This is a genomic window from Burkholderia sp. AU15512 (assembly GCF_002223325.1).
Classification (GTDB): domain Bacteria; phylum Pseudomonadota; class Gammaproteobacteria; order Burkholderiales; family Burkholderiaceae; genus Burkholderia.
Window position 1 is genome coordinate 508,558 of the sequence record NZ_NKEX01000003.1, and the last position, 54,728, is coordinate 563,285.

Sequence of the window (54,728 nt, forward strand, 5' to 3'; positions counted from 1 at the left end):
GGCCCGTGTGGGCGAGCGATCGACGGCGGCCAATGGCCGCCGTTTTCATTTGTGCTGTTTGGTGGCGAGCGCGTGCGGTGTCGTGGCCGGCGTTCTTCCGACAAGGGGCGTGACGCGACCGTACGTTGCCGTGCGTCGAGCAAGGGGAGGAAGGGGAGGCGGAAAAGAAAAAGGGCTTTCCCGGAGGAAAGCCCTTTTAAGGTGGCGCGGCTGGCAGGATTCGAACCCACGACCCCTTGGTTCGTAGCCAAGTACTCTATCCAACTGAGCTACAGCCGCACGCAAAACGGTACTTCTCAACTGTCGGAACCTTCTGCGATGGGAAGGCCCCCAAAAAAGTGGCGCGGCTGGCAGGATTCGAACCCACGACCCCTTGGTTCGTAGCCAAGTACTCTATCCAACTGAGCTACAGCCGCACGCAAAACAAAACTTCTACTGCTTCGAACTGAAAGGGCCTTCGGTTCAGAAGGCCCTCGAAAAAAGTGGCGCGGCTGGCAGGATTCGAACCCACGACCCCTTGGTTCGTAGCCAAGTACTCTATCCAACTGAGCTACAGCCGCACGCAGAAGCGAAATTATAGCAGGGTTGTATAAAAAGGGAAGCCTTATTCGCAAATTAGGTGCATGGCCTGACCGGGGCGCCCTTCGTGTACCCTTGGAGCATCAGTCATCCATGTTGAATCTGCATCATGAACAAGGCGTTTGTCAAAGAGTCGGACGGCGACGACGACGATCTGGACCAGGCCCAGCCAGCGATTCCAGCGGGCTCGAAGAACTACATCACGCCCGCCGGCCACAAGCGGCTGAGGGACGAATTGCTGAACCTGATCGACGTCGAGCGTCCCGAGGTCGTGCGGCTCGTGTCCTGGGCCGCGTCGAATGGTGACCGGTCGGAGAATGGCGACTACATCTACGGCAAGCGGCGGCTTCGCGAGATCGATCGCCGCATCCGCTTCCTGACGAAGCGGCTCGATCTGGCCGAAGTCGTCGATGCGAGCCGGCAGGAGAATGTCGACCAGGTGTTTTTCGGCGCAACGGTCGATTACGAGACACCGGACGGCGAGGATCACACGATCACGATCGTCGGGATCGACGAGGTCGATCTCGATCGCGGCTGTGTCAGCTGGATTTCGCCGGTCGCGCGCGCACTGATCAAGGCGAAGATCGGCGATACCGTCATGTTGATGACGCCGGCCGGCCCGCAGCCGATCGACGTGCTCGACGTCCGTTACCCGGCGCCGGGCAACGCCTGAGCGGCGCACGGCGCAACCCGGCAAAGAAAAAGCGCCCCGATGGGGCGCTTCGTCATCCGGCGCGCGGCGGAACTGCCGGGCGCTCAGAAGCGATGGCGCAGGCCGGCCGTGACCGCGATCTGCTTGTTGGTCGATGAAGCACCACCGAGGCCATTGACATAGGCGCCGATGCCCAGGCCGTCCGTGCTGACGCGCTGATACACGCCTTGCACATACACGTCGGTCCGCTTGGACAGGGCATAGTCGGTCTGCAGGTTGAACTGGTTCCAGCCCGGGTGGCGGCCGTCCAGGAAGCCGGCGGTGTACGTGTACGACCCGGCCAGCGACAAGGCCGGCGTGAGCGCGTAGCGCGCGTTCACTTCGTAGTTGTTGAAGCGGGCAAACGTGCCGTCGAGACCCAGCCCGTTCGACACGCCCGACGCACCCGCGGAGATACCGAGCGCCCGGTTCACGCGCGATTGCGTGAACACGAAGCCGGCCGTTGCCGGACCGAACGTGTAGTTCAGGCCGCCGCCGAACACGCGCTGACGCTTGCCGACGAACGTATTGTCGCCTGCCACCGCGCCGCCGCCGTTGGTGACCGCCGCCGACGTGAGGCCCGAGATGTCATTGTTCAACTGCAGGTAGCCGGCGCCGATATTGAAGCCGGCGTAGGTGTACGACACGCCTGCGCTATACGCGCGATTGTTCGAGAACTGGCTGCTGTTCGAGAAGCCGTACAACGCGCCGAACTTCAGTCCGCCGTAATTGACGCTCGTGTACTTGACAGCGTTATTGATCCGGAACGAATTGTTCAGGTTGTCGTTGTCGAACGGGTGGGCAAACTGGGTGCCGCCGAATTGCGTACCGGTCAGCGACAGCGGCCCGATGTAGTCGACGACGCTATCGTATTGGCGACCGAGGGTGACGGCGCCGAACTGGTCATGAGACAGGCCGACGAACGCCTGGCGGCCGAATTCGCGGCCATTCTGGCCGAGCGTGCCATTGGCGATGTTGAAGCCGTTTTCCAACACGAAGATTGCTTTCAGGCCGCCACCGAGATCTTCCGTGCCGCGCAGGCCCCAGCGGCTGCCGTTGATCTGGCCGCTGCGTTCCGACCATGAGCTGTGGCCACCCTGGTTGTTCGTATAGGTGATGCCTGCATCGATCAGGCCATAGAGCGTCACGCTGCTTTGGGCGTGAGCTGCCGTAACAAATACACCCGACAACGCGGTGACGATCAGGGTTTTTTTCATGGATCTGTCTCCAAACAGGATGATGTCGATCGAACCTGCTGCGGACTGGCATGTTGTGCTTGACGTTGCGGCCGGTCCGGCAGAGCGGCGGTGCGCTTATCAAAAAGCCATCTGCAGTGTACGGAGTGCGTGGAGCGGGGGAAGGATGCGCTTTAAGCAATAATATATTTTGGAATCCGCAAAGATCGGCGATATGGCGCAAACGATTGACCATCAAGGATTTGCGGCGGTGCAGCGAAGAAAAATGGCGATCAGGACTACGTAACGGGCGTTGCGCGATCGCGACAGATGGTCAGCAGGAGGCGGGGATCGTCGTCATCCGATTATTGACACATCGGCAATAGAGGTTTGTGTGGAGCATGGCTAATGAAAGGTTGTTCTCTCGCTATACTGCGATCTCTGCTTTCCGAAGCAGACTTTTTCGTTGACGGAAAAGATCTCCAAACCTTTGTCGGCGCGACTTCCCAGTCGCGCTTTTTTTTGCCCGTCGGTCCGCGCGCTATTGCGCGAACGAACGCCGCTTGCGCTTGGCCGCGGGTGCGGCCTCCTTGGCTTCGTTGGGCGGCGGCGTGTATGTCCAGTCTTCCATCACATAGTGACGGGCATCGAGAGGCGACGAGAGCAGGTTCTGCCAGTGATCGCCATGCCAGGTCGTATCGAATTCGGTGTCGCACGGCGCTTCGCGCGAGGACGCGGACTCGGCCAGGGCGCGGGACTTGCGGTGTACGCGTCCGAGCCGGCTCGCGAAGCGCTTGATTCCGTCCAGCCACATGACCTTCTCCTTCCTTCCGACGTTAAGTGAGCATCGCAATGTCCCCGGATTTCCGCAACCCGGAAAAAACCCGAGGAATTTACCGAACCGATTTGTCCCCGGTAGGAATTTCACGGCCGCGATTATTAATGTTCTGATCCCGGTAATATTGACAGGTTTTTGTTGCGAATCAATTAATCAAAGGCGTCGGTGTACCGATTCCAGTGGTATTAGCTATTTTTTGATAAAACGATCGTCAAAAATTTCCTTGACGCACCCGGATTGTCCAATTTATAAAGTCAGCACTCCGTCCTCGGGCGGCGTGCTGGTGTGGGTGCTGGCGCAATGTTTCGGGATTTCGGGAAACGGCTATAAAAATAGCTTTTTTGGATCTAATCGAGTGGGGAACGAAGACATGGATACCGGTATCGTGAAATGGTTTAACGATGCTAAAGGTTTCGGCTTTATTACGTCGGACAATGGCGGTGAAGATTTGTTTGCACACTTTTCCGAAATCAAGATGGACGGCTTCAAGACGCTGAAGGAAAACCAGCGTGTTTCGTTCGACGTGAAAGTCGGGCCGAAAGGCAAGCAGGCAGCGAATATCCAGGCGGTCTGACGCGCCACGCATTGCCGATCACGTCCGGCCCCCGCATTGCGGGGGCTTTTTGTTTTACGGGGGCGGAACATTCCGGTTCGGGCTGGCCGCGAACCCGTATGCCGGTGCATACTCACGGAAGCATCGTTTTCCAGTCTTTTCATGTCTGATTCCCCCCGTCCGTCCGATCCAGCCAGCGAACAGCCGCTCGTTTTCGTCGACCTTGAAACCACTGGCGGCTCGCCCGCCGAACACCGCATCACCGAAATCGGCGTGGTCGAAATCGGCCCGTTCGGCGTGTCGACGTGGACGACGCTCGTCAATCCGGGGCAGCCGATTCCGCCGTTCATCCAGCAACTGACAGGCATTTCGGACGAGATGGTGCGCGAGGCGCCGTCATTTGCGTCGCTGGCGCCGGGTTTGTTCGAGCGGCTCGACGGCAAGCTTTTCGTCGCGCACAACGCGAGCTTCGACCGCGGCTTCCTGCGGGCCGAATTCGAGCGGGCCGGCTTCGCGTTCAATCCCGATGTGCTGTGTACGGTGCGGCTGTCGAAAGCGCTGTTCCCGCGTGAGTCGCGGCACGGCCTCGACGCGTTGATCGAGCGCCACGGCCTCGTGCCGGCTGCCCGCCACCGGGCGCTGGCGGATGCTGACCTGCTGTGGCAGTTCTGGCGCCTGTTGCACGATATCGTGCCGCTCGAGCGGCTGCGTGACCAGATCGCGCGCACGACGCGCCACTTCCGTCTGAGCGGCGACCTGACCGAAGCCTGGCTCGATACCGCGCCGCCCGGCTGCGGTGCGTACGCACTGTTCGGGGAGGAGGATGTGCCGCTGTATGTCGGCCGCAGCGTGCGTGTGCGGCAGCGGCTGCGTGCGCTGCTGACGGGCGAGCGCCGTTCGTCGAAGGAAATGCGATTGGCGCAGCAGGTGCGGCGGATCGAATGGCGCGAGACCGGCAACGAGTTGGGGGCGATGCTGGCCGAAGCGCAATGGATTGCCCGGCTGCGGCCGTCATACAACCGGCGCCTCGCGGCCGATGCCCGTGCCGGCGCTGCGCCCTGGCCGTTCGAAGGTGCGGTCGCATTCGAGGCGAGCGGCGAGCGCAGCCTGTTTCATGTGATCGACGGCTGGCGCTATCTCGGCGCGGCGGAGTCGCTCGACGCGGCCGCGCAACTCGCGGCCGACGGGACGGACGGTGCGTTCGAGCCCTTTACCCACCGTCTGCTGCAGACGCATCTCGCCCGCGGCCTGCAGCTGATTCCGCTCGCCGCGCTTACGCCTGCGGGGCTGGCGGGTTAATCAGCGCGAGCTCGCGCGCCCTGCGCCCGCTGCCGTCAGCCGATCGCGCTTGCGCCGCCGGCCGAGCAGACGTGCGACAGCGCGGTGTCGAGTGCCTGCGTTTGCGTGGCGTCGTAGCGCGTGAGCGTCTTCCAGTTGGCGATGCTGCGCGCGAGCCGCGCCTGGCAATCAGGCGCATCCCGCAGCGGTGCAACCTGCGCGAGCCCCGCGAGCATTTTCTGCGTCAGCCGGTCGAGCGCCGGGCGCGTGCTGGTCGCGAGATCGGGCGGCGTGCCTTCCGGCGGCCGCGTCGTGCGCCAGGTCGCGAACAGCGCATTCTGCACATCCTTGCTCGCGGTGATCTGATCCTCGAAGAACGTCCGTGCGAACGCGGGATCGACACCGGCCTGTGCCGCGCGCTTCTCGACCGACACGAGCAGTTCCGCTTCGCGCGGTCGGTCCTCGATTGCCTTGTGATTCGCCCATTTCCATCGAGCGACCGGTTCGGCGAGCGCGAGGCGCTGCGACGCGAGCGCGACGATATTGGTGAGGGCGGTGTCGTCACCGTCTGCATTGGCGACGCGCGGGGACAAAAAGAGGGCGACGCCGAGCGCGGCGACAGCGAGGCTGGCACGAATGGCTTGCTTCATCGGAACGATCGGGAGAGCCGGGCGGGCCGGAAGTGGAAAACCAGAAGGATAGACGAAGACAGTCGCGCGGCGTAGCGCAGCGACCGGAGAATCAGCAGGCGAGCTGATGCGGCACCGTCAGGCTGTTGCGGCCCGGGTGCAAGGCGAATTGTGCGCGATGCGCAGTGATGAACCGCACGATAGCGAGGATCGGCACGTGGCGGTTACAGAACCGGACAGGCGTTCACTTCGGCGAGTACAGTTTGTGCTGCTCGTCGAAGAATGCCCGCACATGGTCAGGCAATTCGGCGAGGAATTCCACGCCGACGGGTTCCGGATCCGGGCTCATCACTTGCTCCGGCGGTGGCATGCGGGTTGGTCTTTCGTCCATGGTCATTTCTCCAGCAGGTTCGATGATTATCAACCTCGTGCTTGGATTTATGCCAGTGGCGAATCGTTAGATTTTGTCTCTGTTGTATTAACGGCACATGCGCTCTGGCGCGCGCTGCGATGCCGACTATTGCGTCGTGTGGAATCGGCAAGAATCGGGCCGCTTGTTATACTTGCGCGCACTTTTTTTGGACCGTGATGAAGCGAACGACGCGATGGATCGGCCTCGTATGGCTGGCGCTGTTACTGAACGTACTGTCGCCTGTCATCGGCTATGCGCGTCTTGCATCGAGCGGTTCCGGCGAGCTCACGCTCGAGTTGTGCAGTGCAGCGGGCGCCCGCCAGGTCGTGCTCGCGCAGGCGGGCGGCGATCACGGTACGTCGTCGTTCGACCATGCCGGCGTGCCACACTGCGTGTACTGCCCCGGCTTCACGGCGAACGTGGCGCTCGGGTCGAGCCTGCCCGCACTGCCGGGCTTCGTGCGGACGTTCGCCTATCGCGCGGCCGCGCCCGCCATTCCCGATTTTCCCCGCAAGGGCATCCGTCTCGCGCAGCCTCGCGCCCCGCCTGAAAACGCTCCGATCTGATTGATGTCGTCCGCGCGCCCCGGTGGCGCGCGTGCCGTCCGCGGCCGGGCCGTGTGCCGCGCCGTTCGTGCGCGGCGCGCACTCGTGTCCGGCGGCGTCCGATCACGTTTTCAGGAATTCACTCATGTCCTCTCTCTTCGCCGCGCGGCCGTCGCGCGGCAGGCTCGCGCTCGCATGCGCGGCCGCTTTCGCGTGGCCCGCCGCCCATGCGGCCTCGACCGACGCTTCACGCAGCGCCACCACGCGCGGTCGCGTCGAGCGTGCCGCCAATGCCGCCGCTCCCGCTTCGGCCGTCGCAATCGCGCCGCCGGCGCCGGCGGCCGGCGAGACGCTGACCGCCGTCAGCGTGACCGCGCAGCGGCAACCGGTCGATCCGGATACCCCGACCGTCGTCACGTCGATCACGCGCGAGCAGATCGAGTCGCACACCAACGTCACCACCGAGGACGCGCTGAAGTACGCGCCGAACCTGATGGTCCGCAAGCGCTATATCGGCGACCGCAACAGCGTGTTCGCCGGCCGCGACTTCAACGAACTGCAGAGCGCGCGCGGGCTCGTCTACGCCGACGGCGTGCTGCTGTCGAACCTGCTCGGCTCGAGCTACGCGTATCCGCCGCGCTGGTCGCTGATTCCGCCGGACGATATCGCGCGCGTCGACGTGCTCTATGGCCCCTTTTCAGCGCTGTATCCGGGCAACTCGATCGGCTCGACCGTGCTGCTCACGACGCGCCGCCCGGAAAAGCTCGAGGCGTCGCTGTCGACGCAGTTCTTCACGCAGCGCTACCACGACGGCTACGGATTCGCGGACAGCTTCGGCGGCAATCACCAGACCGCGCGGATCGCTAACCGGGTCGGCCGGTTCTGGTTCGCGCTGTCGCTCGACCGGCTCGAGAACAACGGTCAGCCGATGCAGTATGCGAGCCCCAATTCGGCATACAACCCGAAGCTCGGCGCCGCCGTGCCCGTGACGGGCGCCGCGACCGACATCGGGCCCAATGGCAAGCCGCGGACGATCGTCGGCGCGCAGACGATCGAGCGGACCGAGCAGCTCAACGAGACGGTGCGGATGGGCTATGCGTTCACCGATCACGTCGACGCAACGCTCACGCTCGGGCATTGGGAGAACCATTACCGGCAGCACGGCGAAACCTTCCTGCGCGATGCGGCCGGCAATCCAGTTTACGGTGGCAACGTGTCGATCGGCGGCCGGAACATGACCGTCGCGCCGAACGCGTTCGCGCCGCAGCGCGGCGACCAGGAGAACTGGCTATATGCGCTCGGCCTGAATGGCCGGCTCGATTCCGGCTGGCGCCTGTCGGGCGCCGTATCCGCATACGACGTGTCGCGCGACGTGCAACGCTCGGCATCGACCGTGCAGGGCGGCGCAGGCACGCTGTTCCAGGGCGACGGCACCGGCTGGCGCACGCTCGATCTGAAGGCCGAGGCGCCGGAAGTGAAGGGCCACACGTTCACGTTCGGCTATCACTACGACAATTACTTCCTGCGCAACGTCACGTACAACACGGCCGACTGGCTGGCGGGGCCGACCACGTCGCTGTCGAGCGTCTATCGCGGCGACACGCGCACGCAGGCGCTGTTCGGGCAGGACGCGTGGCGTTTCGCGCCGGGCTGGCTCGCGACGCTGGGGCTGCGCTACGAGCGCTGGGATGCGTACGGCGGTGCGCTCGGCAATGCAACGGGCACGCTCGGCTATGCGGACCGCAGCGCGAATGCGCTGTCGCCGAAGGTTGCGTTGCAATGGGATGCGACCGACGTCTGGCGCTTCCGGCTGTCGTTCGCGACCGGCACGCGTTTCCCGACGGTCGGCGAACTGTTCCAGGGCACGATCTCGAACAACGCGATCGTCAACAACAACCCGAACCTGCGGCCGGAAAAGGCGATCGACTGGGATTTCACGGCCGAACGCGACGTGGGTGTCGGCATCGTGCGTGCCAGCGTGTTCCAGAGCGACCTGCGCGATTCGATCTACAGCCAGACGACGGTGTCGGGCGCGACGACGGTGACCAACATCTCGAACGTCGATCGCGTGCGCGTGCGCGGCGTCGAACTCGCGTTCAGCGGCGAGAACGTCGGTTTGAAGGGGCTCGCGATCGACGCGAACGTGTCGGCGAGCAACGCGCAGATCCTCGCCGACGCCGCGAATCCCGCGTACGTCGGCTTGCGCTTTCCGCGGATTCCGCGCATGCGTGCGAACCTGCTCGCGTCGTATCGCTTCGACGAGCACTGGCTCGCGAGCGTCGGTGTGCGCTACTCGGGCCGTCAGTTCAACACGCTCGACAACAGCGACGTGAACCCGGACGTCTACGGCGGCACGAGCTCGTTCACGGTCGTCGACCTGAAGGCGCGCTACCGCTTCGACCGTCACTGGACCGCGTCGCTCGGCATCGACAACCTGACGGACCGCCGCTACTACGTGTTCCACCCGTATCCGGGCCGTACTTTCTATGGAGAACTGAAATGGTCGCTGTGAGATCGCTCGCGGCAGGCGGTGCGCTGTGGTGCGCGTTGCTGTCGCCAGCCGATGCCCGAGCGTTTGCGCGCGGCGCTCGATGCGGGAGGGGGAGGGGAAATGCCGCGCACCCTATGGATCGGGCGCGATGATGCACGCGAAGCGCGCAGTGGACTGCCGACGGCCGACATACCCGACGGCTGGTTGCAGCGCGCGAAGTGCTGAACGGGCCGGCGGCGCGCGGCGAGCGTGCCGCGCGCTGGCCTGATGCGAAAACGCGCCCGAAGGCGCGTGAAGAGAAGCGTCAGGCCGCTCGCTTGAATAGCCGGATCACGAACAGCAGGATCACCGCGCCGACGACCGCGACGATCACCGAACCGATGAAGCCGCTGCCGACGCTGATGCCGAGTATCCCGGCGAGCCAGCCGCCGATCACCGCGCCGACGATCCCGACGATGATGTCGACGATCAGCCCGAAGCCGCCGCCCTTGACGAGCAAGCCGGCGAGCCAGCCGGCGATCGCACCGATGATGAGCCACATAATCAAGCCATGAGCCATGGTTGTCCTCTCCTTGAGTTGTCGAATGACCGGACGTCGGCAGCGTTGCCGCAAGCTGAATGAAGGCGGCAACGCGACCTGCCGCGCCGCCCACGCAATGTAACGCGATAGACGGGTCGGAATCGTTAAGTAATGTTATGCACCCTTAGCGGGATTTTCCAGGGAATTCGTCTGCATACGGCGAGGCCCGTGCGCGAACGGTGCATGGTGAAATGAAGTTGTAATGTATGGCCGCCGGTGAAGCCGGTCAGCCATCAGCATGGGCGTTCGTGCGTCGATGCCTGCCTGCCCGCGTCCGGCAATCCGTCGCTTGCATCGGCGATCAGCCGTGCCACGGTCGCGACATCGCCGATCGCCTCGATCGACAGCAGTGCGAAGCGGGCGAGAAAGAGCGATGCATCGGCTTCCCCGATCTGCGTCATCGCGCGGCACAGGTCGGTGTAGAGGGTGTCGCGTTCGGTATTCGTCATCATGCGATCTCCTGAGGATCGGTTGATGCGCGCGGATGGAGCGCGCGTCCGAGCGCGGCGGCCACGTCGCCGGCGCGAGCGTCGTGCCAGCGCCCGAGTACATGGCCGTCCGGGCGCACGAGATAGACGGTGCCCTCACGCGCGCCATACATGTCGAACAGCCGGCCGCCTTCGTCATGCCCGCCGCAGGCCGGTTGCTGCGGCACCGCATGCCGAGCGAGCGTGACGAGCGCGAACGGTATCTGCTTGGCCTGCAGGCGTCGTTCGAGATCGGCCAGCGTCGGATCGGGTACGCCGTCGGACGTGAAGCAGAGTGCGGTGAAGCGCGGGGCGACGAGATCGGTCAGGTGGCCGCGGCGCGTGTCGCTGCCGTGGACCGTGTACCGCATCAGCGGACATTCGGCGAGCACCGTGCCGGGCGCGGGGCCGGCTGAAAACGTGTCGCGTTCGGCTGCGTTGAGCGACGACGTCGCATACGCGATGGCCGTCGTCTGGCGCGGATTGATCAGCGAGCGCAGCGCCGGATGCCGGACCGCGAGCGACAGCACGGCCTTGCGCATCAGTTCGAACGCAAACGACGGCGGCGCCATGAACTCGGTGCTCTTCGTGCCGTAGCGCAGGTTCTCGTGCGTCGCGAACACGCGTTCGTCCGAGTAGTTGTCGAGCAGCGTGTCCGATGCGAGCCCGCGAGTCACGTACGCGAGTTTCCATGCAAGGTTGTCGGCATCGTCGATGCCCGAATTCGCACCGCGCACGCCGAAGATCGGCACGAGATGCGCTGCGTCGCCGCAGAACAGCACGCAGCCGTGCCGATAGCGTTCGAGCGTCAGCGCATTCGCCTTGTAGATCGTGATCCAGATCGGCGACCAGTCGCCGTGCTCGCCCATCATGTCGAGCAGGTTCTGCACACGGGGGATCACGTTCTCCGGTTTGATGGCCGCTTCGGGATCCTCATCGTCGCGTAACTGGTAGTCGATTCGCCACACGTTGTCGGGCTGCTTGTGGACGAGTACCGTCGAGCCCGGGTTCGACGACGGATCGAAGTATGCGAGCCGTTCGGTTGGCCGGTCGCTGTCGAGCGCGATGTCGACGATCACGTAGCGGCCCTCGTAGCTCGTGCCCTGCAACGACAGGCCGAGCGCTTCGCGCATCGTGCTGCGACCGCCGTCGCACGCGACGACCCAGTCGGCGTCGAGTGCGTAGCTGCCGAGCGGTGTGTCGACATCCAGGCGAACGCCGTCCGGATGCCGGGTCACGCCGGTGACTTTCGCCTGCCAGCGGATCTCGATGAGTTCGGGGCGGCGCAGCGCGGCGTCGAGCAGGAATTGCTCGATGTGATACTGCGCGAGATTGATCATCGGCGGCAGCTTCTGGTTTTCGTCCTGCGGCATCGTGAAATGCAGCACTTCGTCGCGACGGTAGAAGCTGCGTCCGCCGGTCCACGGCAACCCCGTGCGCAGGAAGTCGTCGAGCGCGCCGAGCCGCTCGATGATCTCGAGGCTGCGCCGCGAGATGCAGATCGCACGGCTGCCATGGCAGACCGCATCGTCGGCCTCGATCAGCACGCTGCGGATGCCATGGTTCGCGAGGCCGAGCGCGACGGCGAGGCCGACGGGGCCGCCGCCGACGATCGCTACGCGATGCCGGTGCGTATCGATACCGTCGTCGCAGGCCGGCAGATGCGCGGGATGGCGCTCGGCGACGAACGGGTAGGGCTTGAAGTCGATATTCATCGTTGGCTTCCGGGGGAGGGCGGTTCCACGTGCACGCGCGCCGGGGCAAACGCGTGCAGGCAGTCGAAGCAGTATGGAAGCCGGGCGGAAGTCCGCTGTCCCCATTCCGGGTACAGCAAGCCGACCGGGATTTACCCCGGTTCGGTCATCGCAGGCCGGTTTGGTTCAGGGCTGCAGGCAGAGCGCGAACAACTGGCGCTGGCTCGAGATGCCCAGGCGCCGGTACGCGCGTTTCTGGTACGTGACGACGCTCGACGCCTTCACGCCGATCGTCTCGCCGATCTCTTGTGCGGTCTGGCCTTCTAGCACACCGCGCAGCACGTCGAGTTCACGCTTGGACAGCGCCGGGCAGGCGCTGCGCAGCCGCGCGAGCATCCGTTGCGGGATTCCGATCTGCGCGGCACCGGCGAGCGCGTAGTGATGCTTCGCGGCCTGCGCGATCAGCGGTGCGAGCGTTTCGATCTCCGCGATCTCGCGCGGCTGGAACGCGCCGCTGCGATGCGCGCGGTACAAATTGATCGACAGCCAGCTCGCATCGTTGGGCTGCATCAGCAACGACAGCCGGTCGGACACGTCGGGGCCGCGGTAGCAGGCCGCTCGATACGCTTCATGAACGATCTCGTCGCCGGCCTGCTGGTGTAGCACCAGGTCGTGGCGGCGCGTGCCGCGAGGTGCGCTCGACACGATCTTCTGGTTGCCGTCGAGCGTGTAGAAGTGTCGCGCGTAGGTGTCGGCGACGTCGCGCAGGTAGCGGCCGCCGCGGTGGTCGGCGACGGACAGCGTGCGCGGACGGTTGCCGAGCTCGTACGCGAAGATCGTGCATTGTGTGACCGACAACGCATCGTCGAACAGCTTCAGCACTTCGGCTGCGAATGCGTTGGGCTCGTTGCCGCCGATCGCGGCGACAAGGCGCGTCGCACGCGATACGTCCAGTTGCCCGGTGAGGTTCTGTCGCTCGAGACGCCAGGTGCGCATGATGCTCGGAAAGGGCGGAGGGGTCCGGCGATTGTAATCGGCGGCGTGCGGCGCGGGAGTCGGGTGATGCCCGCAAGCGGAGCGGACGCGGAGAGAAGAAGGGCAGCGCACGATTGGGCGCCCGGAATGAGAAAAGGGCTGACAAGCATTGCTTGTCAGCCCTTTATAACTTGGTGCCGGAGATAGGAGTCGAACCTACGACCTTCGCATTACGAATGCGCTGCTCTACCAACTGAGCTACACCGGCATCAGAGAAACGAAATTATAAGGTGAAATCTGAGACCTTGGCAATAGGTTTTGCGAATTTTTTTCAGCTTGCTGCTGCTGTTTCGCGAAACTCATCGACTCGGCAAACTTCCCCGCTTCGTTTCACTGCGATGCGACCCGTTGGGGTCACATCGAGAGCCGCGATTCTACGTACGTCGCGCGACACTGTCTAGTGCTGCAGTGCAAATTTATTGCTTTTCCTGATGGTAACCCGTCACGCGCTCGACTTCGTTCTTCGAACCGAGGAACACCGGGACGCGCTGATGCAGGCCCGTCGGCTGCACTTCCATGATGCGCTGCGTGCCGGTCGTCGCGGCGCCGCCCGCCTGTTCGACGATGAACGACATCGGGTTCGCTTCGTACATCAGGCGCAGCTTGCCCGGACGATCGGGCGTGCGCTTGTCGGCCGGGTACATGAAGATGCCGCCGCGGTTCAGGATCCGGTGCACGTCGGCCACCATCGACGCGATCCAGCGCATGTTGAAGTTGTCGCCGCGCGGGCCGTCCTTGCCGGCATTCAGTTCGTCGACGTAGCGCTTGACCGGGTCGTACCAGTGGCGCGCGTTCGATGCGTTGATCGCGTATTCGCGCGTGTCGGCCGGGATCTGCATGTTGCTCTGCGTGAGCACCCACGAGCCGACTTCGCGGTCGAGCGTGAAGCAGTTCACGCCGTTGCCGGTCGTCAGCACGAACACTGTCTGCGGGCCGTACACGGCATAGCCGGCCGCAACCTGCTGCGTGCCGGGTTGCAGGAACGATTCCTCGGTCGCCTGCTTGCCGTCCGGGCAGCGCAGCACCGAGAAGATCGTGCCGATCGACACGTTCACGTCGATGTTCGACGAGCCGTCGAGCGGATCGAACACGAGCAGGTATTCGCCGCGCGGGTAGTTCGCCGGGATCGGGAAGAACGTTTCCATTTCTTCCGATGCCATCGCGGCGAGGTTGCCGCCCCATTCGTTCGCGTCGAGCAGGATTTCGTTCGACAGGATGTCGAGCTTCTTCTGCACTTCGCCCTGGACGTTCTCGCTGCCGGCGGTGCCGAGCGCTTCGCCGAGCGCGCCCTTCGACACGTTGTAGCTGATCGCCTTGCATGCGCGCGCGACGACTTCGATCAGCAGGCGCAGGTCGGCGGGGAGGTTGTTGGTCTCACGTTGCTGTTCGATCAGGAACTTCGACAGCGTGGTGCGGCGGGCAATGGACATGACAGACTCCAGAAGGCCAAAAGAATCCTTGAATAGCCGCAATTTTACCCGCCGCGCCTCCCGTGCCACCGGCTTTTTTCGTCCGGTTACATGGCCGGGCGGCCAGCCCGGCCCGGTTTTCCGGTGATGGAAACCGGCGGGACGCGCTTGACGCCAACGGCAGGTGTCGCGGTCGCCCTCCGCGATTGCGCGCGGTTCCAGCAGTCTTCACACCATAAAAAAGCCGGTGCCGCGACAGGCGGCACCGGCTGTATCGCGCAGGCGCGACGCGGGCGATGGCGTTACGCGAGCGCCTTCTCGACGATTTCGCGCACGTCACGTGATTTCGCACCGACGGCGACCTGCTCGAGCGCTTCGCGCATCCGGTCGCGCAGCGCCGGCGTAAAGCGGCGCCACAGTTCCAGCGAGCGCGCGAGGCGTGCGGCGACCTGCGGGTTGATCGCATCGAGTGCGAGCACCTGTTCGGCCCAGAACGCGTAGCCCGAGCCGTCCGCCGCGTGGAATTGCGCGGGGTTGGCCGCGCAGAAGCTGAAGATCAGCGAGCGCGCGCGGTTCGGATTCTTCAGGTTGAACGCCGGGTGCGCGAGCAGCTTGCGGACCTTCGCGAGCGTCGGCTGCGCGGGCGTGCCGCGTTGTGCCGCCTGCATCGCGAACCACTTGTCGATCACGAGCGCTTCCTTCTCGAAGCGACGATAGAAGTCGTCGAGCGCGTGCTCGGCCGGTTCGGTCGCGCCGGAGGCCGCGGCGGACAGCAACGCACCGAGTGCGGCCGCGCGATCGGTCATGTTGTTCGCCGCGTCGTACTGGGCAGTGGCGAGGCGCACCGCATCGGCCGGATCCTCGAGTTCGGCGAGATACGCGAGCGCGAGGTTCTTCAGCGCGCGGCGGCCGGAGGCGTCCGGCGTCGGCTCGTAGGCGCCGGGCGTCTGGTGCTGCGCGTAGGCGGCCAGCCATTCCGCGTGCAGCGCGGTGGCGAGCCGGCGGCGCACGAACTGGCGCGCGCGATGCACGGCGGCCGGATCGGCTTCGGCCATCTGGTCGGCGAGGTAGGTTTCCGACGGCAGCGTCAGCGCGAGTTCGCGGAACGCCGGCGACAGGCTTTCATCGGTCAGCACGCGGCGGAATGCGGCGACGAAGTTCTCGCCGAGCGTGAGCGGCTCGTTCGCGGCCGCACGCGCGGCGAGCGTCAGCAGCGCGCGCGTCGCGAGGCGCTGGCCGGCTTCCCAGCGGTTGAACGGATCGCTGTCGTGCGCGAGCAGGAACGCGAGATCGTCGTCGCTGTAGTCGTACTCGACGATCACCGGCGACGAGAAATTGCGCAGCAGCGACGGCAGCGGCTGTTCCGGCACGTCGACGAACGTGAAGGTCTGCTCGGTGTCGGTGAAGTCGAGCACGCGCGTCGTGCCTGCTGCTGCGGCTTCGCCGTCGAGACGCAGCGGCAGGTCGCGGCCGTCGCGGCCGATCAGGCCGATCGCGAACGGAATCAGCAGCGGCCCTTGCTGCGTGTCGCGCGCGGCCGGCGACGCGTCGCCGTAGCCCTGCGCGAGCGTCACCGTATAGCGGCGCGCGGCCGCGTCGTACGCGGTGCGCACCGACACGCGCGGCGTGCCCGCCTGGCTGTACCAGCGTTCGAACTGCGCGAGGTCGCGCCCGTTCGCGTCGGCCATCGCGTGACGGAAGTCGTCGCAGGTCACCGCGTGCCCGTCGTGGCGCTTGAAGTACAGGTCCATCCCCTTGCGGAAGCCGTCGCGGCCGAACAGCGTCTGATACATCCGCACGACTTCCGAGCCTTTTTCGTAGACGGTCATCGTGTAGAAGTTGTTGATCTCGACGTAGCTTTCCGGGCGCACCGGATGCGCCATCGGGCCCGCGTCCTCGGCGAACTGCAGCTGGCGCAGCACGCGCACGTCCTCGATGCGCTTGACCGCGCGGGCCGCCGATTCGAGGTCGTCGCCCGCGGCCATGTCGGCCGAGAACTCCTGGTCGCGGAATACCGTCAGGCCTTCCTTCAGGCTCAGCTGGAACCAGTCGCGGCAGGTCACGCGGTTGCCGGTCCAGTTGTGGAAGTACTCGTGACCGACCACCGATTCGATGTTCGCGAAGTCGGTGTCGGTCGCGGTCTCGGGGTTCGCCAGCACGTACTTCGTGTTGAAGATGTTGAGCCCCTTGTTCTCCATCGCGCCCATGTTGAAGTCGCCCACCGCGACGATCATGAAGCGGTCGAGATCGAGCTCGAGGCCGAAGCGCTGCTCGTCCCAGCGGATCGAGTGGATCAGCGAATCCATCGCATGACGCGTCTTGTCGAGATCGGCCGGCTCGACCCACACCTGCAGCAGCTTCTCCTTGCCCGAGCCGGACGTGATCTTCTCCTCGATCGCAACGAGCTTGCCCGCGACCAGCGCGAACAGGTAGCTCGGCTTGCGGAACGGGTCTTCCCATTTCGCGAAGTGGCGGCCGTCGGGCAGGTCGCCCGAATCGACGAGGTTGCCGTTCGACAGCAGCACCGGGTACGCGGCCTTGTCGGCGCGCAGCGTCACCGTGTACGACGCCATCACGTCCGGACGGTCGAGGAAATAGGTGATGCGGCGAAAGCCTTCGGCTTCGCACTGCGTGAAGAAGTTGCCGCTCGACACGTAGAGGCCGGACAGCGTCGTATTCTGGTCGGGTGCGCATGCGCTTTCGAGCGTCAGCTCGAAGGCTTCGGGGACGTTCTCGACCGTCAGCCCGTGTTCGTGCGCGCGCACGGCGCCATGCGGCGCGCCATCCAGCCAGGCGCCGACGAATTCGAGCGCTTCGCCCATCAGCTCCAGGTGCGGCGCGGGCGCGGCGTCCGGATTGCGGCGCACGCGCATCGTGTTCCTGACGATCGTACGGGCCGGCGCGAGATCGAATTCGAGCGCGACGGCATCGATGAGGAAGGCCGGCGGCGTGTAGTCGGCGCGGCGGATCACGGTGGAGGAGGCGTTGTCGGACATGGTCGTCGAGATCGGTGGAGTGGGGGACGGGCCCGTGGCACGGGCCGGGCGAACCGGGCCATTGTACAAAGGCTGGCGGCCGCGTGCCGGGCGAACTTTTTACCGGTTCCGGGAGTCCGCGTATTATCGGCATCCCATTACGGTTCGCGCGGTGCGACGAACGGGTGACGGATCGAAGAGGATCAACATGAAACGCGAATGGATTCAACGCGGTGCGGGCTGGGCGGCGGTGCTGTGCGTGGCGCTGCTGACCGGCTGCACCAGCTACGTGACGACCCAGGTCACGGCCTTCTCCGACTGGAGCGGCAGCGACGCGACACGCACCTATGCGTTCACGCGCACCGAGGCGCAGAAGAACAGCATCGAGCAGTCGACTTACGAGCCGATCGTCGCGAACGAGCTGTCGACGTATGCATTCCGGCAGGTGCCGCAGGCGCAGGCGCGGTACCTCGTCGGGTTGACCTATGCGGTCGGCAGCGATCTCGTGACGGTCCCGCAGCCGGTCTATTACGATCCGTGGTTCGCGCCCGGGCCGTACTGGCGGCGCGGGCCGTGGGGCCCGTGGGGTCCCTGGGGGCCGATGCCGGCCGGCTACGTCGCGCAGACGTACCAGGTGTTCGACTACACGCTCGGCATCCGCATCACTGAGCGCGCGACGGGCAAGGAGGTGTACAACGTGTCCGCGCGCACGACCGGCGACAACGGCACGCTGCTGTACGCGATGCCGTTCCTCGCGCGCAGCGCGCTCGCCGACTTCCCGCTGTCCAACGGCGCGGTTCGCTCGGTCCGGCTGCCGGTCGACAAGCGCGGCGGCCCGGCGGCGCCGGCTGCCAACGAACGCGTGGTGCCGGCCGCGCCCGCGTCGGGTGCCGCCGCCGCGAAATAACGCGGGATCCCGCTCGGCGCGGCCGTCCGGCCGCGCCGGCCATGCCCTTCCGTCATACCCCGATAGTCAGACCCCGATACCCAGCAGCGCCAGCGCGCCGAGCACGACGAACAGCACGGCCGCGATCGCGTGCACGAGCTTCGTCGGCAGGCGGTGCGCGAAGCGGTCGCCGAGCAGGATCGCGGGCACGTTCGCGAGCATCATCCCGAACGTCGTGCCGGCCACGACGCCGAGGTAGTCCTGGAAGCGCGCGGCCAGCGCGACGGTCGCGATCTGCGTCTTGTCGCCCATTTCCGCGAGGAAGAATGCGACGAGGGTCGCACCGAACACGCCGAGCCGCGAGCGGTTGGCATTGGCTTCGTCGGCATCGAGCTTGTCCGGCACGAGGATCCACAACCCCATCGCGATGAACGAGAACGCGAGCGCCCAGCGCATGATCGACGGCGTGACGAGCACGCCGAGCCACTCGCCGAGCGCGCCGGCGAAACCGTGGTTCACGAGCGTCGCGACGAGCACGCCGAGGATGATCGGCACCGGCTTGCGATAGCGCGCGGCCAGTACGAGGGAAAGCAGTTGGGTCTTGTCGCCGATTTCAGCGAGGGCGACGGCGCCGGTGGAGATCAGGAAGGCTTGGGACACGGATGGGGTTCCACGGGCCGATGTTGTGCGTGCGAGCGACGATCCACCGCGCGCCGGGCCCTGATGCGGCGCGCTGTGAACCATCGGTCTCGCCAGGCCTAGGTGGCTGCGTCCGCCATGGCCGTACGGCCAAGTCTGTTGACGGACGCCTCCGTCACGATGCGCGCCGGGAGCGCGGGACATCGAGCGGAGCGGCTACTCCCCAATGAGCGGCGAATTCTAGCACGGTGCGTTGCGCACGGGAAAGCGGTTGGCGGGCGCTGCGCCCGGCGTCGGGGCGGGATCGGGCTACGGCAATCTTGGCGGCCCGGCACGCGTAGCGGTGGAGGCCCGCGCGTGCCGGGGCGAACCCCGGCAGGTCGTTACGCGGCAGGGCGGCGTGCCGCGCCGCGCTCGTGGACGAGTTGGCCGGCGGCATAGGTGCGGTACACCGCACGGTCGTCGCCGAGCAGCGCGAACGCGAACAGCAGTTCCTCGAGCGAATCCGCGCGCTTCGTGCGGCGCGCGAGCAGCGGCGTGGCCTGCGGATCGAGCACGACGAAGTCGGCCTCGGTGCGCGGGGCGAGGGTGCCGACCGTATCGGCGAGGTCGAGTGCCTGCGCGGCGCCGGCGGTTGCGAGCCAGAACATCCGCGTCGCGGTCAGGTGGTGGCCCGACAGCCGCGCGACCTTGTGCGCTTCGTTCATCGTCTGCAGCATCGAGAACGACGTGCCGCCGCCGACGTCGGTCGCGAGCGTGACCGGCACGTCGTATTCGCCGGCCTTGTCGAAATCGAACAGCCCGCTGCCGAGGAAGAAGTTCGACGTCGGGCAGTGCGCGACGACGGTGCGTGTCTCGGCCATCCGGCGGCGGTCCTCGTCGTCGAGATGGATACAGTGGCCGTACACCGCGCGCGGGCGCAGCAGCCCGTAGCGGTCGTAGATGTCGAGATAGCTGCGATGGCCGGGGAACAGCTCGGCCACCCATTTCACTTCATCGACGTTTTCCGCGACGTGGCTCTGCACGAACACGTCCGGATGGCGGCGCGCGAGTTCGCTGCACGCTTCGAGCTGCGCCTCGGTCGACGTCGGCGCGAAGCGCGGCGTGAGCGCGTACATCTGGCGGCCCTTGCCGTGCCAGCGGTCGATCAGCTCGGCACTGTCGTCATAACCCGATTGCGCGGTATCGCGCAGGAATTCGGGGCAGTTGCGGTCCATCAGCACCTTGCCCGCGATCATCCGCAGGTCACGCGCGTCGCTCGCCGCGAACAGTGCATCGGCCGACTGCTTGTGCACCGTGCAGTAGACGAGCGCGCTCGTCGTGCCGCACGCGAGCAGTTCGTCGACGAAGAAGTCGGCGACTTCGCGCGCATGCTCGGGATCGCCGAACTGGCGCTCGGTGGGGAACGTGTACTTGTCCAGCCACGGCAGCAGGCCCGGCGCCGGCGACGCGATCATGTCCGTCTGCGGATAGTGGATGTGCGTGTCGATGAAGCCGGGCACGATCAGCTTGTCGCGCAGGTCATGGACGATCGCGTCGCGCGCGAGCGTCGCGGCGAGTTGCGCGTACGGGCCGGCCGCGACGACCTTGCCGTCGTCGACGATCAGGAGGCCGTCGGTCTCGTAATTCGCGGCCTGGCTCGATTGGGCCGGGTCGCCGTTGAAGGTCAGCAGCTGGGAACGGAAAGCGGTTTGCGTCATGACGAATGGTCCTGCATCAAGATAAGGCGAACAGAGGAAAACGGGCGACGCCGCACGACGGCAAGGCGGTGCCTGGCGAGCGGGTGCGGCACGCTGCGTGCGGCACGGCGGATGCGATTGCGCGGGCGAACGTGGCGGCCGAAGCCGCCAGCGAGTGATTGCCGGCGGGCCTCGCAGCCGTTGCGCTCACGGCCGATGCGGTGGCGAGCGAAACGGCAAATCGCGACGGCAGGCACGCGCGGGCGACGACGAACAGCGCCGTCGCCGCGCACTCGCGCACGCGGTCGTCCCGGCGCAAGGCCGGGCCGGTGGTCGCGAAGCGGATGCCGTTGCCGTGTTTCATCTGTCAGCGTTCCTCGATGCCGGCCGTCACGCGGCCTGCCAGTACGCGTCGAGGCGCGCGTACAGTGCGTCGCGCTGCGCCGGTTCGATGAACGACGCCTCGAAGCCGTTGCGGATCACCGCATGGACTTCGGCATCCGTGAGTTGCAGCCCTTCGGCCGTCGCGAAGTAGTTTTCATTGACGTAGCCGCCGAAATAGGCCGGATCGTCGGAGTTGATCGTCACCGCGACGCCGCGATCCAGCAGCGCCTTCAGCGTGTGCTTCGCCATGTCGTCGAACACGCACAGCTTCAGGTTCGACAGCGGGCAGACGGTGAGCGCCGTGCGCGATTTCGCGAGGCGCTCGACGAGCGCCGGATCCTCGATGCTGCGCACGCCGTGGTCGATCCGGTCGACCTTCAGCACGTCGAGCGCTTCGTAGATGTACGCGGGCGGGCCTTCCTCGCCTGCGTGCGCGACGAGCTTCAGCCCGAGCGCGCGCGCCTTCTCGAACACGCGTGCGAACTTCGTCGGCGGATGGCCGAGCTCGGACGAGTCGAGGCCGACGCCGATCAGGCGATGGCGATAGCGCTCGAACAGCGGCAGCGCGGATTCGAACGTCGCGAGCGCGTCCTCTTCGGGCAGGTGGCGCAGGAAGCACAGGATCAGCTTGCTCGACAGCCCGCGTTGCTCGGCATCGGCGAGTGCCCGCTCGATGCCCGCGACCACCGTCTCGATCGGCACGCCGCGCTCGGTGTGCGTTTGCGGATCGAAGAACAGCTCGGTGTGGACGACGTTGTCGGCGAGCGCGCGTTCGCAGTACGCGGCCGTCATGTCGTAGAAATCCTGCTCGGTCAGCAGCACGCTCGCGCCGGCGTAATAGATGTCGAGGAACGACTGCAGGTCGGTGAACGCGTACGCGGCGCGCAGCGCGTCGATCGAGTCGTACGCGAGCTTCACGCCGTTGCGCTGCGCGAGCGCGAAAATCAGTTCGGGCTCCAGCGAGCCTTCGATGTGGATGTGCAGCTCTGCTTTCGGCGCGCGGGCAATCTTGTCCTTGAATGTCGGGGTCATGGCGTCGTTCTTGGTCGGTCAGTAGGTAGGGGAAGCCTGCGTGGACGCGTTCGCATTCGCGTTTGCCTCGACGGCCTGCAGCAATTGCGCAGCCACCGAGATCGCGATCACCTCGGGCGCCTTGTCGATGATGCCTTCGACACCGATCGGGCAGCGCATCCGCGCGACCTGGGCCGGGTCGATGCCGATGGCTGCAAGGCGATGATCGAACTGCGCGCGCTTCGCGTGCGAGCCGGTCATCCCGAAATACGCATAGTCGCCACGTCGCAGGATGCGCTCGGCCAGCACGAAATCGAGTGCGTGGTCGTGCGTCATCACGACGAAGTAGGACTGCGGCGGTGCGGCGTCGACCGCGTCGGCCGGGGCAGCGGCCGCTTCGATCGCGAGGTTGCCGATGCCGGCGAGCGCGTCGGCCGGCGGGAACACCGCATCGGGCCCGTCGATCCAGCGCACGTGGCACGGCAGCGTCGCCAGTACCTTCACGAGCGCGGTGCCGATGTGCCCGGCGCCGAACAGCACGACGGGGAACGCATACGGCGCGATCGTTTCGGTCATCAGCGACACGCCGCCGGTTTCCCACAGCAGGCAGTCGGCACGCGCGGCTTCCGATTCGGGCTCGCTCAACAGCGGCGCGCCCGGCGAGGGGCCGAATGATACGCTACGCACGGTCGCGACGCCGGCCGCGACACGCTTCGCGAGCGACATGATCCAGCCGAGATCGCCCACGTCGAGCCGCTCGAACGCGAGTACCACGGCGCCGCCGCAGCACTGGCCGAGACTCGGGCCGAGCGCGAGCCGTTCGAGCCGGCGCGCGTGCGGCACGTGCGCGCCATCCTTCAGCAGATGCCGCGCGATCTCGATCGCCTTCCATTCCAGATGACCGCCACCGATCGTATGGCGGGCCGTGTCGCGCGTGACGAGCATCTTGGTGCCGGCTTCGCGCGGCGCGGAGCCGTCGGTGTGCGCGACCGTCACGAGCACGGCCGCTTCGCCGTGCGCGAGCAGTTGCTGCAGATCGCCGAGCCAGGCTTCCATCAGCACGCTCCGTTCGGGACGACGCGGCACGACATGCGGCGCGGGCTGGCGGGCGTGGCGGCAACGATGACGGACGGGAGCGAGGCGGGCCGGCCGCACGGCCGATGCAGTGCGGCGGCAGCGCGCGAACGGCGCGCGCGGACGGCCCCGCCGGATGCGCGGACGCCATGAGGGTGACGGATGCGGATGGTTTGCGTTGTCATGATGAATCCAGTCGACATTGCGGATCGGGCGCGCGTTACGCAGGGGTGGTGAGACCGCCTGGCCTCGCGCACGTAGATCGCCATCCAGTCACGAAGATAGCACCGCGAGGCGACGGGAACATCGCGGGGCGGTGATCCGGGCTATCAGGAGGCGATCATGTCGATCATAGGCCCGCCGCGCGGGATCGGGGCGCCGATGCGTGCACATCGGGCCGAAACGCAGGCGTGGCGGGGCTGGGCGCGGAACTCGCGCGATGCGCGTTCGCCCGGAGACCCGGGCGGCGGCGGGGTAGGTGTTTACGCTTGACGGGCCGGATGCGGCTCGCCGGGCTGGGCCGGCGGGCGCTCCGGAGCCGGGCGGTCACGGGCCGGCGGTCGTGTGCGGCCCGGGCGAACGGGCCGCGCGCAGGTCGTTGCGAAACCGGCCGGTCAGGCCACGAGCTTGCGGCGATGGCGCCAGAGGCTCGCGGCGACCGCGACCAGGATCACGGCGAAGGCGATCAGCGCCCAGCCGGGCAGCAGGATGCCGAAGATCGGCGGGTAGACCGTCTCGCACAGCCCGGCGACCTTGAACATGCCGGGGAACCACTGCGCGGGCGGCAGGCTGTCGACGATCGGCTGCAGCGTGTCGAAGCCGCAGCTGAAGCCCGGATTCATCTGGATCGACAGATGCCGGGCGGCCGTGCCGACACCGCCGGCCGCGGCGATCGCGATCAGCAGCTCGAGCACCCAGACCCCGCGCCAGTTGCGGATCCCGGCGGCCAGGAACGCGAAGATCCCGATCGCGCAGAAGAAGTATCGCTGGATGATGCACAGCGGGCACGGATCTTCGTTCTTCACGTACTGCAGGTAGAGCGCACCGGCCAGCAGGGCGATGCACACCCATCCGAGCAGCATCAGCAGGCGGCGTTCGCGGCGGATGGCGAGCGTGTAGTCGTTCATGTCGGCGGGGTTCCTCGTGGTCGGTCCGGAAAACAATCGCGCGATTTTAGCGCGAACGGTCTGGCACGAAACTGACAGCGCGCGTGCGGCAACCTGCCGCACCGCGCGTCCTGCCCGTCGGCGCCCGGTTGGCGGCGCTTAGCGGATCGTGTTCAGCACGGCCTCGACCGCCTGGCCGATCGCGAGCAGCGCGTCGTCGCGGTGCGGCGCGGCCGCGAGCATCAGGCCGACCGGCGCCGCGTCGCGCGGATGGCAGGGCAGCGACAACGCGCAGGCGTCGAGGAAGTTGAACGCGCTCGGGTTGCGCAGGATCAGCGCGTTGGTGCGCGTGAAGGCATCGTCATCCGCTTCGAGGTCGGCGATACGCGGCGGCACGACCGGCACCGTCGGCGCGACGAGCGCATCGAAGCGCGACCAGACCGTGTGCGCAGCTTCGTCGAGCATCGCCGTGCGCGCGGCGAGCAGGTCGAGATAGTCGGCCGCGCTCGCGGGTTCGCCCTTCAGGATCCGCGTGAGCACGCGCGGGTCGTACTGGTCGCGGTGCTTGGCGAGCAGCGGGCGATGCCACGCGTAGGCCTCGATCGGCGAGAAGCCGAAGCGGTTGACGTCCGGCAGCCGGTCGAGCGCGGGGAAGCGCACTTCCGTGACGATCGCGCCGGCGGCTTCGAGATGCTTGAGCGCGGCGTCGAGCGCGGCCGCGACGTCGGCATCGACGCCGTCCGTCACGTAGTTCGTCAGCACGCCGAGCCGCACGCCTTCGAGCGGCCGGGCGGCCGGCACGTGCGGTTCGAGGCCCGCGAGCATCCGGTCGACGAGCGCGCAGCAGGCGACCGTCAGGCCGATCGGGCCGAACGAGTCGAGCGTCGTCGACAGCGGCACGCCGCCGTGCGTCGGGATCCGGCTCGCGGTCGGCTTGAAGCCGGTCAGCCCGCACAGCGCGGCCGGAATGCGGATCGAGCCGCCCGTGTCGGTGCCGAGCGCGACGGCGGCCATCCCGTCGGCGACGGACGCGGCCGCGCCGGACGACGAACCGCCGGAAATCCGCGCGTCGCCCGGCACGTCGCGGTGGTACGGCGAGCGCGGATGGCCGAAGTGCGGGTTCAGCCCGAGCCCCGAGAACGCGAACTCGCTCATGTTGGTGCGGCCGACCAGCACCGCACCTGCGCGCTTGAGCCGCGCGACCGCGACCGCGTCGGTGCGCGCGGCCGGCGCGCCGTCGAGCACGCGCGAACCGGCGCGCGTCACCTGACCCGCGACGTCGAACAGGTCCTTGACCGACACCGGGATGCCCGCGAGCGGCGACAGCACGGTGCCCGCGGCGCGCAGCCGGTCGTGCGCGTCGGCGGCTGCGCGCACGTTGTCGGCATCGACTTCGGTGAAGACGACTGCGCCCTGGCCCGACGGATCGGCGATCCGGTCGAGCGCGGTGTCGACGAGCGCGCGGCTCGTGGTCCGGCCGGCGGCGAGGTCGGCGGCGAGCTGGGCGAGCGGGGGGAAGGGCGTGAAAGTGGTCATGGGCGGCTCAGGGGCGAAGATGTTGAAGAAGCGTGGAGCGGAACGAATCGATATGACTTTCAACGGCCGCGCGTGCGCCGGCGGCGTCACGCGCGGACAGCCGATCGAACAGCTCGCGATGCTCGCGCTGGACGTCGACGAGATGGTGAGGTTCGGACAGCGTGACGAACCAGAAGCGCAGCGAGCGCTCATGCAGCCCGCGCAGGATGTCGGCGAGGACGGCATTGCGCGCGGCCGCGGCGATCGCCTGGTGGAAGGCGCGGTCGAGTTCCATCATGCCTTCGACGTCGTGCGTGTCGACGCAGGCCTGCCCGTCGTCGAGCAGCGCGGCGAGGCGCGCGAGATCGTCGGGCGTTGCATGGCGCGCGGCGAGTTCCGCGCAGTGCGCTTCGTTGATGCGCCGCACGTCGATCACCGCGACGATGTCGTCGAGCGACAGCGGCCGCACCATCAATCCCTTGCGCGGCATCACGGACAGCAGCCCTTCGAGCACGAGCCGATGCACGGCCTGGTGCACCGGCGTGCGGCCGATGCCGGTGCGGGCGACGAGGTCGGCTTCGTTGAGGGCGGCGCCGGGCTTCAGGCGCATCGTGATGATGTCGTGCTGGATCAGCGCATACGCGCGGTCGGCGAGGCTGGCCGTCGGTGCGGCCGGGTGCTCGTGGGTGACGTCGGCGAGGGCATTCATGCAGGGTGCGGCGCGGCGGCCGGACGGGGCGCGATCATGGCGCAGGCGGTCGGGAAGCGTGGACGATGCGTGGATATTATTGTGATATATCACTGATGTCCAGTATGGGCGGTGCCGCATCCGCCTGGCCGGCCCGCGGGCGGGGCGCTCCCCCGACGCAGTTTGCCGTCGACTTGCAACAATATCGACAGGATGTTGCAGGTTTGCCGCTCGATCGTGCGCTGAAGCATAATGAATCTTCGTTTATCCATACGCGTGAGCGACGTACCAGACCATCGTCATGAGCGAAAACACGCCTTCCCCGGCCGGTCTGCCCGGCACCTCCTCCGTTTCTTCCGATTCACCCCGTACCGATCCGGCGAAAGCGCCCGACGCGCCGGCCACCCAGGCCGCCGCGCGCAACGTCGCTGCCGACGGCGCGTCACCGGTTACGGCTGCGTCCGAGCCGGGCGCGCCCGGGGCGACCGGCGCTGCCATCGATGGCGCTGCCGCCGCCGCGCCGCCGAAGGCTGGCACGCCGCCACCCGGTTTCGGCGCGCAGCCTGATTTCGACACGCCGCGCCCGCCGCCCGCGAGCGCGCAGAATGCGCCGCCGGCCTATCTGAAGCAGAGCGACACGCCGTGGTCGGTATTCGGCCGGATCGTGGCCGCCCGCGCCCGCCGGCTGTTCGACCGTGCCGGCCAGCGCATCACGCAGCGCACGCTGCGCATCGGCGTGTCGGCGCGGATCTTCCATCCGGAACCGGGGGCGAAGGGGCTGCGAGGCAAGACGCTCCAGTACCTCGAGGAATCGATCGCGCACTGGGTGATGTCGCGCGACGTGCTCGTGTTCATGATTCCGACCGTCGGCCATCAGGGCATGATTCATCCGAGCAACATCCGCCTGCGCGACTACGCGAAGCATCTCGACGGCCTGCTGCTGCAGGGCGGTGCAGACGTATCGCCGCAAACCTATGCCGCGTCCGACGCCCGCCCCGAATGGCCGGGCGATCGCGTGCGCGACATGTACGAGCTCGAGCTGCTGCACGAGTTCGTCGAGTCCGGCAAACCCGTGCTCGGCGTGTGCCGCGGCTGCCAGCTGATCAACGTCGCGTTCGGTGGCTCGCTGTACCAGGACATCGCCACCGACGTGCCGACCGCGAATGCGCACGTGAGCGAGCATTACGACCAGCATCGTCACGCGATCCGCTTCCCGGATTCGTCGACGCTTGCGAGCATGTTCCCGGGGCGCAGCGAAGCGATCGTCAACTCGATCCACCATCAGGCGATCCGCGATCTCGGCCGCGATCTGAATATCGAGGCCGTGTCGGCCGGCGACGGGATCATCGAAGGCATTCGCCATCGCCGTTCGCCGTTCGTCGTCGGCGTGCAGTGGCACCCCGAGTTCCATCGTGCCGGCGGGTCGGAGCTGCTCGACTGCACGCCGCTGCTCGATGCATTCCTGCGCGCGGCGCGCGAAACCCGCCTGTAGCAAGCCGTATGCTTCGCGTCGTACGACGGCCGGCCGCATCCCGACAAATTCGAGATGCGGCCGTTTCGTTTTGAACGATAATCGCGAGTTCCGATTCGTTTGCCGGAGTCTGACGTTGGCTTTCCGAAATTTTTCCCCTGCACGATGCGCCACGTGGATCGTTGCGCTGGCTGCCTGCGCGCAAGCGGGCGTGGCCTGGTCCGCCGACGCGACGGCGCCCACCGCCGGTACGCGTCCGGCGGTCACGAGCCTGCGCGGCGACACGGCGGCATCCGCCACGGCTGCGACGGATGCCGCCGCACAAGGCAACGTCGCGGAGCTGACGCAGATGCTGCACGACGGCCGGATCGTCGAGATGCGCACGACGTACAACGGCAGCTACGGTGCGAGCCTGATGTTCGACCCGCGCGAGATGACGTACTACGTCGCGCTGTTCCAGGACAAGCATCTGTGGCGCGTGATCCGGTCGCAGGAAAAGACCCGCGCGGAGATGGTCTACGCGAACTTCGTTCAACAAACCGTACAACTCGCCGATATCGAGATCCGCCGTACCGAGCTGGACGCGCAGAAGGCGTTTCTCGAGCGCGTGATTGCGTTGCAGGCGAATCGTGCGCAGCAGTTGCAGGCCGACCTGAGCGTGGCGCGCAGCCAGCAGGCTGAAGTCGCGCAGCGGCAGCGCTCGGCGCAGGAGCAGGCGCAGGCGCTGCAGGTCGAGAAGCGGGCTGCACAGATGCAGCTGCGCGATCTGCAGGAGCAGGTGCGACAGCTCGAGAAGCAGAACGAGACGGGGCTGCCCGCGCACAAGTAACGCATCGTCCGACGGACGCAGAGACGAGCAAAACCCGGCAAAGCAAGCTTCGCCGGGTTTTTTTATGGCCGGGCCGTCAGCGCGAGAATGCGCCCGGCGTATCGGTCAGGCGGCGGTGGGACAGCTGTGCCGTCCAGTCCACGCCGGTGGCGGGCGCGTGCGTTGCAGGGACAGGCTCGGTAGCGCGCAGCGCGCTCGCCATCGCGATCAGCGTGAGCGGATCGTCGAGCGTGTCGCGCATGTCGTCAGTTGCACGCGGCAATGCGGCGAGCCGGTCGCGGGTGCGGGTGTCGACCGTGCTGCCGCGGGTCGGCGGCAGCGTGGCCATTCGCACCACGGTCGGTGTTCGGACCGGCGCCGTCGCCATGCGCTTGCCGCTCGAACGAGGCGACGCGGCAGTGGCAGTGGCGGTCGGCGGCACGCCGGATGTTGCCTTTGGACGAAGCGATGCTGGAGGACGCGCGACCTGGTGCGTGGCCGGCGGTGATGCGGCCGTTGTCGCGACGGGCGCGCCCATCTTGCGCTGCGATGGCGCGCTCGTCGACGTACTCGGTTGACCCGCAGCGACCCGCACGGCACCGGACGACGACGTAGCGTGATCCCGTACGCCACCGGCCGCATGAATCGCGTAGGGAGGCCCGAACCCTGCAATCGGTTCATATGCGGCAATCAGCCAGCCGATGATGCCGAGCGCGCCGATACTCCAGCAGATCGCGTACTTCGCACGCCGGTCGCGAAAGCCGCCGGCGATATGGCGGGAGCACGGGGCCGCAGTGGCAGGCCGTGCAACCGGCGACCCGGCACGTGTCGGTGCCGACGCCATGATCGGCAGCGGCTGCCATTGGCATGCGCGGTGCGGCCGGTCCACGTCGATGCAGGATGTCGTCAGTGTCGCGAGGCAGTGCTTGCCGGGCCGCGCACCGGGGGCGCCGCGAAAGGTCCAGTCGCGGCCGAGCGACGGCACGTGATCGAGCGGAGCGACGCGGGGGCGGGCGAGTGCGCCTGCAACGGGGACGAGGGACGATGGAGTCATGAGGGCGGTGCGCCATGCGGCACGGGCATCCGTGCCGGTGCGGCGCGGATATGTCGTCGCAAATCGAGACATTGTCGTCAGCCAGCGAAGGCCGGTCGATCAGATCAATCTGATTTTTGCTGCCGTTTCGGGACGACTTGTACGAGGAGAACGCCGCGGCCGCACCGGCAGGGGCGACACAAGGCAAATGTCGGGTTGGCGTGGCATGATGCGCGAACCATGCCGGTGCGCGCGTCGTTGCGCGGTGCGCCGCCGGCGGGCAGCGATGCCCGTGCGCGCCGGCCCGGCGCCGCGTGCGTCGTCGGATCCATGCGGCGCGGATTCGCGCCATCCGAGCTGAGCGAGAAAAACATGTCCACAGCGTCACACGCCATCGCGCAGGAATCGAAAGTCCGCACCGTGTTCCGGGTCGTCAGCGGCAACTTCCTGGAAATGTACGACTTCATGGTCTACGGCTATTACGCGTCGGCCATCGCGAAAACCTACTTTCCGAGCGGCAATGCATTCGCGTCGCTGATGCTGTCGCTGTCGGTGTTCGGCGCGGGCTTCCTGATGCGGCCGGTCGGCGCAATCGTGCTCGGCGCGTACATCGACCATCACGGCCGCCGCAAGGGGCTGATCCTGACGCTCGGGCTGATGGCGATCGGCACGCTCGCGGTGGCCGCGATACCCGGCTATGCGACGATCGGCGTGCTCGCGCCGGTGCTCGTATTGCTCGGTCGGCTGCTGCAGGGTTTCTCGGCCGGCGTCGAACTCGGCGGCGTGTCTGTCTACCTGTCGGAGATCGCGACGAAGGGGCACAAGGGGTTCTATACGTCGTGGCAGTCGGGCAGCCAGCAGGTGGCCGTCGTGTTCGCCGCGCTCGTCGGCGTGCTGCTGAACCGCGCACTGCCGGCCGAGGAGATGACCGCGTGGGGCTGGCGCATTCCGTTCCTGATCGGCTGCCTGATCGTGCCGTTCCTGTTCCTGATCCGTCGCTCGCTGAAGGAGACCGACGAGTTCCTCGCGAAGCGTCATCGTCCGACGATGGGCGAGATCATGCGTTCGATGCTCGACAACTGGGGCGTCGTGGTGGCGGGCATGGGGATGGTGATCATGACGACGGTGTCGTTCTACATGATCACCGCCTATACGCCGACGTTCGGCAAGGAAGTGCTGCACCTGTCGTCGCTCGATGCACTCGTCGTGACCGTCTGCGTGGGGATCTCCAATCTCGTGTGGCTGCCGCTGTCCGGTGCGTTGTCCGACCGCGTCGGTCGCCGCCCGGTGCTGATCGCGTTCACGGTGCTGACGCTGCTGACGGCTTACCCGGCCGTGCTGTGGCTCGTCGGCGATCCGTCGTTCCTGCGGCTGCTCGCGGTCGAGCTGTGGCTGTCGTTCCTGTACGCGTCGTACAACGGGGCGATGGTCGTCGCGCTGACCGAAGTGATGCCGGCCGACGTGCGCACGGCCGGTTTCTCGCTTGCATACAGCCTGGCGACGACGATCGGCGGCTTTACGCCCGCGATCTCGACGCTGCTGATTCATCAGACCGGGAACAAGGCGGCGCCGGGGTTGTGGCTGAGCGTTGCCGCGATTTGCGGGCTGATCGCGACACTCGTGCTGTATCGCACGACCGAGGCGCGCAACCAGTACAAGGCGGCCTGACCGGCAGCGGTATGACGCGCGGCGCCGGCCGCATACCATGCAATGAAAAAGGGAGCGCGGCGCGCTCCCTTTTTTCGTCTGCGTTCAGGCTTCGCGCAGCATGCCGGCGACCGCGGCCGCCACGTCGTGCCATTCGCCCGGCGCGGGCTGGCGGGCGAGTCTGGCCTGCGGATACCACGGGCAGTCGTCGCCGGTGAACCAGCGCCAGTCGGGCGCGAACGGCAGCATCACCCACAGCGGCTTGCCGAGCGCGCCGGCCAGGTGCGCGACCGCCGTATCGATCGTGACGATGCCGTCGAGCCGATCGATCAGCGCGGCCGTGTCGGCAAAGTCGTTCAGCCGGCCGTCGAGCCGATGCACGCGCGGATGCGCGTCGACGCGCGCGCGTTCGTCGTCGTCGAGTGCGGGCTGCAGCACGATCCAGTCGATGTCCGGCAGCGCGAGCAGCGGTGCGAGCGCGTCGAACGGCATCGAACGGTTTTCCTGCGCCTGCCGGCGCCCCGACCACGCAAGGCCGAACTTGCGCTTCGACTGCCCGCCGAGCGAGCCGCGAAAACGCCGGCCGGCGCCGTCGGGCGCGTCGAGGTAGCGCGCGCCCGCGACGATGTCCTCCTTCGTCTGAAGCCCGAGCAGGAACGGCAGGCTCATCAGCGTGCACGCGACATCCGCGGCAGGCGGTTTTGCCGCGCCCAGCGCGACGAGCGTCACGCGCCAGCGCGCCGCGGCCGGCGCCAGCAGCGTAACCAGTTCCGGCTGGACTTCGAGCACGACGCGCGCGCAGCGTGCGCGGGCGAGCGGCACGAAACGGACGAACTGCAGCGTGTCGCCGAAGCCCTGTTCCGCGCGGATCAGCAGCGTGCGCGACGCAATCGGCTCGCCTTGCCAGCGGGGCAGCGTGCCGAGCGGCGTCGCGCCGGGCGTGTCGTGGCGCGCTTCGTAGGCGGGCAGGCCGCGCGTGAAGTCGCCGAGCGTCAGCAGCGTGACCGCGCGGTGCAGCCGTGCCAGCGTGAGATCGGGCGCGACGCGCAGTGCCTGGTCGAAAGCGCGCAGCGCCATCTCGTGCGCACCGAGCGCGTGATGGGCGTTGCCGAGATTCAGCCAGGCCAGGCTGAACGACGGATCGAGCCCGACGGCACGCTCGTAGTAGGGCAGCGCGTCGCGGTGGCGGGCCTGCGCGCTCAGGGCGTTCGCGAGCCCGAACAGCGCGAGCGGAAACGACGGATGCAGCGCGAGCGCGGCCTCGAACGCGGCGGCCGCCTCCGCATGTCGGCCGACCGCATCGAACGTGTTGCCGAGATTGAAATGGGCGGCGACGAAGCGCGGCTGCGCGGCGATCGCGGCCTGGAAATGCGCGATTGCGTCGTCGGCACGGCCCATCGCGTTCAGCGCCATCGCGAGGTTGTTGTGCGCGCCCGCATGCCCGGGCCGCAGCTCGAGCGCACGATGGAACGCGGCGAGCGCATCGTCGTGGCGGCCGAGCGCGTTCAGCGCGTTGCCGAGATTGTTGTGGATCGATGCATCGTCGGGCGTGAGCCGCAGCGCGCGGCCGAATGCATCGATCGCATCGTCGTGGCGCTGCAGCGCCGCATACGCGTTGCCGAGGTTGTAGTGCGCGAGCGGAAATTCGGGCGCGAGCGTCAGCGCATTGCGAAAGCGGTCGACTGCTTCGTCGAGCCGGCCGAGCGCCTTCAGCGCGTTGCCCAGATTGAGCTGCAGCGCGGCGTCGCCCGGCCGCAGCGCGACGGCGCGGCCGACGAGATCGGCTGCCTCGGCGTGCTGGCCCTGCTGGTGCCGCAGCACGCCGAACAGATGCAGCGCGTCGGCGTCGGCGGGATTGGAGGCGAGCGCGTTGCGATAGCCGTGCTCGGCCTCGGCGAGGCGGCCCGCGCGGTGTGCGGCATACGCCCGGTCGAATGCGGAATCCATAACGCGAAAACTGACGGAAAGCGGGTATTTTCCCACACCGCGCGGCGGTGCCGCGCGTCGGCCGATCGGCATATGGCCCCGTCACGCGGAGCAGCGTAGACTTGCAGGATCGCGTGTCATCGAGGTTCTCATGGCTGACACACTGCCCGATATCCCGCCCGTGCTGATCGTCGGTGCGGGGCCGACCGGCCTTGCCGCGGCGATGAGCCTCGCGCGAGCCCGCGTGCCGGTGCGCATCATCGATCGGCTCGCCGCGGCCGCGCCGTATTCGCGCGCGATCGGCATCCAGGCGCGCACGCTCGAACTGCTGGAGCAGCATCGCGCGGTCGAACCATTTCTCGCGCTCGGTCATCGTGCCCATGCGGCCGCGCTGCATGCCGACGGCCGCGTGATCGCGCGGCTCGATTTCGATCCGTTGCAAACGCGCAATCCGTACCTGCTGTTTCTCGACCAGACCGTCACCGAGCGCCTGCTTGCCGAACATCTGGCCCGGCTCGGCGTGACGGTCGAGCGCGGTGCGACGCTGACCGCGTGCGAGGCGGGCGGTGCGTCGCTCGACGTGTCGATCCGCTGCGCCGACGGCCGCGACGAATCGTTCGCGCCGTCGTACCTGATCGCCGCCGACGGCGCGCACAGCACGGTCCGGCATCTGCTCGGCCTGGGCTTCGCCGGGCATGCGTTCGAGCAGACCTTCCTGCTCGCCGATTTCGCGGCGATACCCGACTGGCCGGACGAAGAGATCCACCTGTTCACGACATCCGAAGGCATCGCCGGCCTGTTTCCGATGGGCGGCGGCCGTTACCGGCTCGTGGCCGACCGGCCGCCCGGCAGCGACGCGTCGCCCGATGCGCCGACCCCGTCGCTCGCGGAATGCGACGCGATCGTGCGTGCCCGAGCCGGCGCGTCGATCTCGCCGAGCGATCTCGCGTGGTCGGCGTATTTTCATCTGCACAGCCGGATGGTCGACCGGCTGCGTCACGGCCGCGTGTTCTTCGCGGGCGACGCCGCGCACGTCCACAGCCCGGCCGGCGCGCAGGGCATGAACACCGGCATCCAGGAAGCGTTCAATCTCGGCTGGAAGCTCGCGCGCGTGCTCGGCGCGGGCACGCCTGAGCGGTTGCTCGACACGTATCACGCGGAGCGTCATCCGATCGAGCGCGACGTGTTGCGGCAGACCGGTTTCGTCACGCAGATCGTTGAAGCCGAGCGCGGCGCGATGAAGCTGCTGCGCGATCACGTCGTGCCGGTGCTGGCGTCGTTCGGGCCGATGCGCGACGCGGTGCGGCGCACGGTCAGCGAGCTCGGCGTGCAGTACCGGAAGAGCCCGCTGACGCTCGAGCGCGTGCTCGATGGCGGGCCGCGCGCAGGCGAGCGGGCCCCCGACGCGCGCGTGCGGGTGCTCGACGGGCCGCTCGGTCAGGCGCCCGGAACGGCGCGGCTATACGATCTGCACGATCCGGCGAGCTTCACGTTGCTGCTGCTGGAAGAGCCGGTGAATGCCGACACCGGCGCGGTGCCGCCGATGCCGACCGACGCGCAGGCGCTCGTGCAGGGGCTCGACCGGATCATGCCGGATGCGGTGCGCGTCTGGCGCGTCACCGATGCCGAAGGCGGCGATGCCGGGCTCGCGCAGGAATACGGCCGCTCGCGGCCGTCGTTTTACCTGCTGCGGCCCGATGGTTACGTCGCCGTGCGCGGGCGCACGGCGACCGACGCGAACGTGCTGCTGCGCCATTGCGAAAGGTGGTTCGCGGGCATGTCGCGGTCCGCGTAGCGGTGCCGTCAGGCGCTCGCCGCGGCGGGTACGAGCGACGCGCGGTGCGCGGCGATCGCGTCGCGCACGATCGGTGCCGCACGTTGCCCGGCCTCGCTCGACGGATCGTCGAGCGCCGCGAGCAATGCGCGACGCATCCGCGGTTCCCAGAAGCGCCGGATATGGTCGGCGATGCCGGTCAGCGCTTCGTCCCGATCGGGCATCGATTCGAAGAATGCGCCGATCTGGTTGGCCATGTCGATCAGGTGTCCGTTGTCCATCGCTTCCTCACTTGCCTGTCGTCACGCCGGCGGTCGCGGCGGCGCGGCGCTCGAGCAGGTCGAGCTGCTCCGCGTTGAAGCGCGCATACGCTTGCTGCCAGTCGGACGGCTGCGCGACGGGCAGCACCTGCACGGCCGTCACCTTGTACTCGGGGCAGTTCGTCGCCCAGTCCGAGCTGTCCGTCGTGATCACGTTCGCGCCCGATTCCGGGAAGTGGAACGTCGTATAAACGACACCCGGTTGCATGCGTTCGGTCACGAGCGCGCGCAGCACCGTCTGCCCCGCACGCGATTCGATGCCCACCCAGTCGCCGCTGCGGATACCGCGATCCTGCGCGTCGTGCGGATGGATCTCGAGGCGATCCTCTTCGTGCCACCGCACGTTCTCGGTGCGGCGCGTCTGCGCGCCGACGTTGTACTGCGACAGGATGCGGCCCGTCGTCAGGATCAGCGGATAGCGTTGCGTGACCTTCTCCGGCGACGCGATGAACTGCGTGATCACGAACTTGCCCTTGCCGCGCACGAATGCGTCGATGTGCATCGTCGGCGTGCCTTCCGGCGCGTGCTCGTTGCACGGCCACTGAATGCTGCCGAGCGTGTCGAGCTTCGCGTACGACACACCCGAGAAGGTCGGCGTGAGCCGTGCGATCTCGTCCATGATTTCCGACGGATGCGCATAGTCCATCTCGTAGCCGAGCGCGCGCGACAGCATCAGCGTGACTTCCCAGTCCGCGTAGCCCGCGAGCGGCGGCATCACCTTGCGCACGCGCGAGATGCGGCGCTCCGCGTTCGTGAACGTGCCGTCCTTCTCGAGGAACGACGAGCCGGGCAGCAGCACGTGCGCGTATTTCGCGGTCTCGTTCAGGAAGATGTCCTGCACGACGATGCATTCCATTGCCGACAGCGCGGCCGCGACGTGCTGCGTATTCGGGTCCGACTGGACGATGTCCTCGCCCTGGCAGTAAAGCCCCTTGAAGCTGCCGTCGAGCGCCGCGTCGAACATGTTCGGGATGCGCAGCCCCGGTTCCGGTTGCAGCTTCGCCGACCACGCCGCTTCGAACTGCGTGCGCACGACTTCGTCGCCGATGTGTCGGTAGCCGGGCAGTTCGTGCGGAAACGAGCCCATGTCGCATGAGCCCTGCACGTTGTTCTGGCCGCGCAGCGGATTGACGCCGACGCCCTCGCGGCCGATGTTGCCGGTCGCCATCGCGAGGTTCGCGATGCCCATCACCGTCGTCGAGCCCTGCGCGTGTTCGGTCACGCCCAGGCCGTAATAGATCGCGGCATTACCGCCCGTCGCATAGAGGCGCGCGGCTTCGCGTACCAGGTCGGCCGGCACGCCCGTCACGTCGGCGCTCGCCTCGGGCGAGTTGTCGGCTCGCGAGACGAACTCGCGCCATTGCTCGAATGCGCGCGTGTCGCAGCGCTCGGCGACAAATGCGTCGGCGACGAGCCCTTCGGTGACGATCACGTGCGCGAGCGCGTTGACGATCGCGACGTTGGTGCCGGGGCGCAGTTGCAGGTGGTGCGTGGCCTTTACATGCGGGCCGTCGACGACGTCGATGCGGCGCGGGTCGATCACGATCAGCTTCGCGCCTTCACGTACGCGCCGCTTCAGCCGGGAGCCGAACACCGGATGGCCGTCGGTCGGGTTCGCGCCCATCACGACGATCACGTCGGCCTGGCCGACCGATGCGAACGTCTGCGTGCCGGCCGATTCGCCGAGCGTCGTCTTGAGGCCATAGCCCGTCGGCGAGTGGCACACGCGTGCGCAGGTGTCGACGTTGTTGTTGCCGAACGCGGCGCGCACCAGCTTCTGCACGAGGTAGGTTTCCTCGTTCGTGCAGCGCGACGACGTGATGCCGCCGATGGAATCGCGGCCGTACTTGTCCTGCAGCTTGCGGAATTGCGTTGCCGCGTAGGTGAGCGCTTCGTCCCAGCTGACTTCGCGCCACGGGTCGGTGATCTTCTCGCGGATCATCGGCTTCGTGATGCGATCCTTGTGCGTCGCATAGCCCCACGCGAAGCGTCCTTTCACGCATGCGTGACCTTCGTTCGCGAGGCCGTTCTTGTGCGGCGTCATGCGCACGACCTGCGTGCCTTTCATCTCGGCCTTGAACGAGCAGCCGACGCCGCAGTACGCGCAGGTCGTGACGACCGAGTGTTCGGCCTGCCCGAGTTGCACGACCGATTTTTCCTGCAGCGTGGCGGTCGGGCAGGCGGCGACGCACGCGCCGCACGACACGCATTCCGACGCCATGAACGATTCGCTTTCGCCGGCCGCGACGCGCGATTCGAAGCCGCGTGCGGCGATCGTCAGCGCGAACGTGCCCTGCGTTTCCTCGCAGGCGCGCACGCAGCGGTTGCAGACGATGCACTTCGACGGGTCGTACGTGAAGTACGGATTCGATTCGTCCTTCTTGTCGCGCAGGTGATTCGCACCGTCGAAGCCGTAACGCACCTCGCGCAGCCCGACGACGCCGGCCATGTCCTGCAGCTCGCAGTCGCCGTTGGCGGGGCAGGTGAGGCAGTCGAGCGGATGGTCGGAGATGTACAGCTCCATCACGTTGCGACGCAGCGACTGCAGCCGGTCCGACTGCGTGCGCACCTTCATGCCCGCTTCCGCAGGTGTCGTGCACGACGCCGGATAACCGCGCCGGCCTTCGATCTCGACGAGGCACAGCCGGCACGAGCCGAACGGTTCGAGCGAATCGGTCGCACAGAGCTTCGGGACGTTGACGCCGGCTTCGATCGCCGCACGCATCACCGACGTGCCGGCCGGCACCGTGACCGGCTGGCCGTCGATTTCGAGCGTGACGTCGGTATCGGCATGCCGTTGCGGCGTGCCGTAGTCGGTATCGTCGAACGGATCGAGGGCACGCGCCTGCGCAGCGCGCTTGCACGCGCATTGGCCTGAGCCGCAGCCGCCTTGGCGGACGTTGTTCGTGTCGAGGGACATGCAGGGCTCCTTCTGGGTCAGGCCGCAGCCTTGACCGGACCCGACGCGGCATGTTTGCCGGCAGCGAGCCCGAAATCTTCGGGGAAATGGTCGAGCGCGGACAGCACCGGGTAGGGTGTCATGCCGCCCATGGCGCACAGCGAACCGGCCAGCATCGTGTCGCACAGGTCGCGCAGCAGCGTGACCTGCCGCTCCGACGTATCGCCGTGGCGAATGCGTGCGATGGTCTCGACGCCGCGCGTCGAACCGATCCGGCACGGCGTGCACTTGCCGCACGACTCGATCGCACAGAACTTCATCGCGTATTCGGCGAGCTCGGCGAGGTTCGACGTGTCGTCGTGCAGCACGATGCCGCCGTGGCCGACCACCGCGCCGATCGCCGTATACGCTTCGTAGTCGAGCGGCACGTCCCACTGCTGGTCGGGCAGGTAGGTGCCGAGCGGGCCGCCCACCTGCGCGGCACGTGCGGGCCGGCCGCTGGCCGTGCCGCCGCCGAAATCGAACAGCAGCTCGCGCAGCGTGACCCCGAACGCGAGTTCGACGAGGCCGCCGTGGCGGATGTTGCCGGCGAGCTGGAACGGCAGCGTGCCGCGCGAGCGGCCCATCCCGTAATCGCGATAGAACGCGGCGCCGCGCGCGAAGATCACGGGCGCGGTCGCGAGCGTGATCACGTTGTTGATGACGGTCGGCTGGCCGTATAGGCCAGCGAGCGCGGGCAGCGGCGGTTTCGCGCGCACGACGCCGCGCTTGCCTTCGAGCGATTCGAGCAGCGCCGTTTCCTCGCCGCACACGTACGAGCCCGCGCCTTTCGCGACATGCAGCTCGAACGCGTGCGCGGAGCCGAGCACGTGCTCGCCGAGCCAGCCGGCTTCGCGTGCGCGGACGATCGCGGCTTCGAGCGTGGCGATTGCGTGCGGGTATTCGCTGCGCACGTAGATGTAGCCGACCGTCGCACCGGTCGCGACGCCCGCGATGATCATCCCTTCGATCAGGCAGTACGGGTCGCATTCCATGAGCAGGCGGTCGGAGAAGGTGCCCGAATCGCCTTCGTCCGCATTGCAGACGATGTATTTCTGCGTGGCGCGTGCTTGCCGGACCGTGCGCCACTTGATGCCGGCCGGGAACGCTGCGCCTCCGCGGCCGCGCAGCCCCGATTCGATCAATGTTTCGCACGCGGCATCGCCGTCGAGCGCGAGCGCGTTCTTCAGGCCGGCGAGGCCTTCGTATCGCAGGTAGTCGTCGATCGACAGCGGGTCGGTCAGGCCGATGCGGGCGAACGTGAGGCGTTGCTGGCGCGCGAGATAGGGCAGTGCGTCGACGAGGCCGACGCCGCTCGGATGCGTGCCGCCTTCGAGCCAGTTTGCGTCGAACAGGGCCGGCACGTCGGCGGGCGACAGGTTCGCATAGCCGACGCGGCCGGCGGCCGTGCCGACCTCGACGAGCGGCTCGAGCCACAGCAGCCCGCGCGAACCGTTGCGGACCAGTTCGATGGCGATGCCGCGGCGTACGGCTTCCGCCTCGATCGCGGCGGCGAGCGCGTCGGCGCCGAGCGCCAGCGCGGACGAATCGCGCGGGACATAGACGCGGGTCGTCATGCGGCCTCCGGGGTGCGGGTGACGGCGTCGGCAAGCAGCGCGTCGAATTTCTCCGGCGTGACCTTGGCATGCAGCACGCCATTGACCGTCAGCGACGGCGACTGCGCACACAGTCCGAGGCAGTAGACCGATTCGAGTGCGACGTCACCGGGGGCATGCGCATCGGCGGCATCGCCGTGCGCCGTGTCGAACCGGCAACCCGTGCGGGCTTCCGCATGCGCGGCCAGCGCTTCGCAGCCCATGCTGCGGCACGCTTCGGCGCGGCACATCTGGATCGTCACGCGGGCGGGCGGCGCGGTGCGGAAGTGGTGGTAGTAGGTCAGGACGCCGTGCACTTCCGCGCGAGACAGGTTGAGTGCGCGGGCGAGCGGCGCGACGCAGCCTGGCGGCACGTAACCTGCGTCGTCCTGGATCGCGTGCAGGATCGCCACGAGCGACCGGCCGGCGCGCGCATGGCGCTCGACGAGCGCGTCGGGCGCTTGGGAATTCGGGGACATCGGTTGTGCTCCTCCAAAGTCTCATATGCGCTCGAGGTTCATATAGTGCGCATCGCGACTTCATTCAGATTGATTTTGACCAACGATAAGCGGAAGATTTGGCGGTCGCAATAGGAAATCGGAGTACATAATTGATTCGCATCGAATGCGACGCGTATCTGACCGTGCGCGACACGGAAGGCCGTGCGGCCAGCCTGTCGGACGTCGCGCCGTTGCTCGAACTCGTGGCCGACACGGGCAGCATTGCGCAGGCCGCGCAAGCGAAAGGGCTGTCTTATCGGCACGCATGGGGCATGCTGCGCGCGCTCGAGGCGTGCATCGGCGGGGAACTGATCGAAACCGCGCGCGGCAAGGGCTCGACGCTGTCGGCGCTCGGGCAGGCCGTCGTCGATGCGCAGCGCCTCGCGCGCAGCCGGCTCGACGGGAACCTACGCACGCTGGCCGCCGAAGTGGCGAGCGACCTGAACCGGCGGCTCGCGCAGCGCGACGGCGCCGTGCGTATCCATGCGTCGCACGGCTACGCAGTCGCGACGCTCGTCTCCGCGCTGGTCGATGCGCAGGCGGCTGTCGACATCAAGTATCGCGAGAGCGTCGAGGCCGTGCAGGCGCTTGCCCGCGGCGAGTGCGACCTGGCCGGCTTCCATCTGCCTCGCGGCGCGTTTCGCGCGCAGTGCGCGCAGATCTACCGGCCGTGGCTCGACGACACGCGCCATGTGCTGATCCACCTGACACGGCGCCAGCAGGGGTTATTCATTCCGCGCGGCAACCCGAAGCAGGTTCGCGGGCTCGCGGATCTCGCGCGCAATGACATCCGCTTCGTCAACCGCCAGCCGGGGTCGGGCACGCGCATGTTGCTGGATCTCGCGCTGCGCGCGATCGGCATCGATCCCGAGCGCATCGACGGCTACGCATCGGCCGAGCTCACGCATTCGGCGATCGCGGCGTTCGTCGCGAGCGGGATGGCCGATCTCGGCTTCGGCGTCGAACCGGCCGCCCATCATTTCGGGCTCGATTTCATCCCGGTCGTCGACGAAGACTATTACTTCGCATGTGAGCGCGCGCGGCTCGATGCGCGGCCGCTTGCCGGCGTGCTGGCGCTGCTGCGCGATGCGCGCTTCGTCGAGCGCGTCGCGCATCTCGACGGCTACGATCCGGCTGCGTGTGGAACGCTGACGAGCATCGCGTCGGGGCTGGCCGGCGGCGACGGCGCGAGCGTGCCGGCGGGCAATGCCCGGTAACGCGGACGCAATCGAACCGCGATGCAGCAGCAGGGGATTTACGCTACGCTTGCCGCTTGACCAACGTTCCAACAAGTACGCCGTTCAAGCGTCATCCCGCCATGAAATTTTCCGTTCCCCTCGCCGCGGCAGTGTTGACCGCGGGGCTGCTGGCCGCTGTTTCGCCGTTTGCGCTCGCGCAGAATTCGCCCGGTGTGCCTGGCGGTATCCTGAGCGAACAGTTTCGCCTGAACGAGCATCCGCAGATGCCGTTCGCAGCGTCCGCGCCGTCGCAGAAATACCAGAGCGGCAAGAAGTCGGCCTTGCGCCGCAAGGGTGACCTGGGGGACCCCAACGGCTGCAATCTGAAGTGTCCGATGGATAGCCGGTAACCTGGCTGACGGGCGCGTCCGAACGAGGGGCCCGCCCGCAGCACCGATTCGACGGGCGGGGGTTGCGCGCGCATGCCGACCTGGCTGACCGGCGACAACCGGACTACCGTGCGATTCCGGCTTTGTCCGAGTCCCGCGATGCGTTGCTGCTTCGCGGGGCTTTTGCTTTCCGTCGAATCGTCATGCGATTCGATGCCGGACGATGAAGGGGAGGTGCATTGCCGGCCCGGCCGGTGATTTAGGGTTAACCCGTAAATCAGGAAGGATGTCTTCCAGAAACCTGCCTTATTCTTAAGCATCCGCCTACATAAACTTCGGATTGTCAGCGATGAACAAGGTGTTCACCGCGAACACAGACAAATCTGGAGGTAGGTCATCATGAAATCGCTCGTTCAAGCTGTTGTCGTTGCTGCCGCTCTCGTTGCCCCGGTCGTGTCGTTCGCCCAGTCGGGTTCGACGATCACCCGCGCGCAGGTTCGTGCCGAACTGGTCCAGCTGCAGCAAGCTGGTTACAACTCCGCTCGCGGTGAAGATCCGCACTACCCGGAAGCGATCCAGGCTGCCACTGCGCGTGTTGCAGAGCAGCAGCGCGCTGCGCTGGCGCAAGCGCAAGGCGCCGACGCCAGCGGTTACGGCGCACAGGCACAGGGCGCATCGGCATCGGGTTCGCGTGCGATGGGCGTGCGTCCGGCCACCGCTGAAGAAATGAAGTCGCTGTATCGCGGCAGCTAAACCGTGTATTGCCCGGTGTGCGTGAATGCCGGGTGCGACGACGCGTCGCGCCTGGAGCCGCAGCACCCGGGCGGGCCGCTGCCTGGCGCAATCGATGAGTGCGCGGGCACGGCAGGCTATCCGTCACCTCCTGTCGCCGGAAGTCCGGTGGCATTCCGCCCGGCCCACCCGTGGCTGGGCGCTTTTTCGGAAGGAGAGGGCGAGTGCGTTTCGCCGGCAACAAAAAACCCCGCAGACTTGCGTCATGCGGGGTTCGTGCGGCGAGCGCGGAATATGGTGGGGCGGCGGCACTCAAATTGTTCTCTGAAAGCCATGTCTGTATTGGGCTTTCGTGTTTTTGTGAATTGAAGAACCCCCAAAAAAGCCCCCGGCGACGATACGCTGGTGGTCAGTCCAGATCCGGGAACCAAACTTTCCGAACCCGCGCGCCGATGCGCTTATCCCGCTTCTCGTAACCGAGCTGGCGCAGGAGTTTTCCGATTCGCATGTCGGTTGCACGATTCAGGCGACTCGCATCTAGGTGCAGCGCCTCGGCGGCTACGTCGCATATGAGCAGGTATTCCCGCTCGCGCGGCGCGGGTTCGTCGTCGAACCGAGTGGCAGCAGCGCCATTTAGCCACTGCTCAACCATCGGCAGCCACGGGTCGTCGTTAGCCGGCGCAGCCGCGAATGCGGCGTGTTCGTCCTTGGCAAGGTGTTCGGCTGCCTGCCAACGGATACCGCCGTCCATAAAGAGAGTGCGACCTTCGGCCCACAGTTGATCTCGATCGCGCATTACCGCTTCTATGTCGACGTTTCCGACGCGTATCGGGAGCCAACGTCGGTTGCCGGTTTCGTCGATCAAGATGCCTTCTTCGTTGCTGGTGCCAATGAAGACCAGGCGACGGGGCACTGTCGCGGCGTGCTCTTTGTACAGCTGCCGATACGTATCTTGCGTCGCGGTAATGAATGCCTTGATCGACTCGATTTCGCGCGTGCGCATGCCCTTCAGTTCTGCTATTTCGCCGACGAGTGCGCCCCGCATCTTACGGGCGGTTTCGGCGTCCCGCGTGCCGAGGTCGATTTCTACATACTGATCGGCGTGCGGCACCATCGCCGCGATTGCCGATGACTTTCGCAGACCCTGATCGCCGATGAAGATAGGCACCATATCGGCCTTTACGCCCGGTTCCAGCACGCGGCCCGCGAATGCCGTCCAGAGGTAGAGCGACACGGCGCGCGCGTACGGTGAGTCAGGGACGCTGAAGTACGCCTCCATAAATCGATCGACGCGCGGTGCACCATCCCACGACAAACCGTTCAGCCAGTCAATCGCCGAATCGAATTTCCGCTCGCGGGCAACAAGGTGCACTGCGTCGCGGATCATCTCTCGGCCGATCGGCTTAAAGCCGCCCTGCTCGAGGCGGATGCGGAGCCGTGTGTAGTCCTCGTCAACGAATGGGCGCCACATAGGCGCGTTGGGATCCGACCACGTCAGTTCGTCGCGGAACGTGTCAAAGCGGATGTCGGCGCCGGCAACGTGAGGCGCGCGTAGCGCGAGTTGCGTGTTTCCGATCGTTGCCAGGATCGCGCCGACCTTGTCGTACTTGAATGGCGGTCGGCGGGGTTCCTGCTGTGCGAGCTCAGGGGGCGTAGCCGTGAAGTCCGTCTCGATCTGTTCGCGCTCCCAATCGCCGTATGCGGTTGGGTTGTATCTCTTCGCCAGTATATGAAGCGTGCCGATCGTGATCGCGTCGGAACGCTCCATGCTCGCGCTGTTCCATACCTTCTCGACCGCGGCGCGGCCGCCGTAAGCGTAGTCGGTGGTTGCCGACCATTCGTCGCAAATTTCCATGCCTTCGGCGGAGCCGCGGGTTTCATGGTTGACGGCAAATTGCACGTCTCGCCATTCGGCATAACTGCCATCTGCGGGAATCATGCTGAGCAGCGCGCGGATTTCGTCAATGCGCGGCGCGGTCGATGACAAGGCTCGGCCGCGTGCGTGCTCGGTAGATTCGTTGTCGGGTTGGATGTTGACCAACGCGGCCAGGTCGGGAAGCGTGTACGCGCGATCTGTCGCGTAGAGAATGCGCGATGCGCTCGGCGCAGTGGGGTAACCCTTTCGGAGTTTAGACTCGGTCGGCCAGTTCCACGTGCCTGGCACTCGCATGATCCGGTCGCAGTTGTGCGTGTCGGGCCCGTCGAATTCCTCGCCGATAGCCGCGTTGATCCGCTCATAGTTCGTCGCGCGCCCCTCGGCCAACGGTGTCGGCGCGACGAGCCGGAAAAATGCTTGCAGCCCGTTGCCCGAGTCGATGATGAAGGACGCATGCTCGCGCAGACGATCGGCGTGCGGGCCGAGCAAGTGGCTGCGCGCCGCATCGTATGAGCCGAATCCTTTGAGATCTGGATCGCAGTCGCTCCACGCGAATCGTGCCGATGCCATGTCTGTCTTTGCGGGTTTGCGTTCGAAGCACGTAGCATCGTTAGGCAGCCAGTAGATATTGTTCGCGGCTGTGTTGTGCGTGCGTGCATACTCGATCAGCGCATCGATTTCAGCCGGTATCGAGAACGTACGCGCTCGCGGCTTGCTACCAGCGGCAGCGGCGATACGCAGCAGCATCAGTTGACCGCCGCCAGGGCGTGCCAAAGTGACGAACTGCCGCAGCGCATCGGCATCCACTTCAATGTGCGGGTGGCTTGATTGATCTGGCAATTTTGTAGGAGTGCTATTCATTAAGGCGCGATTGGCTTGACCATTGTCTACCTGTTTTACCGGCTCGTTGGCATCGTCGGGAAGCCGGCGCTTACGTGGCCAATCCGCACATGCGTTTCAGTTTCTTGTTCGCGTTCGGTAACGTGCCGCCGACCTTCGACAGAGTCAGCCCCACGCAATACCCGCTGAGGTGCCATTCGACAGCCTGTTGCGCTCGTCGGCCGCCCCCGGGGCGATGAGTGACGCGATTGTCCGGTTCGATGATCGCATCCGGCAGCCCGCGGTCCTCGAGGGGGCCGTAGGGCATTTCGATCGGATAGACCTCGGTGCGGGTGCCGTCCTGAGCGCTGACAATGCGCCACGCAACAACGGTTGTCACTCGAACGCAGTGTTCCTCGTCGAGCACGCGCAGCGCGAGCGTGCCAGTGGCGGCCGGGATAATCGTCGCTTCGCTCATGCTGTCACCTCGTCAGTGTGTTGCGCGCGATAGCCGTTGGGATCCGCGAACCAGCGATGAATTTCACGGTTCGGCCAAGCGACCGAATAGCTACCGAGTTTGACCCGCTTCGGAAAGCGGCCGGCACGTTCGCGATTTGTGACTGAAGACAAGCACAGCGGAACGAATTGCTTCAGTTCGCCCCATCGTGTGTAGCCGTCCAGGGGGAGCGTCAATGGTGAGGTGCTGCGGTCTGCGGCCATTTGTTTCGCCTTGTGGTGCGTTGAGATAGCCGCATTTCAACGCGGTGCGCGTAAGGTTGACAATCCTGTAAGGCTGCTCCTTACGCAGTACTGCATAAGGGCGTCGCGTACCTACCTTGACACCTCGGACGCGCTTATCTGGCAAGGCGATGTGGAAATCGGGCGCGGAAATATGAGGCGTTGGAAGCCCGGTAACGTTGTTTTCGTGTGTACAGCATTGCCTTACAGAAACTTGCGACGAAGTGCAGGATTTCGCTATTCGTGATCGCATTTTTGGGATGATCGTTTTTCCTTCGGCTGCCTTATGGGGCGAATCTTGCGCATTGTTCGATTTCATGTAGAGGGATTGCTCTAAATTTCCATTTCGAGCGGCCATTGCGGTGCGTAAGGCAATCGCCGACGCCCTGGCGCGTTGCCCCCTCTGTTGCCACCACTCGCGGATGAGGCAACAGAGGGGGCAACGCGCCGGGCCTTATTCAGCAGGCCTGTTGCCTCTGTTGCCTCTGTTGCTACCTCTTATAAATAATGGGTGAGAAAAGATAGCGTGTAGGTGCGCGCAGCAGTACCGGGGGAGTTTTGCAACTAGAGGTAGCAACAGGCAACAGAGGCAACATTTCCATCAAACCCCCGCCAGATAACGCGTTCAGCGTGTTGCTACCACACAGCACCGTTGTAGAGGTGGCAACACCCGCCGGGAACTGACGCACATGAAATCGCGAAAAACAACTTACTCGTAGAAAACTACGCGTTCGGCTATACGCCCATCGCGGTATCGACCGGCCACAGAACCGCTACCTGCACAGCAAAGTGCTGAGAAATATCGAGCACGGCCGTCACGACATGCGGATCCAAATTTGCGTGGTCGCGGCGGCGGTCGATGGTGTCTGCGGCGCGTACCCTTGCCGTCGATGATCAGCACACCGTTACCGAGCGCGGTCGTCACGGCGTCCCGAAACTCCGTACCCCTGTTTGTGCCGTCAGCCCCGGGGGCGACGGCTTGTGGCCCGTTGCGATCCGTTGCTCGCGGCGCCATCCCTGGCCCGTTGAAATCCCCATTGGCGATTTCAATTCACGGTGCAGTGCCTTGCGTGGTGGACGTTGCGCGCTGCGCATAGCGCGGAAAAGTCATGTAGCTACCCACGCGGCTACCCACATGCACCCCGTCACCGACGAAAAACGGGCAATTGCCCGCTCCAAACGACGCACGATCCTGCAAGACGATTTGCGCAAACTTGTTGCGCAAAGACGGGGGATCCCCCGTTCCACTGCTGCGATGCTGATCGAACCGTTTTTGAGGAGCCAAGCATGGCCGTAACCAACATTTCCATGAGCAACGCGTCGCGTAGTCGGCTGCAGGCATGTGCGCTGTTGCGCGGTACGTCGATGGCGCGCGTTGTCGAAGACGCGCTCGCCGAATTCATCGATCGCCACGGGCTGCTGAAAGGCGGCGAATGGCGGATCCGACCCGACGAAGATCACGCGTGGTGTCGCGCAACGGCCGCGCAGGCGGACGCGGCCCGCGTGATGGATTGGGATGTCGAGCTCGTGGACGAGGACTAATCGATGGCCGACATCCGAAAGATCGAAGCGCAGCTCGCTGAAGCCCGCCAGCAGACCAGTACCGCGCAGCGGCAGCTCGAGGATCGACTGCTCGAGAACAACGGTGCGGAGGACGAGGAAACGGCGTCGCTGCGTGCCGTCGCGGATCTGCACCGGTCGCGCGAAGCGTCGCTCGTGCGCGTACACCACGCCGCGCAGCGGGCCAATACCGCCGCTGCAATCGAGGCACGTCACCAGGAGTCGCGGGACGGCGTGCGTGCGGCCCGCGCTCTGGAACGCCGCTACGCCAATGCGGCGAAGGCGCTCGAGGCTGCGCTCGAAGCGGTCGCTATCGCGCGTAGCGAGTTTCTGCAGGTCGACGCCGAGTTGCGTTCGGCGATCCGCGCCGTGTGCATGAACCCCGAACTGAATGAAGCGCACAGGGACGGGCTGTATGTGAGCGGGGCCAACCAGTGGATACCCAATGATGCCGTTCGAGCGTACGTCAAGTCGATCATCGGCGAAGATCTGCGGCCCGACAGCATTGCAGGAGCCGCCGCGCGGCACATCCAGCAAACGATCGTGCGGCTCGAAACCGCCGCTGCGCATCGGAAGCCGACCCATCAACCGCCGTACATCATCGACAGCGAGTCCGCACTGCGCTCGGCTGCGGAGGACGTTCAGTGACCACGAACCGTCAATCGTTGCCCCCGAATGCGGGAAAAGGGCGTAAGCCTGGCGTCCCGAATAAGACGACGCAGGCGTGTCGCGATGCGCTCGTCGAGGCGTTCGACAAGCTGGGTGGTGTGGCTGCACTGGTGAAGTTCGGCAAGGCGGATCCGGCCGCCTTCTACAAGATCTGGAGCAAGTTGCTGCCGCGCGAGATCAAGGCTGAAGTCACGGACTTGACGCGTGAGGAGCGTCTCGAACGGCTGAAGGAACTGATCGGTGTCGGGAGCGCACATGGTGAGGATTGACGCAGATCGCCTCGAGCAGTTGACCGATGCCGAGCTCAGCCAACTTGAACAGCTTCTCGCACCGCGACTGGATGCGCCGATGCTGATCGTTGGCGAGCGCGAGGACCGGCGCGCACGCGTGGCCGCATACGTCGCTGAGCATGCTTGCATGCCGGAAACGACCGTCGTTATCCGGAGGTTCTCGTGACGATTCTCGATGCGGTCCGTGCATTGGCGGCCGGTGAGCAGGAAGAAGCGCTGGAACTGCTCGCACCGCCGGCACGCGCAAAGATTCTCGTGTTGAGGCCTGGCGAAGATCGAGACGCGGAAGTTTCGGCCTACGTCGAGCGGCACGGGCATCTTCCGTTAGACGTCGTCAACCTCGTGGACGTCGATCGATTCGTGAAACGCGTGTGGGGCGTGAAGGATGGAAATCCACCACTCGTTCACATTATCGACCTGACCGGCTGGCAGTTCCCGTACGAAGGATTTCCGAAGGAGGTTTGATATGGATACCGAACAGCAATCCACAGCCGTCGAGAAGACGATCGAGGAACGCGCTGCGGCGTTCTACTCGAACACGAAGTTCCCAGGCGCGGCCGAGACGCCGCGCGCGCCGGTCGAGCAGCCGAAGGCATGGAGCCACGTCGACAATCTGCGCCTCAACGACGGGCAGAGCGCGCCGCAACAGGCCGCAGACCCGGATGCAATGTCGCTGGTTCGCAACGATCCCGTGCGGAAGTTCTATGGCGACGAGGGCGCGCACGGTGTGCTCTACGACGAGCTCACCGGCTCCGGGCAGTGGGGGCGGGAAACCGTCGCGTCGATCGATGACGGCCTGGGCGGCTCGATCGATCGCAAGGAGTTTGCCGCGATCGTCGCCGATCACGGTGGCAACCAAACCGACGTGCGCGAATTCCTCGCCGATGCCCGACTGTTTGCGCAGGGCTGGCCGTCGTTGTCCGAGGCGGACAAGCAGGCTCACCTCGCCGATGCCGTGCAGGGGATGAAAGAGACGTTCGGCAGCGATTGGGAGAAAGCCTGGGACGCCGCGAACGCGCTCGCGAAGCGCGACCCGCGCATGGCAAAGGTGCTCGTCGAGACGGGCCTCGGCGCCGATCGCAAGACCGTCATCAAGTTCGCGCAGGAAGCGCTCCGGCAGCGGGTTGCCGGGAAGTTGAAGTAGCCGCCGCGATGCTGATATCGGCGATCAACTGGCGCGCGGTGCTGCTCGACCTGCAGCACTTTTACCCAAAGCCGAAAGACGTGTCGCGCGAACTGCACGGCGCGGTGAGCGAGGCCGCCGTGCGCAAGTACATCGAAGACACGACCGAGCCGTCGCACGTGCGCGGTGAGCTGATCCTCAATCTCTGGTGCCAGACAACTGGTAAGCGGCGCGAAGATGTACCGCGCAGGCCACACGAGCGCATTTGAATCTGAACAGGACCAACATGCCTATCAATTTTCTGAAAAGCGTCCGCCGACGCGCCCGAGATTCAATTTCCGGACGCCGGCCGCGCTCGCTCTTGATGTCGGAGCGCCTGACGCCCGAGCATATCCTCGCCGTCGAACTGCAGCCGACGCAGGCCGCGACTGCTGACGCGTTGACCAGGGAATATGCGGAAAAGCTCTGTTCGGCGACGCGTGTCGGGTGGGCGATCGTCGAGGACGGAAAGGTGCTCGGCTGCGGCGGACTGGTGGAGTGCTGGGAGAACCGCGCACAGACGTGGGCACTGATCTCGTCGGCGTTGCTGGTTCCGCGTCGATTCAGGCTGGTTCACCGAATGGTGCGCGCAGTGCTCGACGACGCGCCGTGGCGGCGCATTGAAATGGACGTCGACGCCTCGCACGCGGCCGGCATCGCGTGGGCCGAACACCTCGGGTTTGAACGCGAGTGCGTTCGTCGTAAGTACACCGCCGCAGGGCGAGACATGTTGCTTTTTGCGAGGACGAAATAATGGCAATGCTTCCATTGGCCGCAATGGCCGGTTCGGCGCTCGGCGCTGGCAGCACGATGAGTTTGATCGCGACCGGCGTTAGCGCAGCCGGCGCGCTGGCGTCAGGCGCCGCGAAGTCGGCGCAGGCGAACCAGCAGGCCGCCGCGCTCGACCGCAATGCAGCGTTGTCCGACCAGCAGGCCGGGCAGGTCTACGCACAGGGCGTCAACCGCGAGACGGCGCAGCGCGCGCAGGCAGGGCAGCAGCTCGGCGAGCAGCGCGCAGCCGTCGCTGAATCGGGCTTCAATCCGAACGCAGGGTCGGCACTCGACACGCAGGTTCAGAGCGTGCGCAATGCCGAGCTCGACGCGTTGCAGACCCGCTACCAAAGCATCTTGCAGGGCGGGACGCTCGAAGACCAGGCGCAGCAGGATCGGTACGCCGCACGGACGGCGCGCGCTACGGCGCGCAACAGCTTGGTCGCTGGTGGGATCTCGGCAGCCGCGTCCGTCCTCGGGGGTTTTGGGGATTATGCAAAAAACAATCCGCTTGGGCTTACGGCTTCGTTGAAGCCCTACGGGACCACGGCCGCTGGCAATCCGCTGCTGTTCACGATGCCGTGACAGGCGCCCGCTATCGCGAGATCAGCCTTCGCGATAGCGGGCGGTTTGCTGAACACGGTCAGCGAACCGGGCCGAAATTCACGGCCGCATCGTACATGCTGACCAGGCTCGCGTTCCCACCGCTGCCGCATACCTGCGCGTGCACGAAGTAGCGCTTGCCGACACGGATGAAGCTGTTCGCGTGCTGGCGATCGACATTCGACAGCCGTCCGATGTTTGTCGGCACGGACCATTGGGTTCCGTTCTTGTCGGTGAACCGAAAGGTTTCGAGCGTCCCGCCGCTCGGCGTGAACTGGATGCCTTCGACAGTGACGGGGCCCGTGAACTGCGTGCAGTTGTCGCCCGGTCGATCGTGCACATCGTCCATTTCCTCCAGCGCAACCAGGCGTTCCGCGGCCGCCGAGTTGCCGGTGAGATCCTTCGCTTGCCACGTCGTGACAAGGCGCGCATGCGCGTTGAATGACTGCGCGTCAGCCGCCACCGTCGAGAAGATGAGAGCCGCGCTCACGCACGCGGCGAATGCAAATCGTCCAGTTGAATTCACAGTGCCCCCGTTTCGTTGTTGTGGGTGGGCGCATTCTAGCGCGCGGTGCACCTACCGACGAAGCGTGTTCAGTTGCGTCAAGTATCGCTGTACGTCGCGTACAGGGTTGCCTAACATACTGATTTTGTTGCAATTTTGTTTTCGTGTGCCTTATACTGAGCTCGTCGACGCACACAACGTTGACCGGGTTTGACAGCCCGAATGCATGCGGCAGACAACCGCCGCGCTGGCGGTTTTTCTTCGTTTGAGAACGCGCATCTTCTATGGGTGGCGCGAGTGGAGAGGCTTCGGCCTGCCGGGTTCCGTATGCCCCGGTCTGTCAACTTCGCTCGTTGCCGCCCACCCCGTTTGACAGCGGGACGGTGCGATCGCATACGGAGCCCCTCATGACGTTCCACGTTTCTGACAACGCTTTCCCAATCGGTAGCATTCCTGATCAAGTGTCGGTGTCGTCGCGCGACCTCGCGACTATCCATGCCCTGCAGGGCGAGCTCCGCACGTGCATCTTTGCCCTTCGTGGGGCCCTCGAGCGGCAAATCCAGCTCGATACCATCCCCGGGGCCGAATGGTTTTGGCAGCGGGCCGAGGCGGCGACCGACGAGCTCGACGCCGCGATCAACAAGGCTATCGGCTCGGATTGAGCGCCGTGCGCCTCGCCGGACAGGGCGGGGCGCTGATTGTGGTGGTCGACATCGAAGGAGGGTGCATGCCCTACGTATCGAAGCCTTTCAAGGCGGCTGTGGCTACTGGCCGTGACCTTGTGTGCTCTCCCGCTCAAACTCCAGCCACAAAGCCCGCACCCGTGAAGCTCTATCGAATCGCGGAAGTAGCGCGGATGCTCGGTGTATGCCGGGCGACCGTCTACAATCTCGTGCGCGACGACCGACTGACCCTCGTCAAAATCGGCCGGCGCGCGAGCGGCATCACCGCCGCGAGTGTCGAGGCGCTTGTAACCAATAAGTCGGTGAAGTAGCGAGCGGAGATCAATGTCGCCGATTGACGTTCGCCCGAAGCGAGTCTCTGCGCACTGATTGCATGATGGCGCGCGTCGAGCCGGCGGCACTGTAACGAGGAGCGGACATGTTTGGACTGTCGCTTAACGAGACGTTGACCCTTGCCGTGGCGGCATATGCTGCCGTGATCTCTACCTTCGTCCTTGGTTGGGATGCGTACAAATGGTTGAACGAAGGGCCGAGCGTGCGCATTTCCGCTTCCACCGGTATGGTTCGTGTAGGAGGTGCGGTACCCGACCCCAACACCTACGTCAGCGTTACGGCGGTCAACGTCGGCGATCGAGCCACGACGATAACGAATCTCGGCTTCTTGTATTACAGGAACTGGTGGCGGGCGTACATGCGACGAAAGTGGTCCGATGCGGCTTTTATCGTTACCCAACCCGCGCCGGCCCAACCGTTGCCGTACCGCTTCGAAGCCGGTGCACAGTGGATCGGGTTGTGCGACCAAAGCGCGGAGACAGATCGGATGATTCGAGAAGGGTACTTATTCGTGGTGCTGTATTGCTCAACCGCTGGCCGTGGAATTCGCCATCGGCTCGGAAGGAAGGGGCACATCGCAGCGGAAAACCGCCCTACGTCGGCGATCGGCGGGGCGCGCTGACGTTGATCGAACGTGGCGGGGATCTTCCCGGAGTTGCAATTGATTGCAATCTGGGCGGTTGAGTCTATGGCATCACTTGAGCAGGTGCTCAGCACATCCGGTGAGGCGAAATGTCACATAGGGTTCATTTCCTATGCACCGTTTCGCCCTTGAAATATCCGATTTCAAGCCGATAATCTTCTTCGAACCGCACATTTTTCTACCTGTCAACTGCATAGGGTGAGGTTCATAGGTACAATGCAACTATCCCGCTCCCTTTACGACGTACATCACGTCCTCTGTGGGGGTCTGTCGACCAACAGGAGAAAGCAATGAAGCATCTGCTCGAAGCCTTGGCTGGCGTGGGGTTGTCGTTGAATGCGTTCGGCACCTTTCCGCAATACGACGTCCCACGCCGGGGCGATCAATCAAACGACCTGGCTGCTGTCGGCGGAGACATCCGCCGCGTAACTGCTCGCGTCGAAAAACAATCTGTTTATTGCTTGACGGGGAACAATGGGGCGACAAACTACCGTACAGGTGAAAGATAAGGACACGAGCGCCACTCTTTCGCATCATGAAACGGATGCGCCGCTGCTCCCAATGGCGCAGATTGCGCAGCTGAAAGAAATCCAGCCTGACAAAGTCGAATGGGTGTTCGATCAGGCGCGCGCAGAAGGCGATTTTCGTCGGTCCGAAACTCACCGCGTCAACACGTTCAAGTTCATCGAGAGGATGGCCGGCATTCTGTCCGGTTTCCTGATCGGCGTCTTCGGTCTCGGCATCTCGGCCTACCTCGCGATACAAGGACACGATTGGGTCGCGGCAGGACTTGGCGGCGCAACCTTGGTCAGTCTCGTTTCCGTATTCGTTGTCGGAAAAACATCTAGACCACCCCCTAAGCCCAATCAGAACGGCAAGTAAGAAGCCCCGCCCCGCGCGGGGCTTTTCATTGTGGCAGCGGCATGCGACGTGCTCTCAAACGGCCGGTTGACCAATCAGTTACCCGCGAGCCGAGTTGATCTCGATGACGTTCGCTCCCGCCTTGAGCTGGTCGAGGTAGTCGGCCCACTGCTGCATCATTTCGCGGCGGTGCGGCAGGTGAGCCGTGCGGTTGTACGCGCGCCCGAGCGGATCCTTCACGGCGTGCGCGAGCTGCGCTTCGACGACCGCGGGCGCTACGCCGAGCACCTCGTCGAGAATTGTCCGGGCCATGGCGCGAAAGCCGTGGCCGGTCATCGTATCGCCGTCGTACCCGAGCCGGCGCAGCGCGCCGTTTATCGTGTTGTCGGACATGGGCCGATCCTTCGTGCGCACGCTCGGGAACAGGAATCGGCAGTTGCCGGTCAGCGCTTGCAGCTCGCGCAGGATCAATATCGCCTGCTCGGGTAAGGGAACGATGTGCGCCGCGCCGGATGCTTTCCCCTGCTTCGTCCGCTTCATGCGTTCGCTCGGGATCTCCCACGTCGCGCCA

General features: G+C 65.9%; 56 protein-coding genes, 4 tRNA genes, 1 pseudogene and 1 riboswitch (1 of these 62 running past the window's edge). Of the genes and pseudogenes, 28 read left to right on the top strand and 33 right to left on the bottom strand.

Annotated elements, in window-relative coordinates; all coding sequences use genetic code 11:
• Nucleotides 1-202: 202 nt before the first annotated feature.
• From CFB43_RS04885 to CFB43_RS04895, 3 genes are all read right to left on the bottom strand, one after another.
• Nucleotides 203-279: transfer RNA gene (locus CFB43_RS04885), tRNA-Arg, on the bottom strand.
• 60 nt (nt 280-339) lie between these two features.
• Nucleotides 340-416: transfer RNA gene (locus tag CFB43_RS04890), tRNA-Arg, on the bottom strand.
• A 67-nt stretch (nt 417-483) separates the two neighbouring features.
• Nucleotides 484-560 (bottom strand) — tRNA-Arg (locus CFB43_RS04895).
• Nucleotides 561-688: 128 nt separating this feature from the next.
• On the opposite strand from CFB43_RS04895, the gene greB reads away from it, so the two are divergent.
• Nucleotides 689-1,252, top strand: coding sequence for a transcription elongation factor GreB (greB, locus tag CFB43_RS04900; protein WP_089439460.1), 564 nt, complete (start codon nt 689-691; stop codon nt 1,250-1,252).
• An 83-nt stretch (nt 1,253-1,335) separates the two neighbouring features.
• Here the strand turns inward: greB and CFB43_RS04905 are convergent, their stop codons facing one another.
• Both CFB43_RS04905 and CFB43_RS04910 read right to left on the bottom strand, forming a co-directional pair.
• On the bottom strand, nt 1,336-2,487 hold the full coding sequence (locus CFB43_RS04905) for a porin (protein ID WP_089494291.1): 1,152 nt from the start codon (nt 2,485-2,487) through the stop codon (nt 1,336-1,338).
• 499 nt (nt 2,488-2,986) lie between these two features.
• Nucleotides 2,987-3,259, bottom strand: a complete 273-nt coding sequence (locus CFB43_RS04910; protein ID WP_089494292.1) for a hypothetical protein — start codon at nt 3,257-3,259, stop codon at nt 2,987-2,989.
• A 394-nt stretch (nt 3,260-3,653) separates the two neighbouring features.
• On the opposite strand from CFB43_RS04910, the gene CFB43_RS04915 reads away from it, so the two are divergent.
• A complete protein-coding gene (locus CFB43_RS04915; RefSeq protein WP_011351289.1) occupies nt 3,654-3,857 on the top strand; it encodes a cold-shock protein in 204 nt (67 codons plus the stop codon).
• Between the two features lie 141 nt (nt 3,858-3,998).
• Entirely contained in the window at nt 3,999-5,135 is a 1,137-nt protein-coding gene (locus CFB43_RS04920; RefSeq protein ID WP_089494293.1) for an exonuclease domain-containing protein, read from the top strand.
• A 35-nt stretch (nt 5,136-5,170) separates the two neighbouring features.
• On the opposite strand, the gene CFB43_RS04925 is transcribed toward CFB43_RS04920, so the two are convergent.
• Nucleotides 5,171-5,764 (bottom strand): chorismate mutase, encoded by a 594-nt coding sequence (locus tag CFB43_RS04925; protein WP_089494294.1) that lies wholly within the window; start codon nt 5,762-5,764, stop codon nt 5,171-5,173.
• A gap of 223 nt (nt 5,765-5,987) precedes the next feature.
• Nucleotides 5,988-6,134, bottom strand: a complete 147-nt coding sequence (locus CFB43_RS38320) for a hypothetical protein (RefSeq protein ID WP_006756195.1) — start codon at nt 6,132-6,134, stop codon at nt 5,988-5,990.
• A gap of 197 nt (nt 6,135-6,331) precedes the next feature.
• Between CFB43_RS38320 and CFB43_RS04930 the strand changes: the two genes are divergently transcribed.
• From CFB43_RS04930 to CFB43_RS38760, 3 genes and pseudogenes are all read left to right on the top strand, one after another.
• Nucleotides 6,332-6,721 carry a DUF2946 domain-containing protein gene (locus tag CFB43_RS04930; RefSeq protein WP_089494295.1) on the top strand — a complete coding sequence of 130 codons (390 nt, stop codon included), beginning with the start codon at nt 6,332-6,334 and terminating at the stop codon, nt 6,719-6,721.
• A gap of 124 nt (nt 6,722-6,845) precedes the next feature.
• Nucleotides 6,846-9,212, top strand: coding sequence for a TonB-dependent receptor (locus CFB43_RS04935; protein WP_089494296.1), 2,367 nt, complete (start codon nt 6,846-6,848; stop codon nt 9,210-9,212).
• Nucleotides 9,213-9,257: 45 nt separating this feature from the next.
• Nucleotides 9,258-9,416 (top strand): annotated as a pseudogene (locus CFB43_RS38760) (TlpA family protein disulfide reductase); the annotation flags it as partial.
• Nucleotides 9,417-9,495: 79 nt separating this feature from the next.
• Here the strand turns inward: CFB43_RS38760 and CFB43_RS04945 are convergent.
• From CFB43_RS04945 to pepN, 7 genes are all read right to left on the bottom strand, one after another.
• Complete coding sequence (locus CFB43_RS04945) at nt 9,496-9,750, bottom strand: GlsB/YeaQ/YmgE family stress response membrane protein (protein WP_089439467.1); 255 nt, start codon at nt 9,748-9,750, stop codon at nt 9,496-9,498.
• A 254-nt stretch (nt 9,751-10,004) separates the two neighbouring features.
• Nucleotides 10,005-10,223 (bottom strand): hypothetical protein, encoded by a 219-nt coding sequence (locus CFB43_RS04950; protein ID WP_089494297.1) that lies wholly within the window; start codon nt 10,221-10,223, stop codon nt 10,005-10,007.
• Nucleotides 10,220-11,953 (bottom strand): FAD-dependent oxidoreductase, encoded by a 1,734-nt coding sequence (locus CFB43_RS04955; protein WP_089494298.1) that lies wholly within the window; start codon nt 11,951-11,953, stop codon nt 10,220-10,222. Before CFB43_RS04955 ends, CFB43_RS04950 begins: the two co-directional genes overlap by 4 nt.
• A gap of 165 nt (nt 11,954-12,118) precedes the next feature.
• Nucleotides 12,119-12,928 (bottom strand): helix-turn-helix transcriptional regulator, encoded by an 810-nt coding sequence (locus tag CFB43_RS04960; protein WP_089494299.1) that lies wholly within the window; start codon nt 12,926-12,928, stop codon nt 12,119-12,121.
• A 171-nt stretch (nt 12,929-13,099) separates the two neighbouring features.
• A tRNA-Thr gene (locus tag CFB43_RS04965) sits at nt 13,100-13,175 on the bottom strand.
• Nucleotides 13,176-13,383: 208 nt separating this feature from the next.
• The gene (locus tag CFB43_RS04970; protein WP_089439471.1) at nt 13,384-14,397 is read right to left on the bottom strand and encodes a class 1 fructose-bisphosphatase; all 1,014 of its coding nucleotides are present in this window, start codon (nt 14,395-14,397) and stop codon (nt 13,384-13,386) included.
• 281 nt (nt 14,398-14,678) lie between these two features.
• On the bottom strand, nt 14,679-17,372 hold the full coding sequence (pepN, locus tag CFB43_RS04975; protein WP_089494300.1) for an aminopeptidase N: 2,694 nt from the start codon (nt 17,370-17,372) through the stop codon (nt 14,679-14,681).
• Nucleotides 17,373-17,559: 187 nt separating this feature from the next.
• Between pepN and CFB43_RS04980 the strand changes: the two genes are divergently transcribed.
• A complete protein-coding gene (locus CFB43_RS04980) occupies nt 17,560-18,258 on the top strand; it encodes a DUF4136 domain-containing protein (RefSeq protein WP_089424759.1) in 699 nt (232 codons plus the stop codon).
• A gap of 66 nt (nt 18,259-18,324) precedes the next feature.
• On the opposite strand, the gene CFB43_RS04985 is transcribed toward CFB43_RS04980, so the two are convergent.
• The 8 genes from CFB43_RS04985 to CFB43_RS05030 form a co-directional block, all read right to left on the bottom strand.
• Nucleotides 18,325-18,897, bottom strand: a complete 573-nt coding sequence (locus CFB43_RS04985) for a TMEM165/GDT1 family protein (RefSeq protein WP_089494301.1) — start codon at nt 18,895-18,897, stop codon at nt 18,325-18,327.
• A gap of 78 nt (nt 18,898-18,975) precedes the next feature.
• Nucleotides 18,976-19,113: riboswitch (yybP-ykoY riboswitch) on the bottom strand.
• 146 nt (nt 19,114-19,259) lie between these two features.
• Nucleotides 19,260-20,576 carry a guanine deaminase gene (guaD, locus tag CFB43_RS04995; protein ID WP_089460572.1) on the bottom strand — a complete coding sequence of 439 codons (1,317 nt, stop codon included), beginning with the start codon at nt 20,574-20,576 and terminating at the stop codon, nt 19,260-19,262.
• 16 nt (nt 20,577-20,592) lie between these two features.
• Nucleotides 20,593-20,919: a hypothetical protein gene (locus tag CFB43_RS05000; protein ID WP_256989917.1), complete on the bottom strand. Its 327-nt coding sequence runs from the start codon at nt 20,917-20,919 to the stop codon at nt 20,593-20,595.
• Between the two features lie 26 nt (nt 20,920-20,945).
• Entirely contained in the window at nt 20,946-21,971 is a 1,026-nt protein-coding gene (locus CFB43_RS05005; protein ID WP_089494302.1) for an adenosine deaminase, read from the bottom strand.
• 18 nt (nt 21,972-21,989) lie between these two features.
• Entirely contained in the window at nt 21,990-23,006 is a 1,017-nt protein-coding gene (gene xdhC, locus CFB43_RS05010) for a xanthine dehydrogenase accessory protein XdhC (RefSeq protein ID WP_089460575.1), read from the bottom strand.
• A 632-nt stretch (nt 23,007-23,638) separates the two neighbouring features.
• Nucleotides 23,639-24,151: a disulfide bond formation protein B gene (locus tag CFB43_RS05020; protein WP_089424765.1), complete on the bottom strand. Its 513-nt coding sequence runs from the start codon at nt 24,149-24,151 to the stop codon at nt 23,639-23,641.
• Between the two features lie 138 nt (nt 24,152-24,289).
• A complete protein-coding gene (locus CFB43_RS05025) occupies nt 24,290-25,666 on the bottom strand; it encodes an amidase (protein ID WP_089494304.1) in 1,377 nt (458 codons plus the stop codon).
• A gap of 7 nt (nt 25,667-25,673) precedes the next feature.
• Nucleotides 25,674-26,354, bottom strand: coding sequence for a GntR family transcriptional regulator (locus tag CFB43_RS05030; RefSeq protein ID WP_089494305.1), 681 nt, complete (start codon nt 26,352-26,354; stop codon nt 25,674-25,676).
• A 280-nt stretch (nt 26,355-26,634) separates the two neighbouring features.
• Here CFB43_RS05030 and CFB43_RS05040 point away from each other — a divergent pair, with 280 nt between their 5' ends.
• Both CFB43_RS05040 and CFB43_RS05045 read left to right on the top strand, forming a co-directional pair.
• Complete coding sequence (locus tag CFB43_RS05040; protein WP_089494306.1) at nt 26,635-27,825, top strand: gamma-glutamyl-gamma-aminobutyrate hydrolase family protein; 1,191 nt, start codon at nt 26,635-26,637, stop codon at nt 27,823-27,825.
• 115 nt (nt 27,826-27,940) lie between these two features.
• Nucleotides 27,941-28,633 carry a DUF2968 domain-containing protein gene (locus CFB43_RS05045; protein ID WP_089494307.1) on the top strand — a complete coding sequence of 231 codons (693 nt, stop codon included), beginning with the start codon at nt 27,941-27,943 and terminating at the stop codon, nt 28,631-28,633.
• Nucleotides 28,634-28,709: 76 nt separating this feature from the next.
• Here CFB43_RS05045 and CFB43_RS05050 read toward each other — a convergent pair whose 3' ends face one another.
• Nucleotides 28,710-29,666 (bottom strand): hypothetical protein, encoded by a 957-nt coding sequence (locus CFB43_RS05050; protein ID WP_089494308.1) that lies wholly within the window; start codon nt 29,664-29,666, stop codon nt 28,710-28,712.
• A 351-nt stretch (nt 29,667-30,017) separates the two neighbouring features.
• On the opposite strand from CFB43_RS05050, the gene CFB43_RS05055 reads away from it, so the two are divergent.
• A complete protein-coding gene (locus CFB43_RS05055) occupies nt 30,018-31,313 on the top strand; it encodes an MFS transporter (RefSeq protein WP_089495251.1) in 1,296 nt (431 codons plus the stop codon).
• Between the two features lie 84 nt (nt 31,314-31,397).
• On the opposite strand, the gene CFB43_RS05060 is transcribed toward CFB43_RS05055, so the two are convergent.
• Nucleotides 31,398-33,239, bottom strand: coding sequence for a tetratricopeptide repeat protein (locus CFB43_RS05060; protein ID WP_413226772.1), 1,842 nt, complete (start codon nt 33,237-33,239; stop codon nt 31,398-31,400).
• Between the two features lie 130 nt (nt 33,240-33,369).
• Here CFB43_RS05060 and CFB43_RS05065 point away from each other — a divergent pair, with 130 nt between their 5' ends.
• Nucleotides 33,370-35,013, top strand: a complete 1,644-nt coding sequence (locus CFB43_RS05065; protein ID WP_089494310.1) for an FAD-dependent monooxygenase — start codon at nt 33,370-33,372, stop codon at nt 35,011-35,013.
• 8 nt (nt 35,014-35,021) lie between these two features.
• Here CFB43_RS05065 and CFB43_RS05070 read toward each other — a convergent pair whose 3' ends face one another.
• The 4 genes from CFB43_RS05070 to CFB43_RS05085 are packed head-to-tail and all read right to left on the bottom strand — an operon-like array spanning nt 35,022 to nt 40,324.
• Nucleotides 35,022-35,273: a formate dehydrogenase subunit delta gene (locus CFB43_RS05070; protein ID WP_069256072.1), complete on the bottom strand. Its 252-nt coding sequence runs from the start codon at nt 35,271-35,273 to the stop codon at nt 35,022-35,024.
• Between the two features lie 7 nt (nt 35,274-35,280).
• Entirely contained in the window at nt 35,281-38,232 is a 2,952-nt protein-coding gene (gene fdhF / locus CFB43_RS05075; protein ID WP_089494311.1) for a formate dehydrogenase subunit alpha, read from the bottom strand.
• A gap of 17 nt (nt 38,233-38,249) precedes the next feature.
• Nucleotides 38,250-39,827, bottom strand: coding sequence for a formate dehydrogenase beta subunit (locus tag CFB43_RS05080; RefSeq protein WP_089494312.1), 1,578 nt, complete (start codon nt 39,825-39,827; stop codon nt 38,250-38,252).
• Nucleotides 39,824-40,324 (bottom strand): NAD(P)H-dependent oxidoreductase subunit E, encoded by a 501-nt coding sequence (locus CFB43_RS05085; protein ID WP_089494313.1) that lies wholly within the window; start codon nt 40,322-40,324, stop codon nt 39,824-39,826. Before CFB43_RS05085 ends, CFB43_RS05080 begins: the two co-directional genes overlap by 4 nt.
• 131 nt (nt 40,325-40,455) lie before the next feature.
• On the opposite strand from CFB43_RS05085, the gene CFB43_RS05090 reads away from it, so the two are divergent.
• The 3 genes from CFB43_RS05090 (at nt 40,456) to CFB43_RS05100 (ending at nt 42,665) form a co-directional block, all read left to right on the top strand.
• Complete coding sequence (locus CFB43_RS05090) at nt 40,456-41,562, top strand: substrate-binding domain-containing protein (RefSeq protein ID WP_089472358.1); 1,107 nt, start codon at nt 40,456-40,458, stop codon at nt 41,560-41,562.
• A 101-nt stretch (nt 41,563-41,663) separates the two neighbouring features.
• Complete coding sequence (locus tag CFB43_RS05095; RefSeq protein WP_089494314.1) at nt 41,664-41,933, top strand: hypothetical protein; 270 nt, start codon at nt 41,664-41,666, stop codon at nt 41,931-41,933.
• A 378-nt stretch (nt 41,934-42,311) separates the two neighbouring features.
• Complete coding sequence (locus CFB43_RS05100; RefSeq protein WP_069247423.1) at nt 42,312-42,665, top strand: DUF4148 domain-containing protein; 354 nt, start codon at nt 42,312-42,314, stop codon at nt 42,663-42,665.
• A 388-nt stretch (nt 42,666-43,053) separates the two neighbouring features.
• On the opposite strand, the gene CFB43_RS05105 is transcribed toward CFB43_RS05100, so the two are convergent.
• From CFB43_RS05105 to CFB43_RS05115, 3 genes are all read right to left on the bottom strand, one after another.
• Nucleotides 43,054-45,381 (bottom strand): VapE domain-containing protein, encoded by a 2,328-nt coding sequence (locus CFB43_RS05105; protein ID WP_089494315.1) that lies wholly within the window; start codon nt 45,379-45,381, stop codon nt 43,054-43,056.
• 70 nt (nt 45,382-45,451) lie between these two features.
• Complete coding sequence (locus tag CFB43_RS05110) at nt 45,452-45,817, bottom strand: hypothetical protein (protein WP_089494316.1); 366 nt, start codon at nt 45,815-45,817, stop codon at nt 45,452-45,454.
• Nucleotides 45,814-46,059 (bottom strand): helix-turn-helix transcriptional regulator, encoded by a 246-nt coding sequence (locus CFB43_RS05115; RefSeq protein ID WP_089494317.1) that lies wholly within the window; start codon nt 46,057-46,059, stop codon nt 45,814-45,816. The genes CFB43_RS05110 and CFB43_RS05115 overlap by 4 nt, the downstream gene beginning before the upstream one ends.
• A gap of 1,305 nt (nt 46,060-47,364) precedes the next feature.
• On the opposite strand from CFB43_RS05115, the gene CFB43_RS05120 reads away from it, so the two are divergent.
• From CFB43_RS05120 to CFB43_RS05160, 9 genes are read left to right on the top strand one after another with little or no spacing between them, the layout of a single operon-like run.
• The gene (locus CFB43_RS05120) at nt 47,365-47,619 is read left to right on the top strand and encodes a hypothetical protein (protein ID WP_144023039.1); all 255 of its coding nucleotides are present in this window, start codon (nt 47,365-47,367) and stop codon (nt 47,617-47,619) included.
• A 3-nt stretch (nt 47,620-47,622) separates the two neighbouring features.
• Nucleotides 47,623-48,285, top strand: coding sequence for a hypothetical protein (locus CFB43_RS05125; RefSeq protein WP_089494319.1), 663 nt, complete (start codon nt 47,623-47,625; stop codon nt 48,283-48,285).
• Nucleotides 48,282-48,575, top strand: a complete 294-nt coding sequence (locus CFB43_RS05130) for a hypothetical protein (protein ID WP_089494320.1) — start codon at nt 48,282-48,284, stop codon at nt 48,573-48,575. Before CFB43_RS05125 ends, CFB43_RS05130 begins: the two co-directional genes overlap by 4 nt.
• Nucleotides 48,562-48,762: a hypothetical protein gene (locus CFB43_RS05135; protein ID WP_089494321.1), complete on the top strand. Its 201-nt coding sequence runs from the start codon at nt 48,562-48,564 to the stop codon at nt 48,760-48,762. Before CFB43_RS05130 ends, CFB43_RS05135 begins: the two co-directional genes overlap by 14 nt.
• On the top strand, nt 48,759-49,061 hold the full coding sequence (locus CFB43_RS05140) for a hypothetical protein (protein ID WP_089494322.1): 303 nt from the start codon (nt 48,759-48,761) through the stop codon (nt 49,059-49,061). The genes CFB43_RS05135 and CFB43_RS05140 overlap by 4 nt, the downstream gene beginning before the upstream one ends.
• A gap of 1 nt (nt 49,062) precedes the next feature.
• Entirely contained in the window at nt 49,063-49,740 is a 678-nt protein-coding gene (locus CFB43_RS05145; RefSeq protein WP_089494323.1) for a hypothetical protein, read from the top strand.
• Nucleotides 49,741-49,748: 8 nt separating this feature from the next.
• On the top strand, nt 49,749-49,988 hold the full coding sequence (locus CFB43_RS05150; protein ID WP_256989918.1) for a hypothetical protein: 240 nt from the start codon (nt 49,749-49,751) through the stop codon (nt 49,986-49,988).
• On the top strand, nt 49,985-50,512 hold the full coding sequence (locus tag CFB43_RS05155; RefSeq protein WP_256989919.1) for a GNAT family N-acetyltransferase: 528 nt from the start codon (nt 49,985-49,987) through the stop codon (nt 50,510-50,512). Before CFB43_RS05150 ends, CFB43_RS05155 begins: the two co-directional genes overlap by 4 nt.
• Nucleotides 50,512-51,114, top strand: a complete 603-nt coding sequence (locus tag CFB43_RS05160) for a hypothetical protein (protein WP_218828064.1) — start codon at nt 50,512-50,514, stop codon at nt 51,112-51,114. Before CFB43_RS05155 ends, CFB43_RS05160 begins: the two co-directional genes overlap by 1 nt.
• 58 nt (nt 51,115-51,172) lie before the next feature.
• Here CFB43_RS05160 and CFB43_RS05165 read toward each other — a convergent pair whose 3' ends face one another.
• The gene (locus tag CFB43_RS05165; RefSeq protein ID WP_089494325.1) at nt 51,173-51,622 is read right to left on the bottom strand and encodes a hypothetical protein; all 450 of its coding nucleotides are present in this window, start codon (nt 51,620-51,622) and stop codon (nt 51,173-51,175) included.
• 422 nt (nt 51,623-52,044) lie between these two features.
• Here CFB43_RS05165 and CFB43_RS05170 point away from each other — a divergent pair, with 422 nt between their 5' ends.
• The 5 genes from CFB43_RS05170 (at nt 52,045) to CFB43_RS05185 (ending at nt 54,178) form a co-directional block, all read left to right on the top strand.
• Nucleotides 52,045-52,299 carry a hypothetical protein gene (locus CFB43_RS05170; protein WP_038768302.1) on the top strand — a complete coding sequence of 85 codons (255 nt, stop codon included), beginning with the start codon at nt 52,045-52,047 and terminating at the stop codon, nt 52,297-52,299.
• A 5-nt stretch (nt 52,300-52,304) separates the two neighbouring features.
• On the top strand, nt 52,305-52,631 hold the full coding sequence (locus CFB43_RS05175; RefSeq protein WP_256989920.1) for a helix-turn-helix transcriptional regulator: 327 nt from the start codon (nt 52,305-52,307) through the stop codon (nt 52,629-52,631).
• 107 nt (nt 52,632-52,738) lie between these two features.
• Nucleotides 52,739-53,275 carry a hypothetical protein gene (locus tag CFB43_RS05180; RefSeq protein WP_089494326.1) on the top strand — a complete coding sequence of 179 codons (537 nt, stop codon included), beginning with the start codon at nt 52,739-52,741 and terminating at the stop codon, nt 53,273-53,275.
• Between the two features lie 311 nt (nt 53,276-53,586).
• Complete coding sequence (locus tag CFB43_RS37565) at nt 53,587-53,805, top strand: hypothetical protein (protein ID WP_144023040.1); 219 nt, start codon at nt 53,587-53,589, stop codon at nt 53,803-53,805.
• Nucleotides 53,795-54,178, top strand: coding sequence for a hypothetical protein (locus CFB43_RS05185; RefSeq protein WP_144023041.1), 384 nt, complete (start codon nt 53,795-53,797; stop codon nt 54,176-54,178). Before CFB43_RS37565 ends, CFB43_RS05185 begins: the two co-directional genes overlap by 11 nt.
• A gap of 78 nt (nt 54,179-54,256) precedes the next feature.
• On the opposite strand, the gene CFB43_RS05190 is transcribed toward CFB43_RS05185, so the two are convergent.
• A protein-coding gene (locus tag CFB43_RS05190; protein ID WP_089494328.1) for a tyrosine-type recombinase/integrase crosses the window boundary here: on the bottom strand, nt 54,257-54,728 show its 3' end. It continues 770 nt past the right edge of the window; the window shows 472 of its 1,242 coding nt (coding positions 771-1,242); the start codon falls outside the window, past its right edge — the gene reads right to left on this strand; it ends in the stop codon at nt 54,257-54,259.

Excerpts from the sequence above, each read along its gene's own strand:
- greB (WP_089439460.1), top strand. The coding sequence starts at position 689 with ATGAACAAGGCGTTTGTCAAAGAGTCGGACGGCGACGACGACGATCTG.
- CFB43_RS04905 (WP_089494291.1), bottom strand. The coding sequence starts at position 2,487 with ATGAAAAAAACCCTGATCGTCACCGCGTTGTCGGGTGTATTTGTTACG.
- CFB43_RS04910 (WP_089494292.1), bottom strand. The coding sequence starts at position 3,259 with ATGTGGCTGGACGGAATCAAGCGCTTCGCGAGCCGGCTCGGACGCGTA.
- CFB43_RS04915 (WP_011351289.1), top strand. The coding sequence starts at position 3,654 with ATGGATACCGGTATCGTGAAATGGTTTAACGATGCTAAAGGTTTCGGC.
- CFB43_RS04920 (WP_089494293.1), top strand. The coding sequence starts at position 3,999 with ATGTCTGATTCCCCCCGTCCGTCCGATCCAGCCAGCGAACAGCCGCTC.
- CFB43_RS04925 (WP_089494294.1), bottom strand. The coding sequence starts at position 5,764 with ATGAAGCAAGCCATTCGTGCCAGCCTCGCTGTCGCCGCGCTCGGCGTC.
- CFB43_RS38320 (WP_006756195.1), bottom strand. The coding sequence starts at position 6,134 with ATGGACGAAAGACCAACCCGCATGCCACCGCCGGAGCAAGTGATGAGC.
- CFB43_RS04930 (WP_089494295.1), top strand. The coding sequence starts at position 6,332 with ATGAAGCGAACGACGCGATGGATCGGCCTCGTATGGCTGGCGCTGTTA.
- CFB43_RS04935 (WP_089494296.1), top strand. The coding sequence starts at position 6,846 with ATGTCCTCTCTCTTCGCCGCGCGGCCGTCGCGCGGCAGGCTCGCGCTC.
- CFB43_RS04945 (WP_089439467.1), bottom strand. The coding sequence starts at position 9,750 with ATGGCTCATGGCTTGATTATGTGGCTCATCATCGGTGCGATCGCCGGC.
- CFB43_RS04950 (WP_089494297.1), bottom strand. The coding sequence starts at position 10,223 with ATGATGACGAATACCGAACGCGACACCCTCTACACCGACCTGTGCCGC.
- CFB43_RS04955 (WP_089494298.1), bottom strand. The coding sequence starts at position 11,953 with ATGAATATCGACTTCAAGCCCTACCCGTTCGTCGCCGAGCGCCATCCC.
- CFB43_RS04960 (WP_089494299.1), bottom strand. The coding sequence starts at position 12,928 with ATGCGCACCTGGCGTCTCGAGCGACAGAACCTCACCGGGCAACTGGAC.
- CFB43_RS04970 (WP_089439471.1), bottom strand. The coding sequence starts at position 14,397 with ATGTCCATTGCCCGCCGCACCACGCTGTCGAAGTTCCTGATCGAACAG.
- pepN (WP_089494300.1), bottom strand. The coding sequence starts at position 17,372 with ATGTCCGACAACGCCTCCTCCACCGTGATCCGCCGCGCCGACTACACG.
- CFB43_RS04980 (WP_089424759.1), top strand. The coding sequence starts at position 17,560 with ATGAAACGCGAATGGATTCAACGCGGTGCGGGCTGGGCGGCGGTGCTG.
- guaD (WP_089460572.1), bottom strand. The coding sequence starts at position 20,576 with ATGACGCAAACCGCTTTCCGTTCCCAGCTGCTGACCTTCAACGGCGAC.
- CFB43_RS05000 (WP_256989917.1), bottom strand. The coding sequence starts at position 20,919 with ATGAAACACGGCAACGGCATCCGCTTCGCGACCACCGGCCCGGCCTTG.
- CFB43_RS05005 (WP_089494302.1), bottom strand. The coding sequence starts at position 21,971 with ATGACCCCGACATTCAAGGACAAGATTGCCCGCGCGCCGAAAGCAGAG.
- xdhC (WP_089460575.1), bottom strand. The coding sequence starts at position 23,006 with ATGGAAGCCTGGCTCGGCGATCTGCAGCAACTGCTCGCGCACGGCGAA.
- CFB43_RS05020 (WP_089424765.1), bottom strand. The coding sequence starts at position 24,151 with ATGAACGACTACACGCTCGCCATCCGCCGCGAACGCCGCCTGCTGATG.
- CFB43_RS05025 (WP_089494304.1), bottom strand. The coding sequence starts at position 25,666 with ATGACCACTTTCACGCCCTTCCCCCCGCTCGCCCAGCTCGCCGCCGAC.
- CFB43_RS05030 (WP_089494305.1), bottom strand. The coding sequence starts at position 26,354 with ATGAATGCCCTCGCCGACGTCACCCACGAGCACCCGGCCGCACCGACG.
- CFB43_RS05040 (WP_089494306.1), top strand. The coding sequence starts at position 26,635 with ATGAGCGAAAACACGCCTTCCCCGGCCGGTCTGCCCGGCACCTCCTCC.
- CFB43_RS05050 (WP_089494308.1), bottom strand. The coding sequence starts at position 29,666 with ATGACTCCATCGTCCCTCGTCCCCGTTGCAGGCGCACTCGCCCGCCCC.
- CFB43_RS05055 (WP_089495251.1), top strand. The coding sequence starts at position 30,018 with ATGTCCACAGCGTCACACGCCATCGCGCAGGAATCGAAAGTCCGCACC.
- CFB43_RS05060 (WP_413226772.1), bottom strand. The coding sequence starts at position 33,239 with ATGGATTCCGCATTCGACCGGGCGTATGCCGCACACCGCGCGGGCCGC.
- CFB43_RS05065 (WP_089494310.1), top strand. The coding sequence starts at position 33,370 with ATGGCTGACACACTGCCCGATATCCCGCCCGTGCTGATCGTCGGTGCG.
- CFB43_RS05070 (WP_069256072.1), bottom strand. The coding sequence starts at position 35,273 with ATGGACAACGGACACCTGATCGACATGGCCAACCAGATCGGCGCATTC.
- fdhF (WP_089494311.1), bottom strand. The coding sequence starts at position 38,232 with ATGTCCCTCGACACGAACAACGTCCGCCAAGGCGGCTGCGGCTCAGGC.
- CFB43_RS05080 (WP_089494312.1), bottom strand. The coding sequence starts at position 39,827 with ATGACGACCCGCGTCTATGTCCCGCGCGATTCGTCCGCGCTGGCGCTC.
- CFB43_RS05085 (WP_089494313.1), bottom strand. The coding sequence starts at position 40,324 with ATGTCCCCGAATTCCCAAGCGCCCGACGCGCTCGTCGAGCGCCATGCG.
- CFB43_RS05095 (WP_089494314.1), top strand. The coding sequence starts at position 41,664 with ATGAAATTTTCCGTTCCCCTCGCCGCGGCAGTGTTGACCGCGGGGCTG.
- CFB43_RS05100 (WP_069247423.1), top strand. The coding sequence starts at position 42,312 with ATGAAATCGCTCGTTCAAGCTGTTGTCGTTGCTGCCGCTCTCGTTGCC.
- CFB43_RS05105 (WP_089494315.1), bottom strand. The coding sequence starts at position 45,381 with ATGAATAGCACTCCTACAAAATTGCCAGATCAATCAAGCCACCCGCAC.
- CFB43_RS05110 (WP_089494316.1), bottom strand. The coding sequence starts at position 45,817 with ATGAGCGAAGCGACGATTATCCCGGCCGCCACTGGCACGCTCGCGCTG.
- CFB43_RS05115 (WP_089494317.1), bottom strand. The coding sequence starts at position 46,059 with ATGGCCGCAGACCGCAGCACCTCACCATTGACGCTCCCCCTGGACGGC.
- CFB43_RS05120 (WP_144023039.1), top strand. The coding sequence starts at position 47,365 with ATGGCCGTAACCAACATTTCCATGAGCAACGCGTCGCGTAGTCGGCTG.
- CFB43_RS05125 (WP_089494319.1), top strand. The coding sequence starts at position 47,623 with ATGGCCGACATCCGAAAGATCGAAGCGCAGCTCGCTGAAGCCCGCCAG.
- CFB43_RS05135 (WP_089494321.1), top strand. The coding sequence starts at position 48,562 with ATGGTGAGGATTGACGCAGATCGCCTCGAGCAGTTGACCGATGCCGAG.
- CFB43_RS05145 (WP_089494323.1), top strand. The coding sequence starts at position 49,063 with ATGGATACCGAACAGCAATCCACAGCCGTCGAGAAGACGATCGAGGAA.
- CFB43_RS05150 (WP_256989918.1), top strand. The coding sequence starts at position 49,749 with ATGCTGATATCGGCGATCAACTGGCGCGCGGTGCTGCTCGACCTGCAG.
- CFB43_RS05160 (WP_218828064.1), top strand. The coding sequence starts at position 50,512 with ATGGCAATGCTTCCATTGGCCGCAATGGCCGGTTCGGCGCTCGGCGCT.
- CFB43_RS05170 (WP_038768302.1), top strand. The coding sequence starts at position 52,045 with ATGACGTTCCACGTTTCTGACAACGCTTTCCCAATCGGTAGCATTCCT.
- CFB43_RS05180 (WP_089494326.1), top strand. The coding sequence starts at position 52,739 with ATGTTTGGACTGTCGCTTAACGAGACGTTGACCCTTGCCGTGGCGGCA.
- CFB43_RS37565 (WP_144023040.1), top strand. The coding sequence starts at position 53,587 with ATGAAGCATCTGCTCGAAGCCTTGGCTGGCGTGGGGTTGTCGTTGAAT.